At 56.6% G+C, this 56,848-nt stretch carries 58 protein-coding genes and 1 other RNA gene (2 of these 59 cut by a window edge); 36 read left to right on the plus strand and 23 right to left on the minus strand.

Annotation, left to right across the window (positions count from 1 at the left end):
* The 4 genes from V2S86_RS18830 to sstT form a co-directional block, all read left to right on the plus strand.
* On the plus strand, positions 1-869 hold the 3' portion of the coding sequence (locus tag V2S86_RS18830; RefSeq protein ID WP_330763687.1) for a Gfo/Idh/MocA family protein. Its footprint begins 112 nt before the window's first position; 869 of the gene's 981 nt are visible here — the last part of the coding sequence; its start codon lies beyond the left edge, outside the window; its stop codon occupies positions 867-869.
* Position 870: 1 nt separating this feature from the next.
* Positions 871-1,602 (plus strand): glutamine amidotransferase, encoded by a 732-nt coding sequence (locus tag V2S86_RS18835; RefSeq protein ID WP_330763688.1) that lies wholly within the window; start codon positions 871-873, stop codon positions 1,600-1,602.
* A gap of 256 nt (positions 1,603-1,858) precedes the next feature.
* Complete coding sequence (locus tag V2S86_RS18840) at positions 1,859-2,833, plus strand: TerC family protein (protein WP_006320513.1); 975 nt, start codon at positions 1,859-1,861, stop codon at positions 2,831-2,833.
* Between the two features lie 268 nt (positions 2,834-3,101).
* Positions 3,102-4,337 carry a serine/threonine transporter SstT gene (gene sstT, locus V2S86_RS18845; RefSeq protein ID WP_330763689.1) on the plus strand — a complete coding sequence of 412 codons (1,236 nt, stop codon included), beginning with the start codon at positions 3,102-3,104 and terminating at the stop codon, positions 4,335-4,337.
* Positions 4,338-4,341: 4 nt separating this feature from the next.
* On the opposite strand, the gene V2S86_RS18850 is transcribed toward sstT, so the two are convergent.
* The 3 genes from V2S86_RS18850 to uxaC form a co-directional block, all read right to left on the minus strand.
* Positions 4,342-4,899: a YgjV family protein gene (locus tag V2S86_RS18850; RefSeq protein ID WP_311994679.1), complete on the minus strand. Its 558-nt coding sequence runs from the start codon at positions 4,897-4,899 to the stop codon at positions 4,342-4,344.
* 74 nt (positions 4,900-4,973) lie between these two features.
* Entirely contained in the window at positions 4,974-6,464 is a 1,491-nt protein-coding gene (locus V2S86_RS18855) for a UxaA family hydrolase (protein WP_330763690.1), read from the minus strand.
* Between the two features lie 20 nt (positions 6,465-6,484).
* Entirely contained in the window at positions 6,485-7,897 is a 1,413-nt protein-coding gene (gene uxaC, locus V2S86_RS18860; protein ID WP_330763691.1) for a glucuronate isomerase, read from the minus strand.
* Between the two features lie 385 nt (positions 7,898-8,282).
* Here uxaC and V2S86_RS18865 point away from each other — a divergent pair, with 385 nt between their 5' ends.
* The 11 genes from V2S86_RS18865 to V2S86_RS18915 all read left to right on the plus strand — a co-directional run bounded on the left by V2S86_RS18865 (position 8,283) and on the right by V2S86_RS18915 (position 15,787).
* Complete coding sequence (locus tag V2S86_RS18865) at positions 8,283-9,581, plus strand: MFS transporter (RefSeq protein ID WP_330763692.1); 1,299 nt, start codon at positions 8,283-8,285, stop codon at positions 9,579-9,581.
* Between the two features lie 111 nt (positions 9,582-9,692).
* A complete protein-coding gene (exuR, locus tag V2S86_RS18870; protein ID WP_006320504.1) occupies positions 9,693-10,469 on the plus strand; it encodes a transcriptional regulator ExuR in 777 nt (258 codons plus the stop codon).
* A 187-nt stretch (positions 10,470-10,656) separates the two neighbouring features.
* Positions 10,657-11,103: a hypothetical protein gene (locus V2S86_RS18875; protein ID WP_330763693.1), complete on the plus strand. Its 447-nt coding sequence runs from the start codon at positions 10,657-10,659 to the stop codon at positions 11,101-11,103.
* A 140-nt stretch (positions 11,104-11,243) separates the two neighbouring features.
* A complete protein-coding gene (locus V2S86_RS18880; RefSeq protein ID WP_004948426.1) occupies positions 11,244-11,924 on the plus strand; it encodes a DedA family protein in 681 nt (226 codons plus the stop codon).
* The gene (gene mzrA / locus V2S86_RS18885) at positions 11,924-12,295 is read left to right on the plus strand and encodes an EnvZ/OmpR regulon moderator MzrA (protein WP_006320501.1); all 372 of its coding nucleotides are present in this window, start codon (positions 11,924-11,926) and stop codon (positions 12,293-12,295) included. Before V2S86_RS18880 ends, mzrA begins: the two co-directional genes overlap by 1 nt.
* Before the next feature lie 212 nt (positions 12,296-12,507).
* Positions 12,508-12,879: a DUF1090 domain-containing protein gene (locus V2S86_RS18890; protein WP_330763694.1), complete on the plus strand. Its 372-nt coding sequence runs from the start codon at positions 12,508-12,510 to the stop codon at positions 12,877-12,879.
* A 163-nt stretch (positions 12,880-13,042) separates the two neighbouring features.
* On the plus strand, positions 13,043-13,348 hold the full coding sequence (locus tag V2S86_RS18895; RefSeq protein WP_004948431.1) for a DUF883 family protein: 306 nt from the start codon (positions 13,043-13,045) through the stop codon (positions 13,346-13,348).
* A 2-nt stretch (positions 13,349-13,350) separates the two neighbouring features.
* Positions 13,351-13,752, plus strand: coding sequence for a phage holin family protein (locus V2S86_RS18900; RefSeq protein WP_330763695.1), 402 nt, complete (start codon positions 13,351-13,353; stop codon positions 13,750-13,752).
* Entirely contained in the window at positions 13,749-14,036 is a 288-nt protein-coding gene (locus tag V2S86_RS18905) for a YqjK-like family protein (RefSeq protein ID WP_330763696.1), read from the plus strand. Before V2S86_RS18900 ends, V2S86_RS18905 begins: the two co-directional genes overlap by 4 nt.
* Before the next feature lie 296 nt (positions 14,037-14,332).
* Positions 14,333-14,728, plus strand: a complete 396-nt coding sequence (locus V2S86_RS18910; RefSeq protein ID WP_311994793.1) for a DoxX family protein — start codon at positions 14,333-14,335, stop codon at positions 14,726-14,728.
* A gap of 72 nt (positions 14,729-14,800) precedes the next feature.
* A complete protein-coding gene (locus tag V2S86_RS18915; protein ID WP_330763697.1) occupies positions 14,801-15,787 on the plus strand; it encodes a glutathione S-transferase family protein in 987 nt (328 codons plus the stop codon).
* Between the two features lie 97 nt (positions 15,788-15,884).
* Here V2S86_RS18915 and V2S86_RS18920 read toward each other — a convergent pair whose 3' ends face one another.
* Positions 15,885-16,790, minus strand: coding sequence for a LysR family transcriptional regulator (locus V2S86_RS18920; RefSeq protein WP_065506632.1), 906 nt, complete (start codon positions 16,788-16,790; stop codon positions 15,885-15,887).
* Between the two features lie 107 nt (positions 16,791-16,897).
* On the opposite strand from V2S86_RS18920, the gene V2S86_RS18925 reads away from it, so the two are divergent.
* On the plus strand, positions 16,898-17,599 hold the full coding sequence (locus V2S86_RS18925) for a pirin family protein (protein WP_330763698.1): 702 nt from the start codon (positions 16,898-16,900) through the stop codon (positions 17,597-17,599).
* Between the two features lie 84 nt (positions 17,600-17,683).
* On the opposite strand, the gene rnpB is transcribed toward V2S86_RS18925, so the two are convergent.
* Together rnpB and rsmI are read right to left on the minus strand one after the other, a co-directional pair.
* Positions 17,684-18,062, minus strand: an RNA gene (rnpB, locus tag V2S86_RS18930) — RNase P RNA component class A.
* A 41-nt stretch (positions 18,063-18,103) separates the two neighbouring features.
* Entirely contained in the window at positions 18,104-18,967 is an 864-nt protein-coding gene (gene rsmI, locus V2S86_RS18935) for a 16S rRNA (cytidine(1402)-2'-O)-methyltransferase (RefSeq protein ID WP_065506634.1), read from the minus strand.
* A 62-nt stretch (positions 18,968-19,029) separates the two neighbouring features.
* On the opposite strand from rsmI, the gene V2S86_RS18940 reads away from it, so the two are divergent.
* The 4 genes from V2S86_RS18940 to dolP are packed head-to-tail and all read left to right on the plus strand — an operon-like array spanning position 19,030 to position 22,637.
* The gene (locus tag V2S86_RS18940) at positions 19,030-21,060 is read left to right on the plus strand and encodes a penicillin-binding protein activator (RefSeq protein WP_330763699.1); all 2,031 of its coding nucleotides are present in this window, start codon (positions 19,030-19,032) and stop codon (positions 21,058-21,060) included.
* Positions 21,057-21,410 (plus strand): YraN family protein, encoded by a 354-nt coding sequence (locus V2S86_RS18945; RefSeq protein WP_193395162.1) that lies wholly within the window; start codon positions 21,057-21,059, stop codon positions 21,408-21,410. Before V2S86_RS18940 ends, V2S86_RS18945 begins: the two co-directional genes overlap by 4 nt.
* Positions 21,411-21,461: 51 nt before the next feature.
* Complete coding sequence (gene diaA / locus V2S86_RS18950) at positions 21,462-22,052, plus strand: DnaA initiator-associating protein DiaA (protein ID WP_020831820.1); 591 nt, start codon at positions 21,462-21,464, stop codon at positions 22,050-22,052.
* A gap of 9 nt (positions 22,053-22,061) precedes the next feature.
* A complete protein-coding gene (dolP, locus tag V2S86_RS18955; RefSeq protein ID WP_330763700.1) occupies positions 22,062-22,637 on the plus strand; it encodes a division/outer membrane stress-associated lipid-binding lipoprotein in 576 nt (191 codons plus the stop codon).
* 42 nt (positions 22,638-22,679) lie between these two features.
* Here dolP and mtgA read toward each other — a convergent pair whose 3' ends face one another.
* From mtgA to V2S86_RS18975, 4 genes are all read right to left on the minus strand, one after another.
* Positions 22,680-23,411 carry a monofunctional biosynthetic peptidoglycan transglycosylase gene (mtgA, locus tag V2S86_RS18960; protein ID WP_330763701.1) on the minus strand — a complete coding sequence of 244 codons (732 nt, stop codon included), beginning with the start codon at positions 23,409-23,411 and terminating at the stop codon, positions 22,680-22,682.
* Positions 23,408-24,061: an isoprenoid biosynthesis glyoxalase ElbB gene (gene elbB, locus V2S86_RS18965; protein WP_330763702.1), complete on the minus strand. Its 654-nt coding sequence runs from the start codon at positions 24,059-24,061 to the stop codon at positions 23,408-23,410. The genes mtgA and elbB overlap by 4 nt, the downstream gene beginning before the upstream one ends.
* A gap of 238 nt (positions 24,062-24,299) precedes the next feature.
* Positions 24,300-26,639 (minus strand): aerobic respiration two-component sensor histidine kinase ArcB, encoded by a 2,340-nt coding sequence (gene arcB / locus V2S86_RS18970; RefSeq protein WP_330763703.1) that lies wholly within the window; start codon positions 26,637-26,639, stop codon positions 24,300-24,302.
* A 104-nt stretch (positions 26,640-26,743) separates the two neighbouring features.
* Complete coding sequence (locus tag V2S86_RS18975) at positions 26,744-27,670, minus strand: TIGR01212 family radical SAM protein (protein WP_330763704.1); 927 nt, start codon at positions 27,668-27,670, stop codon at positions 26,744-26,746.
* Positions 27,671-28,364: 694 nt separating this feature from the next.
* On the opposite strand from V2S86_RS18975, the gene gltB reads away from it, so the two are divergent.
* Both gltB and V2S86_RS18985 read left to right on the plus strand, forming a co-directional pair.
* The gene (gltB, locus tag V2S86_RS18980) at positions 28,365-32,825 is read left to right on the plus strand and encodes a glutamate synthase large subunit (RefSeq protein WP_330763705.1); all 4,461 of its coding nucleotides are present in this window, start codon (positions 28,365-28,367) and stop codon (positions 32,823-32,825) included.
* 10 nt (positions 32,826-32,835) lie between these two features.
* The gene (locus tag V2S86_RS18985) at positions 32,836-34,254 is read left to right on the plus strand and encodes a glutamate synthase small subunit (protein ID WP_212557200.1); all 1,419 of its coding nucleotides are present in this window, start codon (positions 32,836-32,838) and stop codon (positions 34,252-34,254) included.
* A gap of 193 nt (positions 34,255-34,447) precedes the next feature.
* On the opposite strand, the gene sspB is transcribed toward V2S86_RS18985, so the two are convergent.
* From sspB to zapE, 5 genes are all read right to left on the minus strand, one after another.
* Positions 34,448-34,945 carry a ClpXP protease specificity-enhancing factor gene (sspB, locus tag V2S86_RS18990; protein WP_126485480.1) on the minus strand — a complete coding sequence of 166 codons (498 nt, stop codon included), beginning with the start codon at positions 34,943-34,945 and terminating at the stop codon, positions 34,448-34,450.
* A 5-nt stretch (positions 34,946-34,950) separates the two neighbouring features.
* On the minus strand, positions 34,951-35,592 hold the full coding sequence (gene sspA, locus V2S86_RS18995; RefSeq protein ID WP_006317088.1) for a stringent starvation protein SspA: 642 nt from the start codon (positions 35,590-35,592) through the stop codon (positions 34,951-34,953).
* A 458-nt stretch (positions 35,593-36,050) separates the two neighbouring features.
* Positions 36,051-36,443, minus strand: coding sequence for a 30S ribosomal protein S9 (rpsI, locus tag V2S86_RS19000; protein ID WP_006317091.1), 393 nt, complete (start codon positions 36,441-36,443; stop codon positions 36,051-36,053).
* 15 nt (positions 36,444-36,458) lie between these two features.
* Complete coding sequence (rplM, locus tag V2S86_RS19005) at positions 36,459-36,887, minus strand: 50S ribosomal protein L13 (RefSeq protein ID WP_004948491.1); 429 nt, start codon at positions 36,885-36,887, stop codon at positions 36,459-36,461.
* Between the two features lie 275 nt (positions 36,888-37,162).
* Positions 37,163-38,290, minus strand: coding sequence for a cell division protein ZapE (gene zapE, locus V2S86_RS19010; RefSeq protein ID WP_330763706.1), 1,128 nt, complete (start codon positions 38,288-38,290; stop codon positions 37,163-37,165).
* 232 nt (positions 38,291-38,522) lie between these two features.
* Between zapE and zapG the strand changes: the two genes are divergently transcribed.
* The 3 genes from zapG to degS all read left to right on the plus strand — a co-directional run bounded on the left by zapG (position 38,523) and on the right by degS (position 41,634).
* Positions 38,523-38,924, plus strand: a complete 402-nt coding sequence (gene zapG / locus V2S86_RS19015; protein WP_006317094.1) for a Z-ring associated protein ZapG — start codon at positions 38,523-38,525, stop codon at positions 38,922-38,924.
* Positions 38,925-39,115: 191 nt separating this feature from the next.
* A complete protein-coding gene (degQ, locus tag V2S86_RS19020) occupies positions 39,116-40,486 on the plus strand; it encodes a serine endoprotease DegQ (RefSeq protein ID WP_330763707.1) in 1,371 nt (456 codons plus the stop codon).
* Between the two features lie 89 nt (positions 40,487-40,575).
* A complete protein-coding gene (degS, locus tag V2S86_RS19025; RefSeq protein ID WP_330763708.1) occupies positions 40,576-41,634 on the plus strand; it encodes an outer membrane-stress sensor serine endopeptidase DegS in 1,059 nt (352 codons plus the stop codon).
* Between the two features lie 74 nt (positions 41,635-41,708).
* Here the strand turns inward: degS and murA are convergent, their stop codons facing one another.
* From murA to mlaF, 7 genes are all read right to left on the minus strand, one after another.
* A complete protein-coding gene (gene murA / locus V2S86_RS19030) occupies positions 41,709-42,968 on the minus strand; it encodes a UDP-N-acetylglucosamine 1-carboxyvinyltransferase (protein WP_006317097.1) in 1,260 nt (419 codons plus the stop codon).
* 55 nt (positions 42,969-43,023) lie between these two features.
* A complete protein-coding gene (gene ibaG / locus V2S86_RS19035) occupies positions 43,024-43,278 on the minus strand; it encodes a BolA family iron metabolism protein IbaG (protein WP_126485490.1) in 255 nt (84 codons plus the stop codon).
* Between the two features lie 140 nt (positions 43,279-43,418).
* A complete protein-coding gene (mlaB, locus tag V2S86_RS19040) occupies positions 43,419-43,721 on the minus strand; it encodes a lipid asymmetry maintenance protein MlaB (protein WP_006317099.1) in 303 nt (100 codons plus the stop codon).
* Positions 43,721-44,350, minus strand: a complete 630-nt coding sequence (gene mlaC / locus V2S86_RS19045) for a phospholipid-binding protein MlaC (RefSeq protein WP_330763709.1) — start codon at positions 44,348-44,350, stop codon at positions 43,721-43,723. Before mlaC ends, mlaB begins: the two co-directional genes overlap by 1 nt.
* A 14-nt stretch (positions 44,351-44,364) precedes the next feature.
* Positions 44,365-44,916, minus strand: a complete 552-nt coding sequence (mlaD, locus tag V2S86_RS19050; RefSeq protein WP_330763710.1) for an outer membrane lipid asymmetry maintenance protein MlaD — start codon at positions 44,914-44,916, stop codon at positions 44,365-44,367.
* 4 nt (positions 44,917-44,920) lie between these two features.
* Positions 44,921-45,703: a lipid asymmetry maintenance ABC transporter permease subunit MlaE gene (mlaE, locus tag V2S86_RS19055; protein ID WP_311994656.1), complete on the minus strand. Its 783-nt coding sequence runs from the start codon at positions 45,701-45,703 to the stop codon at positions 44,921-44,923.
* Between the two features lie 4 nt (positions 45,704-45,707).
* Complete coding sequence (gene mlaF, locus V2S86_RS19060; protein WP_004948525.1) at positions 45,708-46,523, minus strand: phospholipid ABC transporter ATP-binding protein MlaF; 816 nt, start codon at positions 46,521-46,523, stop codon at positions 45,708-45,710.
* 313 nt (positions 46,524-46,836) lie between these two features.
* Between mlaF and V2S86_RS19065 the strand changes: the two genes are divergently transcribed.
* The 11 genes from V2S86_RS19065 to npr all read left to right on the plus strand — a co-directional run bounded on the left by V2S86_RS19065 (position 46,837) and on the right by npr (position 55,253).
* Entirely contained in the window at positions 46,837-47,814 is a 978-nt protein-coding gene (locus V2S86_RS19065) for a calcium/sodium antiporter (protein WP_330763711.1), read from the plus strand.
* 16 nt (positions 47,815-47,830) lie between these two features.
* Positions 47,831-48,817 carry an arabinose-5-phosphate isomerase KdsD gene (gene kdsD, locus V2S86_RS19070; protein ID WP_212557191.1) on the plus strand — a complete coding sequence of 329 codons (987 nt, stop codon included), beginning with the start codon at positions 47,831-47,833 and terminating at the stop codon, positions 48,815-48,817.
* Positions 48,818-48,965: 148 nt separating this feature from the next.
* Positions 48,966-49,520: a 3-deoxy-manno-octulosonate-8-phosphatase KdsC gene (gene kdsC / locus V2S86_RS19075; RefSeq protein ID WP_330763712.1), complete on the plus strand. Its 555-nt coding sequence runs from the start codon at positions 48,966-48,968 to the stop codon at positions 49,518-49,520.
* Positions 49,517-50,095, plus strand: coding sequence for an LPS export ABC transporter periplasmic protein LptC (lptC, locus tag V2S86_RS19080; RefSeq protein WP_330763713.1), 579 nt, complete (start codon positions 49,517-49,519; stop codon positions 50,093-50,095). The genes kdsC and lptC overlap by 4 nt, the downstream gene beginning before the upstream one ends.
* The gene (gene lptA / locus V2S86_RS19085) at positions 50,064-50,603 is read left to right on the plus strand and encodes a lipopolysaccharide ABC transporter substrate-binding protein LptA (RefSeq protein ID WP_006317105.1); all 540 of its coding nucleotides are present in this window, start codon (positions 50,064-50,066) and stop codon (positions 50,601-50,603) included. The genes lptC and lptA overlap by 32 nt, the downstream gene beginning before the upstream one ends.
* A gap of 6 nt (positions 50,604-50,609) precedes the next feature.
* A complete protein-coding gene (gene lptB / locus V2S86_RS19090) occupies positions 50,610-51,335 on the plus strand; it encodes an LPS export ABC transporter ATP-binding protein (RefSeq protein WP_006317106.1) in 726 nt (241 codons plus the stop codon).
* Between the two features lie 50 nt (positions 51,336-51,385).
* A complete protein-coding gene (rpoN, locus tag V2S86_RS19095) occupies positions 51,386-52,819 on the plus strand; it encodes an RNA polymerase factor sigma-54 (RefSeq protein ID WP_311994649.1) in 1,434 nt (477 codons plus the stop codon).
* Positions 52,820-52,842: 23 nt separating this feature from the next.
* Positions 52,843-53,130, plus strand: coding sequence for a ribosome hibernation promoting factor (hpf, locus tag V2S86_RS19100; RefSeq protein ID WP_330763714.1), 288 nt, complete (start codon positions 52,843-52,845; stop codon positions 53,128-53,130).
* Positions 53,131-53,411: 281 nt separating this feature from the next.
* Positions 53,412-53,873, plus strand: a complete 462-nt coding sequence (ptsN, locus tag V2S86_RS19105) for a PTS IIA-like nitrogen regulatory protein PtsN (RefSeq protein ID WP_004948550.1) — start codon at positions 53,412-53,414, stop codon at positions 53,871-53,873.
* Between the two features lie 256 nt (positions 53,874-54,129).
* Complete coding sequence (gene rapZ / locus V2S86_RS19110; RefSeq protein WP_004948553.1) at positions 54,130-54,984, plus strand: RNase adapter RapZ; 855 nt, start codon at positions 54,130-54,132, stop codon at positions 54,982-54,984.
* Complete coding sequence (gene npr / locus V2S86_RS19115) at positions 54,981-55,253, plus strand: PTS phosphocarrier protein NPr (RefSeq protein ID WP_004948556.1); 273 nt, start codon at positions 54,981-54,983, stop codon at positions 55,251-55,253. The genes rapZ and npr overlap by 4 nt, the downstream gene beginning before the upstream one ends.
* A gap of 196 nt (positions 55,254-55,449) precedes the next feature.
* Here npr and V2S86_RS19120 read toward each other — a convergent pair whose 3' ends face one another.
* Positions 55,450-56,848 carry the 3' portion of a BglG family transcription antiterminator gene (locus tag V2S86_RS19120; protein WP_330763715.1) on the minus strand. Its footprint extends 518 nt past the window's final position, so 1,399 of the gene's 1,917 nt are visible here — the last part of the coding sequence; its start codon lies beyond the right edge, outside the window; its stop codon occupies positions 55,450-55,452.

Consider the following 56,848-nt stretch of genomic DNA (forward strand, 5'->3'; position numbering starts at 1 on the left):
AGGCGCAGGCGTTTGGCGCCAACTATCACGTCAGTCTGTTTTTCGATTCCCTGGAGGCGCTGGCCCAATCCGACGCCATCGATGCGGTGTACATCGCCAGCCCCAATTCCCTGCATTGCCAGCAATCGCTGCTGTTCCTCAGCCATAAAAAGCACGTGATCTGCGAAAAGCCGCTGGCCTCCAACCTGCGCGAAGCAGAACAGCTGGTTGCCTGCGCGCGGGAAAACCAGGTGGTGCTGTTCGAAGCCTTCAAAAGCGCTCATCTGCCGAATTTCCTGACCCTGAAGCAGGCGCTGCCGAAAATCGGCCGGCTGCGCAAAGCCTTTATCAACTACTGCCAATACTCTTCGCGCTATCCGCGTTATCTGGCCGGCGAGAACCCAAACACCTTTAACCCGCAGTTCTCCAATGGCTCTATCATGGACATTGGCTACTATTGCCTGGCCAGTGCCGTGGCGCTGTTTGGCGCGCCAAAAGCCGTGATCGCCAGCGCTGCGCTGCTGGACACCGGCGTTGATGCGCACGGAACCGCCTGCCTCAATTACGGGGATTTTGACGTCACCATTTCTCATTCCAAGGTCAGCAACTCGGATATTCCGAGCGAAATCCAGGGTGAAGAAGGGACGCTGATCATTGATAAAATCTCGGAGTGTCAGGGTGTGGCGTTGACGCCGCGCGGTGGCAATCGCCAGGATCTGACCCAACCGCAGCATATCAATACCATGCTGTATGAGGCGCAAGCCTTCGCCGATCTGGTTGAAAAACGGCAGGTGGAACATCCAGGGTTGGAAAACTCGCTGATCGTCGCCCAGTTGCTGACCGAAATCCGCCGCCAGACCGGCGTGACCTTCCCTGCCGATGGAGAATGACATGAAACCGCTATTGTTGATGCAAACCGGCGACGCGCCGGAGGCAATACGCCGGGATAAGGGCAACTTCGACGGAATGTTCCTGCAACAGGGCAACATTGACACCGATCGCGTGCAGATCGTGCATCTTCCTTCCGGCGAGCAGTTGCCGGCGCCGCAAAACTACGCCGGCGTGGTGATTACCGGATCTGCGGCGATGGTCACCGAACAATTGCCGTGGAGCGAACAGGCCGCCGAGTGGCTGCGTCAGGCGATGCAAATCAAGCTGCCGATTTTCGGCGCCTGCTACGGCCACCAGTTGCTGGCCTATGCGCTCGGCGGTGAAGTGGGCTACCACCCGCAAGGTATGGAAGTCGGTACGCTGGATATCGAACTGCTGCCAGCCGCCGCCAACGATCGCCGCCTGGCGATGCTGCCGCCGCACTTCAAGGCCAATCTGATCCACTCGCAGAGCGTACTGACGCCGCCTGTCGGTGCGAAGGTGCTGGCGCGTTCACAGCAGGACGCCTGCCAGATCCTCAGCTATGGCGATCACGTACTGACCACCCAGTTCCATCCGGAATTTAACGGCGCGGTGATGCACCAATACCTGAGCTGGCTTGGCGAACTGTACCCCGAGCAGCAGACGCAGTATCAGCTTAAGCAACAGCAGGTTAGCGATACGCCTTTCAGCCGGTTGCTGCTGCAAGGTTTTGTCGTCAGCCTCGGCGCGCAACAGGCCCTGGCCGGCTAGCGTGATAAACGTTGACCGCTGACACATTTTGCATTACTTTCTGCGATGCAAAGGGGAGTAACTTCATTGCCGGTTAATCGTCATTACGATGCGCAAGCATCCGGTTACCGGGCAACATAAGTGGCGGGCACTGCGGGTGCACCTTCATCAACGTTGTAAGTGAGACCTTGCCGGAAGGCGAGGTTTGCTTGTAGCGTTCACAAAGCGGCTGGCGTCTTCCGACGTTGGCCGTTTTTGTTTTTGAAGGATATCTCTGATGATGAATACCGTTGGCACACCTTGGTTATGGGGCAGTTTCGCCGCCATCATAGTTGTGATGCTCGCAATCGACTTACTGCTGCAGGGCCGCAAAGGCGCGCACACCATGACGCTGAAGCAGGCCGCCAGTTGGTCGCTGGTGTGGGTCAGCCTTTCCCTGCTGTTCAACCTGGGTTTCTGGTACTACCTGAACCAAACCGCCGGGCGCGCCGTCGCCGATACGCAGGCGCTCGCCTTCCTCACCGGTTACCTGATCGAAAAAGCGCTGGCAGTCGATAACGTCTTCGTCTGGCTGATGCTGTTCAGCTACTTTGCCGTGCCGGCTAACCTGCAACGACGTGTGCTGATTTTCGGCGTATTGGGCGCAATCGTGCTGCGTACCATCATGATCTTCGCCGGTAGCTGGCTGGTGACCCAGTTCCAGTGGCTGCTGTATCTGTTCGGTGCCTTCCTGCTGTTCACCGGCATCAAAATGGCGCTGGCGAAGGAAGACGATTCGGCGATTGGCGACAAACCGCTGGTAAGGTGGCTGCGCAGCCATCTGCGCATGACCGACAACCTCGAAGGCGAACGTTTCTTCGTGCGCCGCAACGGGCTGCTGTTCGCTACGCCGCTGGTGCTGGTGTTGATCCTGGTGGAACTGAGCGACGTGATTTTCGCGGTCGACAGCATTCCGGCCATCTTTGCCGTTACTACCGATCCGTTTATCGTCCTGACCTCTAACCTGTTTGCCATCATGGGCCTGCGCGCCATGTATTTCCTGCTGGCCAACGTGGCGGAGCGCTTCTCGATGCTGAAATACGGCCTGTCGATCATTCTGATGTTTATCGGCGTCAAGATGCTGATTATCGACTTCTTCCATATCCCGATCGGCGTTTCGCTCGGCGTGGTAGCCGGTATTCTGACATTAACGCTGCTGATCAATGCCTGGGTTAACCGCCGCAACGATCGCCTGGCGAATAAAGCGCCATAATCTGTTATCCGGGGCGCTAGCCGCCCCGCGATTGTTTGGCAATTCGTCCAAAACACCAAACGTTATTGCGATCACACAAATGTAACCAGTATGTTATCAAGAGTTGATCCGCCCTCAGAATTTCACTTCCTCCCCTTTCCAACCCCCTTTGTTTACTGAATACTGGTTTGGCAAACATACTTAGTTACAGATAGAAATAAAAATTGCCCGGCAGCGTTCCTGTCGAGGCAGTCAGTCTGTGCGCAACCTCACCGGGAAGAAAAGCATTATGCAAAAACTGTTAAAACGGATCACACAGGGCAGCCTGGTTAAGCAAATTATGGTCGGCCTGGTGGCCGGTATTATCGTAGCGCTGGTCTCACCGGCGACAGCCACCGCCGTCGGGCTGCTTGGCGCGCTGTTCGTCGGCGCGTTAAAGGCCGTGGCGCCGCTGTTGGTTCTGGTTCTGGTCATGGCCTCGATCGCCAACCACAAGCACGGGCAGAAAACCAACATTCGCCCGATCCTGTTCCTCTATCTGCTGGGAACTTTCGCTGCGGCGCTGGTGGCGGTGGTGGTCAGCTTTATGTTCCCGTCCAATCTGGCGCTGGTTACCGGCAATGCGGACATCAACCCGCCGGGCGGCATTATTGAAGTGTTGAAAAGCCTGCTGATGAGCGTGGTTGCCAATCCGTTCCACGCGCTGATTAACGCCAACTATATCGGCATCCTGGCCTGGGCGATTGGCCTGGGGCTGGCGCTGCGCCATGCTTCGGAAACCACCAAATCGCTGATTAACGACATGTCGAACGCGGTAACTCTGGTGGTGCGCGCGGTGATCCGCTGTGCGCCGCTCGGTATCTTCGGCCTGGTGGCTTCGACACTGGCGGAAACCGGCTTCGGCGCGCTGTGGGGCTACGCGCAACTGCTGATGGTGTTGATCGGCTGTATGCTGTTGGTCGCGCTGGTGCTGAACCCGCTGATCGTTTACTGGAAAATCCGCCGCAACCCTTATCCGCTGGTATTCGCCTGCCTGCGTGAAAGCGGCGTGACCGCGTTCTTCACCCGCAGCTCGGCCGCCAACATTCCGGTGAATATGGAGTTGTGCAAGAAGCTGAATCTGAACGAAGACACCTATTCGGTTTCTATCCCGTTGGGCGCAACCATCAATATGGCCGGCGCGGCGATCACCATTACCGTGCTGACGCTGGCAGCGGTGCACACTCTGGGCATTCCGGTTGACGTCCCGACCGCGCTGCTGCTGAGCGTGGTGGCGGCGATCTGCGCCTGCGGCGCTTCCGGCGTGGCCGGCGGTTCGCTGTTGCTGATCCCACTGGCGTGCAACATGTTCGGCATCCCGAACGATGTCGCCATGCAGGTCGTGGCGGTGGGCTTTATCATCGGCGTGTTGCAGGACTCCGCAGAGACCGCACTGAACTCTTCTACCGACGTGCTGTTCACCGCGGCGGCCTGCCAGGCGGAAGATCAACGCCTGGCGGATGAAGACCCGTTGAAGGTACGTTAAGCGGTTAACGATCGTCAGCGAGGCGCCCAATGGGCGCCTTTTTTTCTACCGCAAAAGGATCGATGCCGCGCAGTTGCAGGCGACGAAAACGGATAATGTTGAAGCCGTTCATCAGCAGGAAGCTGCCTTCTATCAGCGAACCCCCTATCGACCCGAGCCAGACGTTATGCGTGACCCAGCAGGCCGTGGAACACCACATCACGCAACGGGTCGTCAGCCCACGCGTGCGAAACAGCGCCCAGGTGCTGATCGACGTACCGAAGATCGGCAGCAGTTCGATGGGATGTTGGAAGTGCGTCAGGCCTATGGTCAGCGTCAAACTGATAAACAGCCACATCACCCACAGGCTGCGAGTGCGCATTGAAACCAGGTTGCGGCAGGCGCTGAGCAACGCGCTGCTGCCGGCGGCGCTCGCCCCCATCAGGAAGAAGTGGATGCCGATAATCAGGCTGTATCCTGATAGTTGCAGCTTGAAACGCTGGTCGTCGCGATTGAAAAAACTGGTGATGCCTACCAGAAAAGCCAGCACGCCCACGGCCTGGGCAAACCAATAAAACGTCATTAGGGGATCCTGAAGCGGGAGATAATAGCGTTAAAAGTGAAACGCTGTTTTATGCTACTCCCGCTGCCGGTGCTTTACAATGTCACCCCGCTTTTAAAAATCGCCAACTCGCGGAAATCGTTCGCTTCGTTGCGCGCCGCTTTGCCATTGGCGATCGCCACGATCAGATCGACAAACTGTTCCAACAGGCGCTCCATCGGCGTGCCGTGGATCAATTGCCCGGCGTCGAAGTCGATCCAGTGCGGTTTTTTCGCCGCCAGTTCGCTGTTGGTCGCCAGTTTTACCGTGGGAACGAAGCCGCCGTAGGGCGTGCCGCGCCCGGTACTGAACAACACCATATGGCAGCCTGCGCCGGCCAGCGCGCTGGTCGCCACCGCATCATTGCCGGGCGCGCTGAGCAGGTTTAGCCCAGGCTGCCGCAGCCGCTCGCCGTATTTGAGCACGTCCACCACCCGGCTCTGCCCGGCTTTCTGCGTGCAACCGAGGGATTTCTCCTCCAGCGTGGTAATACCGCCCGCCTTGTTACCCGGCGAAGGGTTTTCATAAATCGGCTGGTTATGGGCGATAAAGTACTGTTTGAAATCGTTGACCATGCTGACGGTTTTCTCGAAGGTCGCCCGATCGCGACAGCGGCTCATCAGGATCCGTTCTGCGCCAAACATCTCAGGCACCTCGGTCAGCACCGTGGTGCCGCCGTTGGCGATCACATAGTCGGAAAACCGCCCCAACAGCGGGTTGGCGGTGATGCCGGATAGCCCGTCCGATCCGCCGCACTCCAGGCCGAACTTCAACTCGCTCAATTTGCCCGGCTGGCGACGATCGTCGCGCATGACCTGGTACAACTCATGCAGTTGCTCCAGCCCGGCCTCCACCTCATCGTCCTGCTGCTGGCACACCATAAAGCGCACCCGCCGCTCATCCGTCGCCCCCAGCGTGCTGCGGAAAACATCTACCTGATTGTTCTCGCATCCCAGGCCAATCACCAACACCGCGCCGGCATTCGGATGGCGCACCATGTTTTGCAGCATGGTGCGGGTGTTTTCATGATCCTGCCCCAATTGCGAACAGCCGAACGGATGGCTGAACAGGTGTACGCCATCGATCCCCTGCGCATCCTGAGTTTCCTTCAGAAAACGCTGCTGGATCTGCCGGGCAATGCCATTGACGCAGCCGACGGTCGGCACAATCCACAGTTCGTTGCGGATCCCCACCTCGCCGCTGCTACGGCGATAGAGTTGCACTTCACGATCCGCAGCCTGCGGCGGCAGCGCGGGAAATTCCGGTTGGTACTGATAACTGTCCAGATCGCTCAGGTTGGTTTTGGCATTTTGCGAGTGGATGTGCACGCCCGGTTCTATGGCTACCAATGCATGGCCGATCGGCAGCCCGTACTTGATGATCGCCTCGTCGGCTGCGATCGGCTGCAGCGCAAACTTGTGCCCACGCGCCACCGGCTGCGAAAGCCGAATAGTCAGCGATTCCAGCGCCAGCGTTTCGCCGTCGGCCAGATCGCGCAGCGCCACCGCCACATTATCCTGCGAATGAATTTTCACGATGCTTTGCATAAACCAACCTCGGGCAGCGGCTACGCCAGTTCAATGGCGAAATAATTTTTGGCATTGTCGAAGCAGATGTTTTTCACCATCTCGCCGAGCAGCGCGATATCCGCCGGCGCTTCCCCCTCTTCCACCCAGCGCCCCATCATCTGGCAGAGAATGCGGCGGAAATATTCGTGGCGGGTATACGACAAGAAGCTGCGGCTGTCGGTCAGCATGCCGACAAAACGGCTCAGCAGCCCCAGCTGTGCCAGTTGCGTCATCTGGCGTTGCATGCCGTCTTTCTGATCGTTGAACCACCAGCCTGAACCAAACTGCATTTTGCCTGGCGTGCCTTCCCCCTGGAAATTGCCCACCATGGTGCCGATCACTTCGTTATCGCGCGGATTAAGGCAATACAGGATGGTTTTCGGTAATCCTCCCTGCCGGGATTGAGCATCCAGCAAGCGGGAAAGCGGCTCTGCCAGCGGCCGGTCGTTAATGGAGTCGAAACCGATATCCGGGCCAACGCTTGCCAGCATCCGGCTGTTGTTGTTGCGCAATGCCCCGATGTGATACTGCTGTACCCATTCACGGCGTTGATATTCAGCGGCCAGGAACAGCAGCACCGCGCTTTTGAACTGGGCGCTCTGCTCCGGCCCAGGCAGTTTGCCGCTCAGGCGTTGGGCCAGAATGGCGTCCAGCTCGGCTTCGTTCGCTTCGCCATACACCACCACGTCCAGCGCATGGTCAGCCACTTTGCAGCCGTGGGCGGCAAAGTGATCCATGCGTTTTTTCAACGCGTCACACAGCGAGGTGAAGCGGCTGATAGTGATATCCGCTGCCGCCTCCAGCTTTTTCAGGTAATCGTTAAAGCCCGGCGCATCGATATTGAACGCCTTATCCGGCCGCCAGCTTGGCAGCACCTTGATATCGAAACTGTCGTCGGCGGCAATCGCTTTATGGTGGCGCAGATCGTCGATCGGATCGTCAGTGGTGCCGACCATTTTGACCTTCATCTGCTGCATGATGCCGCGCGCTCTGAAATTGTCCTGCGCCAACAGCGCGTTACCGCGGTGCCAGATATCGTCCGCCGTCGTCGGTGAAAGCAGCGTGCCGGTGATGCCGAACGGACGGCGCAGTTCGAGATGGGTCCAGTGATACAGCGGGTTGCCGATGGTATGTGGCACGGTGGCAGCCCAGGCGTCAAATTTCTCGCGGTCGCCGGCATCGCCGGTGCACAGACGTTCGGCCACGCCGTTGGTGCGCATCGCCCGCCACTTGTAGTGATCGCCCTTTAACCAGATGTCATATAAGTTCTTGAAGCGGGTATTCTCGGCGATCTGTTCCGGCGGCAAATGACAGTGGTAGTCAAAGATCGGCTGATCCGCCGCATAGTCATGATACAAACGCCGGGCAAATTCGCTGCCCAACAAGAAATCTTCATTTAAAAACGTCGCCATATCAGGCTCCTCACCTTGCTGGCCGTTCGGCACAGTGTTCAATACGACAAAGTTATCACACCAATTACACGGGCCGTCCAGAAAAATATTACCCCAACCGGCGGGCCATCTCCTTCGAAAAAAGGCGAAAAAAGTACAATTTCGCGGCAAAACACGGCTTGAAACACGTGATTACGAGCAAAATCGTATGGCCAAATTGAATCTCGGCTTTTGTGATATCACTCAACTTTTAAATCTGTATGACAAGTTATTGTCTCGCCACCCCGCCGCTGGTGCGTTGGGAATGCGACGGTGATGGAAAAGCCGGTGCAAAGCAACGAAAAGGAATCACACCCTACACGCCGCCACCTCGGCCGCGCATATTCAAGACTGGGAGATATTTCGGATGCGTAAAATTAAAGGGTTACGCTGGTACATGATTGGACTGGTAACCATCGGCACCGTGCTGGGTTACCTGACCCGCAACGCCATTGCCGTGGCGGCACCGACGCTGGAAGGCACCTTGCATATCACCACGCAGCAGTATTCTTACATCGTCGCCGCTTATTCCGCCTGTTACACCCTGATGCAACCGGTGGCAGGATACGTGCTGGACATCTTGGGCACCAAGGTGGGCTACGCCATGTTCGCCATTCTGTGGGCGCTGTTTTGCATGGCTACCGCGCTGGCTAACAGCTGGGGCGGGCTGGCGCTGGCGCGCGGCGCCGTAGGCATGGCCGAAGCGGCAATGATCCCCGCCGGCCTGAAGGCCAGCAGCGAGTGGTTCCCGGCCAAAGAACGCTCCATCGCCGTGGGGTACTTCAATGTGGGTTCGTCGATCGGCGGGATGATCGCCCCGCCGCTGGTGGTCTGGGCCATCGTCGCCCACAGTTGGGAAATGGCGTTTATCATTACCGGCGTACTGAGCCTGATCTGGGCCATCTGCTGGCTGATCTTCTACAAGCACCCGAAAGATCAGAAGAAACTCAGCCAGCAAGAGCGGGATTACATCCTCGAGGGCCAGGAAGCGCAGCACCAAACCAGCAACGCCAAGAAAATGTCCGCCTGGCAGATCGTACGCAACCGCCAGTTCTGGGGCATCGCGCTGCCGCGTTTTCTGGCAGAACCGGCCTGGGGGACCTTTAATGCCTGGATCCCGTTATTCATGTTCAAAGCCTATGGCTTTAACCTGAAAGAGATCGCCATGTTCGCCTGGATGCCGATGCTGTTCGCCGATCTCGGCTGTATCGTTGGCGGGTATCTGCCGCCGTTTTTCCAGAAACACTTTAAGGTGAACCTGATCGTTTCACGCAAGCTGGTGGTCACGATGGGCGCGGTGCTGATGATTGGCCCCGGTATGATTGGCCTGTTCACCAGCCCCTATGCCGCCATCGCGCTGCTGTGCGTCGGGGGTTTTGCTCACCAGGCGCTGTCCGGCGCGCTGATCACTCTGTCTTCAGACGTATTTGGCCGTAACGAGGTAGCGACCGCCAACGGCCTGACCGGCATGGCGGCCTGGACCGCCAGCACCCTGTTTGCGCTGGTGGTCGGCGCGTTGGCGGATACACTGGGTTTCAGCCCGCTGTTCGCCGCGCTGTCGGTATTCGATATTCTCGGCGCCATCGTTATCTGGACCGTCCTGCAAAACAGGCCGGCCTTGCCGCCCACGGAAGAGGCTCTGCAGCCGGCACCGGCGCGCAGTTAACCCACTGCCCGGCCACGCGCCGGGCACCCTTGCGGCCACTGGCAGCCCTGCCGAATAAGTGGTATAACAAATCTGACAGCCACGCCCCTTCTTACCCTAAGAGCATTCACTATGGAATTCACTGAAACCAGACGCCTGTATCAGCAACTGGCCGCCGAGCTTAAGCAGCGCATTGAAAGTGGCCGCTATCCGGTGGGCGATAAGCTGCCGGCCGAACGCTATATTGCTGAAGAGATGAACGTCAGCCGCACCGTGGTGCGCGAAGCCATCATCATGCTGGAAGTGGAAGGCTACGTTGACGTGCGCAAGGGGTCCGGGATCCACGTGATGTCCAACCAGCAAAAACATCTGGTGGTGCCGGGCGACAGCATTGAATTCGCCACCGCCGGGCCGTTCGAACTGCTGCAGGCGCGCCAGTTGATTGAAAGCAACATCGCCGAATTCGCCGCCACCCAGGTCACCAAGCAAGATATCGTCCAACTGATGGAAATCCAGGAGCATGCACGCAAGGAAGATCGCTTCCGTGATTCGCAATGGGACCTGAAATTCCACGTACAGGTGGCGCTGGCTACGCAAAATACCGCTATGGCCACCATCGTGGAAAAAATGTGGAGCCAGCGGGTGAATAACCCTTACTGGATCAAGCTGCACGAACATATCGACGAGCGATCGATCGCCAGTTGGTGCGACGACCACGATCAAATCCTCAAGGCGTTGATACGTAAAGATCCTTACGCCGCCAAACTGGCGATGTGGCAGCACCTGGAAAACACCAAGCAAATGCTGTTCAACGCCACCAGCGACGATTTCGAATATAACGCCGATCGCTATCTGTTCGCCGAAAACCCGGTGGTGCATCTGGACGGCGTGACCGCCGAAAACAAATAGCGCACGCGGTCAAAAACCGTTGGGTTATGTCAGGTAATGTAAAATCCGCTGAATCGATGCCTGAACCGCCGATTGCCGTGTAGTATTTCACCGGTGGCAACGTAGATTTCCCTGTTGCCAATCGTGCTATTTTGGTAAAGTTAGGCCACTTTTTTTTACCCTTTGCTGCGGGGCGGAACGCGAATACATGCGCTGGTTGTTTGCCATGCTTATTGCTCTTTTTTGCTGGACCGGCTCGGTCTCCGGCCAAAAACTATGCGCGGCGCCCTCCAAAGCAACCCCCACGGCACTGAGCAGCCTGCCATCGCTCGATAACCCGGCGTTGTCCCCTTATGACCAGGTTTATCGGTCTCCGGCAGAGTTACGGCGCAAAGCGCCCGGCAAATTACCGCTGTTGTTGCCGCGTGTGCATTCTTACCCCGGTTCGCTACCAGCCTCCACCCAATTGCAGCCGGTCTATGCATTGGCCGCTGAACTGGGCCATAACGCCAGATTTCCGCGTCAGCACCTATCTGTGCCCACCCGGCTTGTCCAGGCCAACTGGATGCTGCATACCCCGCAGCAGCAAAACAGGCTCGGCGGCTGGAAAGAAAGTAATATGCTTTATCGTGGCACGCTGACTTACCACTCATGACCGGTGTCGCACCGACGAGAACTCACTAAAAAGCAACGCCGTTTCATCGTTATCAGCAGCCAGGATCGCCTACGCGCTTTCAGCCCACTCCTGATCCGCCGCTGAGATAAAGACAAACAATGACGTTTTAGGAACACCGGATGGACATCATTAAAGAACTGTTACATGCCCTATGGCAGCAGGATTTTGAGACGCTGGCGAACCCGTCGCTGGTCTGGACGCTCTACGTCCTGCTGTTTCTGATTTTATTTCTGGAAAACGGCCTGCTGCCGGCGGCATTTTTACCCGGCGACAGCCTGTTGATCCTGGTTGGGGTCCTGATCGCCAAAGGCACCATGAATTTCCCGCTCACCATCCTGATCCTGACCGTCGCCGCCAGCCTGGGGTGCTGGGTCAGTTACATACAGGGCAAATGGCTGGGCAATACGCGAACGGTGCAAGGCTGGCTGTCGCATCTGCCGGCGCACTATCACCAGCGTGCGCACCAATTGTTCCACCGCCACGGGCTTTCCGCTCTGCTGGTCGGTCGTTTTCTGGCATTTGTCCGCACCCTGTTGCCAACCATTGCAGGTCTCTCCGGCCTGAGTAATGCCCGCTTCCAGTTCTTTAACTGGATGAGCGGTCTGCTGTGGGTGGTAATCCTGACGTCACTGGGCTTTGCTTTGGGCAAAACCCCGGTATTCCGCAAATATGAAGACCAACTGATGTTCTGCCTGATGCTGTTGCCGCTGGTGCTGCTGGTCGTCGGGCTGGTGGGATCGCTAATCGTGCTGTGGCGCAAGAAACGCGCCGACAGCCAGAATCAGGGGAAAGGGGCGTGATGGCAAAGCGCCCGCGCTGGCAGTATGTTTTGCTGATTGCACTCGCCCTGTTGGCGCTGGCGACGCTGCTGGTCCCCTGTATGGTGCGCACCGAAAGCGAGCTGCGCATCCGAGCCGGCCAGCAAGGCCTTTCGCTGCCTGACGGTTTTTTTGTCTATCAGCGGCTGGATGAGCGCGGTATTCGTATCAAAAGCATTACCCCCGAAGGTGATGGTCTGGTGATCCGCCTGGATTCACCGGAGCAGCAGTTGTTGGCGCGCGAAGCGCTGCAAACGATTTTACCGCCGGGTTATATCATCGCTCTGAGCGAATCCCCTGTTCCGACCCATTGGGTGCGTGAATTTGCACGCGCCCCACTCAATCTGGGATAATACGCCTTCGAATGAAAGGTTTTCCTTTCGTTTTTACGCCCCGTTCAATTAATCACCAATCACCATCGAACTGCGGCTGATTCTTTGGGGGTCTGCGCGATTCAAGGCTATGCTGAAAGCTAGCTGCGTAGACTCCTGTCGCACTGCTTTTGCAAGCAGTCAGGAAAAGCGGATGCGTACCGATGCATCCCAGTTAACAAGGAACCGATAGCATGAAATTACGCCACTCACTCTTACTGGCCCTCCCGTTATGTGTATTGCCGACCCTGTCGTTTGCCGCCGAAGGCGGGTGTGCGACCAAGGCCCAAAACATTCAACAGCAGATTGATTACGCCACCCAACATGGCAATCATAACCGTATAGCCGGGCTGAAAAAGGCGCTGAGCGAAGTTCAGGCTAACTGTACGGAAGCGGGCCTGCAGGCCGAACGCCAGAAAAAAATCGAAGAGAAACAAAGCAAGGTCGCTGAACGTCAGCAAGAACTGAAAGAAGCTCAGCAAACCGGCAATCTGGATAAAGTCGCCAAGAAACAGAAAAAGCTGACGGAAGCGCAGACCGAACTTGAGCAGGTTCAGGCGGAATAATTTTTTACACCAGCGGATTTATCGCTGAGAGCCGCATCACACGGGATTTTTACTGTATATAGAATGGGTGTCTAGTGATATCAACTACCCATTCACCCTTTGCTCCGGCGAAAAAATCCGCTATGTTGAAAGTCTGTCGAAGTTAACGTTAAGGAATAATCACATGGCACATGATTCAAATGCAGAAAACTTACGCGCTGAACTTAAATCCTTAGCCGATACGCTGGAAGAAGTGCTGAACTCTTCCACCGATAAACCAAAAGCCGAGCTGGAGAAGCTGCGATCCAAAGCCGAAAGCGCCTTGAAAGATACCCGCGTTCGCCTGAGCGACGCCGGGGACAAAATTGCTTCCCAGACCAAGCAAATCGCCGGCCAGGCGGATGATTACGTGCGTGATAATCCGTGGACAGGTATCGGTATCGGCGCTGCGGTTGGCGTGGTGCTGGGCGTTCTGTTAGCGCGCCGCTAATTATGGCAGAACAACCACAAACTCGTGCACAGGGCCCCGCCAAAGGGGTCCTGGATGTCGCTCAGCGCATCATCACCATTCTGGTGAGTATGGTTGAAACCCGGGTACGCCTGGCGGTTGTCGAGCTGGAAGAGGAGAAAGCCAATCTCATTCAGTTGCTGATCATGGCCGGCATGACCCTACTGTTCACCGCATTCGGCCTGATGAGCCTGCTGATCCTGATTTTCTGGGCCATTGACCCTATCTACCGCCTGATGGCGTTAGGTGTCACCACGGGCGTACTGCTGTTCCTGGCCATTTTCGGCGCCATCTGGACGCTGGTCAAAGCACGCCGCTCCACCCTGTTGGGCGCAACGCGCAGACAGCTGGAGATCGACCGTTCCGAGCTGGAGGGCGAAAAATGAATCGCCGTCGCTACCTGGAGTGGAGAAAAGAAAGACTGATTCGGCAGATCCAGCAACAACGGCTGGATCTGGCCGAAAACAAAACCCTGTGGCTGGAAAAAACCGACCGCATCGATCGCGGCTGGCAAACCCTTTTCGGCCTGCGCAGATACCTGGTTGTCGGTTCCAGCGTGATGGCGCTTTACGGTATCCGTCACCCAAGCAAGCTGATCCGCTGGTCACGCCGCGCTTTTGGCATCTTTGGTACTATCCGATTGATCCAGAAAACCTTTTCTTCCAAGTAAATCCCCTGCTTTATTCAACGCTTCCGTCGTTACGCCCGCTTTTTCACAGAAATTCATTCTTTCTGTCGATAAAGGCTGGGCAACTTTCTGATTCCCCATCATTTTGTTAGCAGACTACAGATTCAGTTTTTTTGAAAAAATACGACAGTTTTACTTGCTAACAACTGAATCGCTTCCCGATTAACATTCACTCCATCAAACGCATAACGGGCAGGACAGGGTCAGAGACCCGGAGTACCGCCCGCTGACATGGTAAACGCCAAGACTGGCGAACGAAAATCACTTTGGAGTAGATGATGAAAAAATTAGAAGATGCAGGTTTGCTGGTTGCTCGTATTCTGATGCCAATCCTGTTTATCGTTGCAGGTTACGGCAAAATGGGTGATGCCTATGCCGGCACCCAGCAGTACATGCAATCGATGGGCGTACCTGGCTTCTTGCTGCCGCTGACCATCTTGCTGGAATTTGGTGGCGGCCTGGCGATTTTGTTCGGTTTCCTGACCCGTACCGTGGCGCTGTTCACTGCCGGTTTTACTCTTCTGACCGCTTTGCTGTTCCATACTAACTTTGCGGACGGCGTAAACCAGCTGATGTTCATGAAGAACCTGACCATCGCCGGTGGCTTCATCGTACTGGCGATTGCCGGCCCGGGCGGTTTCAGCATCGACCGTATTCTGAACAAAAAATGGTAAGCTTCTAATACCGACTCAGGGGTCCGGCATGCCGGACCTTCTGCTTTTCACTCGGACACAACGGAGATCATCATGGGACAACTCGTCGATGGCGTTTGGCAAGACATCTGGTATGACACATCGTCCACCGGAGGCCGTTTCAAACGCTCAACCTCCCAGTTCCGCAACTGGGTGACCGCAGACGGCCAACCGGGCGAACACGGCACCGGTGGTTTTAAAGCGGAGAAAGATCGTTATCACCTGTATGTTTCACTCGCCTGTCCTTGGGCGCACCGCACTTTGCTGATGCGCAAGCTGAAAGGGCTGGAGCAAATTATCCCGGTTTCCGTGGTACACCCGCTGATGCTGGAGAACGGCTGGACCTTCGGCCAGGACTTCCCTGAAACGACCGGCGACAGCCTCTATCACTCGGACTTTCTCTATCAGCTTTACCTGCGCGCCGATGAACACTATACCGGCCGCGTAACGGTACCGGTGCTGTGGGACAAACAGCAGCAGACCATCGTCAGCAATGAATCCGCCGATATCATCCGCATGTTCAACAGTGCATTTGACGGCACCGGCGCTCGCGCAGGGGATTATTACCCCAACGACCTGCGCGGCAAAATCGATGAGCTGAACGGTTGGATTTATGACCAGGTGAATAACGGCGTGTACAAGGCCGGGTTCGCTACCAGCCAGGAAGCCTATGACGAAGCGGTGAATGCATTGTTTGACGCGTTGGCGCGGCTGGAGCAGATCCTGGGCCAACACCGTTACCTGGCCGGCGATCGCCTGACCGAGGCCGACCTGCGCCTGTGGACCACGTTGGTGCGCTTCGATCCGGTGTATGTCACCCATTTTAAATGCGATAAACACCGCATCAGCGATTATCTCAACCTGTACGGCTTCCTGCGCGACATCTACCAGATGCCGGGCATCGCCGAAACGGTTAGCCTGCCGCACATCCGCAACCATTATTACCGTAGCCACACCACTATCAATCCGCACGGCATTATTTCCATCGGGCCGGCGCAGGATCTTGACGAGCCGCACGGCCGCGACACACGTTTCAGTTAATCCGCTTTCCTCTTTCTTAGTGGAGGAGGAAACAGTCAACGGCCCGCCGTGCTTGCACGTGCGGGCCGTTGGCGATCAATGGCAGAACGCGGCCCGGTTACTGCCGTTCCTGCTGAGCGAAGAGCCGTGGGATTTCGCGCAGGAACCAGGCTTTCGCCTCCCCCATGCTGTCGCGCCGCCAGGCCATGATGATATCGGCCTCACGGCTGTATTCCGGGCCCACCACCCTCAGTCGCCCTTCTTCAATGTCTTTTTCCACCAGCGGATAAGGCATGGTCGCCACGCCCAGGCCGGCCAGCAGTGCCAGGCGCTTGTCGCCAATGGTGCTGACCGTCAGGCGTTGCTGCTTGTCCAACAGCTGTACGGTCAATACCGGCCGTTCGCGGGCGGTATCCGCCACCGCAATGCCGCGGTATTTTACGCGCGTCAATTCGGACAAGGGTTCCGGCTCCAGATGAATGGGGTGATCCGGTGCTGCGACATACACGCTCATCACTTTGTACAGTTTGCGGGTGTTGATTTCTGACGAGGCACGGAAATGCATGTCCGGCGCGATAACGATATCGGCGCGCCCTTGTTCCAGCCGCTCCCAGGCACCGGCCAGCACTTCGGTGAAGATAGATACCTGGGTATTGGCCTTCAGCGCCAGCTTGTCGACCAGCGGAAACAGTTTGCTCGCCGGCGACAGCGCCTCACTGACGATGGTCAAATGGGTTTCCCAACCGCGCGCCAGCGCTTCGGCATCCGTGGTCAGCTTGTCTGCTGCTTCCAGCAGCACCCGTCCACGCTCCAGCAACATGCGCCCGACGTTGGTGAACTTGGTTCGGTGGCCGGAGCGATCGAACAGCACCACGTCCAATTCTTCTTCCAATTTTTGCATGGTATAGCTGAGCGCCGAAGGCACCCGCCCCAGCTCATCGGCTGCCGCAGCAAAGCTGCCGCGTCGGTCGATCGCATCCATAACCCTTAACGCTTCAAGCGTTAACGCCCGATCTCTGGCCATCGAATCTCTCTGTCAGGAAATTTGAATATGCCGACCAGATTAACTGGCTAACAATCCGGCGTCCAGATGCTTACCATTTGGATAATGAATTTAGAGAGCCGATTGCCATGATTACATGCAGAACAGCACAACAATGCGGGCAAGCTGACTTTGGTTGGCTGCAGGCTCGCTACACCTTTTCTTTTGGACATTATTTCGATCCCAAACTGATGGGCTACGCCTCGTTGCGGGTGCTGAACCAGGAGGTGCTGGCACCGGGTGCGTCATTCCAGCCACGCACCTATCCCAGCGTGGATATCCTGAATCTGATCTTGCAGGGGGAAGCCGAATACCGCGACAACGACGGCAATACCGTGCGCGCCAAGAGCGGTGAAGCCTTGTTGTTAGCCACGCAACCCGGGCTGAGCTACAGCGAACAGAACGTCAGCAGCGATACGCCGCTGACCCGTCTTCAACTGTGGTTGGATGCCTGCCCGGAGCGCAACAACGAGCGAGTACAGCGCCTGACGCTGCCGGTTAACGGCGCGATATTGCTGGCGTCACCGGACGGCGTCCAGGGCAGCCTGCAACTGCGACAGCAGGCGTGGATCCATCATTTGGATTTACAGCCGGGTGAACAGCAGACGTTTGCACTGAACGGACAACGGGCCTACCTGCAGTCGATCCACGGCACCCTTGAAGCCAATGGCGACCGTAACGAAGGCCAACGGTTGACCTGCGGCGACGGGGCGTTTATCCATGAAGAGAACCGCCTGACGATCCGCGCCGAAACGCCGTTGCGCGCGCTGCTGATTGATTTGCCGGTGTGAATCAGGCGGGCGCGGCATGCCGACCCCATTGAGTACAAATTGAAAAAACCCCGCGTAACTTGCGTCACGCGGGGTTTCCTTTATAGAGGGAGTTGACCGGTAAGCCGGGTTCTGTCGTGGACAGTCATTCCTCTAGGCCAGCAATCGCTCACTGGCTCAAGCAGCCTACCCGGGTTCAGTACGGGCCGTACCATGTGAACCCCTATTTGGCCTTGCTCCGGGTGGAGTTTACCGTGCCACGAACTGTTGCCAGCCGCGCGGTGCGCTCTTACCGCACCCTTTCACCCTTACCTGATCCCGCTTGCGCGGGCCATCGGCGGTTTGCTCTCTGTTGCACTAGTCGTAGGCTTGCGCCTCCCAGGCGTTACCTGGCACCCTGCCCTATGGAGCCCGGACTTTCCTCCCCTCCACCTGTCTCCCCCGAAAGGGACGGCAGTGAAGCGGCGACTGTCTGGTCAACTCCGGCGCGGATAGTAGCGTTGCGCTCACGGCAGGTCAACCGCTTTACTGTTCTTGTTGCTCTAACGCGTATTTATACAACGCATTTTTCTTTACGCCGTGGATTTCCGCCGCCAACGCCGCCGCCTTTTTCAGCGGCAATTCTTTTTGCAGCAACGCCAGCGTGCGCAACGCTTCCAGCGGCAATGCGTCATCCTGCGCCTTATGGCCTTCGACGATCAGCACCATTTCGCCACGGCGACGCACTTCGTCTTCCTGCACCCAGGCCAGCAGCTCGCCCACCGGCGCACCCGTAATGGACTCCCAGGTTTTGGTCAGCTCACGCGCCAGCACCACATAGCGCTGCGGCCCCCACACGGTGACCATGTCCTGCAAACTTTCCAGCAACCGGTGGGTCGATTCGTAGAAAATCAATGTGCGCGGTTCCTCTGCCAGCGCCATCAGCGTATCCTTACGCCCCTTGGTTTTCGCCGGCAGGAACCCTTCGTAACAGAAGCGGTCTGAAGCAACACCGGCGGCACAGAGTGCGGTGGTTGCCGCACAGGCGCCCGGCAGAGGTACTACGCGAATGCCGGCTTCGCGGCAACGGCGCACCAGGTGATAACCGGGATCGTTGATCAACGGCGTGCCGGCATCGGAAACCAGCGCAATGCTCTGGCCTTCCTGCAGTTTCGCCAGCAGTTGGTCCGCCTTTTGTTGTTCGTTATGGTCATGCAGTGCAAACAGCCGCGCGCTAATCGCAAAGTGTTGCAACAGCAACCCGGTGTGGCGCGTGTCCTCGGCCGCAATCAGATCAACGCTTTTCAGTACCTCTAACGCGCGGTGGGTAATATCCCCCAAATTGCCGATGGGGGTGGGCACCACATACAGCGTTGATGCAGAAATGACTGATTGTTGGTGTTGATTCATTGTTTCATCCGGGTTGCCGATTTAATATTGAGCATCTTGAAAAAAACATCACTGGATACAGTATGCTTTCCTCAACATTCGTTCGTACCAAAGCAGGGCGTTCAATGCCTGTCCGACTTACCGCAGTTATCGCGGCAGCCCTGTTCCTTGCAGGCTGTCCTGGTCAGGCCCCACAAACGCCGCCCGCCAATATACAGGACGAAGCGAGCGCCAGCTCCGATTACTATCTGAAGCAGTTGCAACAAAGCAGCGATGATAACAAGGCTGACTGGCAATTACTTGCTATTCGCGCGCTGTTACGTGAAGGAAAACTGCCGCAGGCCGGTGAACAACTGAAGCAACTGCCGAAAAACCTCAGCAGCGTTCAGCAGGTTGAACGCCAGTTGTTGACCGCAGAATTGCAGGTGGCGAACAAAAGTTACGTGAGCGCCCGCAGCACGTTGGGCCACCTGGATAGCGGTTCGCTGTCAGCCAATCAATTGGTGCGCTTCTACCAGGCGCAGATCGCCGCCAATCAGGGCAAACCCTCTCTGCCGCTGATTCGCGCCTACGTTGCGCAGGAACCGCTGCTGACCGGCAAGGCTCATCAAACCAATCTGGATCAAACCTGGCTGGCGCTGCTGCAGCTGACGCAGCAGGACATGAACAGTCTGGTGATCAACGCCAATGAAAATGTGTTGCAAGGCTGGCTGGATTTGCTGCGCGTTTATCAAGACAACAAGCAAGATCCCGACCTGCTGAAAGCCGGTATCAAAGATTGGCAAAACCGTTACCCGCAGAACCCGGCGGCGAAAACGTTGCCGGCGCAGCTGAATCAGGTACTGAACTTTACCCAGGCTTCCACGTCCAAAATCGCCCTGCTGCTACCGATGAACGGCCAGGCAAAAGTGTTCGCCGATGCGATCCAACAAGGTTTTGAAGCGGCGAAAAACGGCATGGCCGCGCCTGTACAGGTGCAACAACAGCAATCTGAACCTGCCAACAATCCCGATCAAGCTTCAACCTCTGCGGACGTCAATGCCAACGGTGCGGTAAGCACCTCGGCGCCGTCTGAGGATACTGCCTCCGTGACGGCGGCTCAGCCCTCTACGCCGTCCAATGCGCCGATTACGCCGCCGCAGGCCACCAATGCGCAAATTAAAGTGTATGATACCACCGGCCAACCGCTGGCCGCGATACTGGCGCAGGCGCAGCAGGACGGCGCTACTCTGGTGGTGGGCCCGCTGCTGAAAGAGAACGTCGATCAACTGTCCGGCAGCACCACCACGCTGAACGTGCTGGCACTCAATCAGCCGGGAACGCCGAAAGACAATCCGAACATCTGTTACTTCGCCCTGTCGCCGGAAGACGAAGCACGCGACGCGGCCCGTCACATGTGGGAACAACAAAAGCGCCAGCCACTGCTACTGATCCCGCGCGGTTCGTTCGGCGATCGTATTGCCAAAGCCTTTAACCAGGAGTGGCAAAAACTGGGCGGCCAGACCGTGCTGCAACAAGGCATCGGCTCTGCCGGCGAATTGCGTCAGTCGGTGAACAGCGGTGGCATCCGCATGACAGGTACACCGATTTCCGCAGCGCCGGCTCCGCAGGCCGTAACCATTGCCGGGCTGACCATTCCGGCGCCGCCAAGCGATGTGCCTGCCGAGTCCGGCGGTAACGTGGATGCGGTCTATATCGTAGCGACCCAGTCCCAGCTGACGCTGATCAAACCGATGATCGACATGGCCACCACCTCGCGCAGCAAACCGGCAATGTACGCCAGTTCACGCAGCTATCAGGCCGGTGCCGGCCCGGACTTCCGCCTGGAAATGGAAGGCCTGCAGTTCAGCGATATCCCGCTGTTGGCCGGGGCCAACCCGCAGCTGTTGCAGCAGGCGAGCAGCCGGTTCCGCAACGACTATTCGCTGGTGCGTCTGTACGCCATGGGGATGGATGCCTGGACATTGGCCAATCACTTTGCTGAAATGCGCCAGCTCCCCGGTTTCCAGGTGTCCGGCACCACCGGCATGCTGACCGCCTCACCGAGCTGTGTGATCAACAGGAAACTGCCTTGGCTGCAATACCGTCAGGGAATGGTCGTTCCGGTCTCTTGAGTCAACGCGCCAAGGGGGCGGGCTATGAGTTGCAGGCCCGCCGCTATCTGGAACGCGCCGGGCTCACCTTCTTCGCCGCCAACGTTACGCTGCGCGGCGGTGAGCTCGATCTCATCATGCGCGATGGCCAAACCTGGGTGTTTGTTGAAGTCCGCTACCGCCGCAGCGACGCCTTTGGCGGTGCGGCCGCCAGTGTGACTTACCGTAAACAGCAGCGGTTGCTGCATGCCGCCGCCGTTTGGTTGGCGGGGCGCGGAGCCAGTTTTGACACATCGTCTTGCCGTTTTGATGTTTTGGCCATGACCGGTAGCCAGTTAGAATGGATACCCAATGCCTTCAATGCGGATTAATCATGGTTTACCGGTGCAGACCGGCCCTTTGACTTAGTGGATTAATACAACGTGCTGGATAGAATTAAAGCCTGTTTTACCGAAAGCATCCAAACCCAGATTGCGGCGGCGGAAGCCTTGCCCGACGCCATCTCGCGTGCCGCGATGACGCTGGTTCAATCCTTACTTAACGGTAATAAAATTCTGTGCTGCGGCAACGGTACCTCGGCGGCCAACGCGCAGCATTTCGCCGCCAGCATGATCAATCGCTTTGAAACCGAGCGCCCAAGCCTGCCGGCTATTGCCCTGAACGCCGATAACGTGGTGCTGACGGCGATCACCAACGATCGTCTGCACGATGAAGTCTATGCCAAGCAGGTGCGCGCCCTCGGCCATGCCGGCGACGTCTTGCTGGCAATTTCCACCCGCGGCAACAGCCGTGATATTGTGAAAGCGGTCGAAGCCGCAGTGACGCGTGATATGACGATTGTCGCGCTCACCGGTTACGACGGCGGGGAACTGGCCGGTTTGCTCGGCCAACAGGATGTCGAGATCCGTATCCCATCGCATCGCAGTGCTCGCATTCAGGAAATGCATATGCTCACAGTAAATTGCCTATGCGACCTGATAGATAATACGTTGTTTCCCCACCAGGACGATTAAGGAACTGAGATGAAGCTGAAAGCCACATTTGCAGTGCTGTCCAGCGCCCTGCTGTTACAAGGCTGTATTGCCGGCGTTGTTGTCGGCAGCGCGGCTGTCGCCACCAAGAGCGCCACCGATCCGCGCAGCGTAGGCACTCAGGTAGACGACGGCACGTTGGAAGCCCGGGTCGAAAACGCCCTGAGTAAAGATCAACAACTGAAGAAAGAGGCCCGGGTGGTTGCCACCGCCTATCAGGGGAAAGTGTTGCTGACCGGCCAATCGCCGAGCACCGACCTCGCCGCCCGCGCCAAGCAAATAGCGATGGGCGTTGAAGGCACGGCCGAAGTGTATAACGAGATCCGTCAGGGAACGCCGGTCAGCCTGAGCACCGCGTCCTCGGATACCTGGATCACCACCAAGGTCCGTTCACAGTTGCTGACCAGCGACACGGTGAAATCCTCTAACGTGAAAGTCACCACCGAAAACGGCGAGGTGTTCCTGCTTGGCCTAGTCACACAACAGGAAGCGCAATCGGCCGCGCAGATCGCCAGCCAGGTGAGCGGCGTGAAGCACGTCACCACCGCCTTTACCTTGGTGAAATAACCTGCTGCGCCGGGATGGGCCTGACAGCTTTATCCCGGCGTGCTAATCCAGATTATTTTCTTTCAAAAAACCTTCCCCACCCAGTTGCCGCATCTGGCGCATAATCCACTGCTGCCGTTGAATGACATAGCCGGAAGGCGCACCGGCCTTGAAACGATGCGGATTAGGCAACACCGCCGCCAGCAGCGCCGCTTCAGAAGCGGTCAGACGTTTGGCCGGCTTATTGAAAAAGCGTTGCGACGCCTCTTCCACACCGAATACCCCATCCCCAAATTCAACGATATTCAGATAAACCGTCAGGATGCGCCGTTTGGTCCACACCAGCTCAATCCCCGACGTCAGCCCGGCCTCCAGCCCTTTGCGCAGCCAACTGCGGCCATCCCACAGAAACAGGTTTTTCGCCGTTTGCTGCGACAGCGTAGAGGCGCCGCGAATGCGTGTAGGGCGACGTTCGTTGTGGCTGAGCGCCTTTTCGATCGCCGCCACGTCGAAACCCCAATGTTCAGGGAACTTCTGATCCTCCGCCGCCATGACAGCCAGCGCCATCTGCGGGGAGATATCGTCCATAGATACCCAGTCGGAGTGCGCCACATAGCCAAAATCGCCGCTCAGCCAGGCGCCGATCTGCCGCTCAACCATCACCGCAGAAAAAGGCACCGGCAAGAAAGCAAAAATCGCGATCCCAAGCAACCACAGGCCAACAAGAGCAATAACTCCGCGCTTCAGCCAAAACCAGGGTCGGGAAAAAATCGATTTGCCCGCGGACTTTCTCATTCAACTAAATCCAGTACCCGTGAAACCAGCTTATCAATCCCGTCGGCCGCCTCGCCGATAGATTTCGCCAACATATAGGCCGGCGTGGTTACCACTTTGTTCTCAACATCCACCACGATATCATCAACCGGGCAAATAACCGGCTCGCCACCCATGGCATCAATCACTTCACCCAGGTCCGGATCGTTGCCAATGGTCAGCCGCACTTGTTGATCCAACAGCTTCGGCAACAATGCGGGGCTAATACACATAAAACCAATTGGTTTATTTGCCTTATGCATTTGCTGCGTTAACTTAGCTAAATCTTTATCGATCCAGCATTCTGCCCCTTCACTGGCAAAGCTGCTGAGGTTCTTCGCCGCGCCAAATCCGCCGGGTACGATCAGCGCGTCCAACTGGCCGGCATCGGCCTGTGAAAGCGGTTGAATGTTCCCTCTGGCAATACGCGCCGACTCGACCAAAACATTGCGTTCTTCCGGCATTTCATCGCCGGTTAAGTGATTAATAACATGAAGTTGAGATTTATCCGGTGCAAAGCAGACCGCCTGTGCCCCCACCCGGTCCAACGCCAGCAGCGTCAGGACGGCTTCATGGATCTCCGCACCGTCATAAACTCCGCAGCCGCTCAGCACAACGCCAACGTTTTTCATCACCCTTACTCCTCTTGAGACTGTCAACTGGTTAGTGCTCGGAGTTAACAAACACTAATCTACATCACACATTTTAATGAATCTTCTAACAAGAGCGCTTACATTTGCTATGTTGTTGGCTGTATGATGTTTAGGAATTCTCTACAACCTGCTCGACCAGAACACTGAATACCAATACGCAGGTTCACAATTTCCCTGGTGTTGGCGCAATATTCGCGCACCCCGGCCTAGGTCGGGGTCATTTTTTTTCAGCGTTCGCAACCCACTCACGCAGTACCTGCACGTCGTTGCGCCATTCCTGCTTCAGCTCATCAACCCAATCCTGCACGTTATCCCACCATGCCGGCAGCGTCGGGGTCTGAATTTGCTGTGCAAGCTGCTGCAGATGGCGCAGGCCGACCGAACCGCAAGCGCCCTTGATTTTATGCCCTTCTTCGGCGATGCCTTTCTGGTCACGCGCCGTCATATTGGAATCCAACACCGCCAGATAGCCCGGCATCATCTGCTCAAACATCTCCAGGCTCTGATGAATCAGTTGTGGCCCCACCAGGTCCATGTACTGTTCCAGCATTGTGGTATCCAGTAACGACTCATTAATCTGCATCGCCTTTTGCTCCGTTTTCTTTGTGGTGTGAGAGGGTTGATGATCCCAGTAATGTTTAATGACTTTGGTCAACGCCGGTACCGAAAGCGGCTTGCTCAGTACATCGTCCATCCCCGCGTCGAGATACTCTTTTTTGTCCTTCAGTACGTTGGCGGTCAAAGCAACCAGCGGCGGCAGCGCTTGCCCGGCATAACGTTCGCGCAGCACCCGGGCGATATCCAGCCCCGTCATATCCGGCAGTTGGATGTCCAGCAGCACCAGATCAAACTCGTCCGGATCGAACATCGCCAACGCGTCGGCGCCGTTCATCGCCACGTCCACGCTATTGCCGAGCTTTTCCAGTACCGAACGCGCCACAATCACGTTCAGTTCGATATCTTCCACCAGCAGGATATGCAGCGCCGGCAACGGCAGGTCCTCTTCGGCCCGCGTCTCGCTTTCCGCTTCCTGCACCGCCGGCGCATTGATGGTCAAGGTGAAGCAAGAACCGTGCCCCTGCGCGCTGCGGACGGTGATATCGCCGCCCATGCTCTGCGCCAGCCGCTTGGAAACGGCCAGCCCAATGCCGGTGCCGGTCGCCGGGCGGCCACCGTGTTGATCTTTCACCTGATAATACATGGCGAAGATCTTGTCCTGTTCGTCCTGCGGGATGCCCATACCGGAGTCTTCCACTTCAAACACCAGCCGATCCTGCTCTTCACGCCGCACGCGCACCACAATCTGCCCCTTCGGGGTGAACTTCACGGCATTGCCGATCAGGTTCCACAGGATCTGCCGCAGGCGGGTGCCGTCCGTAATGATTTGTTGGGGCAGCGGCGGTTGCGGCTCCATCACGAATTGCAGGCCCTTTGGCTGCACCAGCAGGCCGGAGAGGTTTTCCAGATCCGCCAGGAAGCCGGTAAAATCCACCGGCTGGTTGTCGAGCTGCACTTTCCGTCGCTCGAGTTTGTCCATCTCGATAATGTCATTGAAGATATTGCCCAGCGTGATCGCGCTGACATGGATGGTCTTCAGGTATTTCAGTTGCTCAGCGTTCAACTCGGTATCGAGCAGAATGCGGCTCAGCCCGACTATGCCGTTAAGCGGCGTACGAAGCTCGTGGCTGATCGTTGAGATGAAGGTGGTCTTGTCCCTGCTGGCGTTCTCCAGCGCGTCCTGGTAGCGCTTACGCTCGGTTATATCGCGGCCAAAGCCCATCAGCCCATGACGTTTGCCCACGCGATCGTAAAACGGCACCTTGCGCAGCTCGAAACAGGCCTTGCGGCCATCCGGGTAAACCAGCCACTGTTCGTAGGTCAGGGAAACGTTATGGCGAAAGACCTTCTCGTCGGTTTCTATCACCTTTTCGGCGATTTCCCGGCTATAGACGTCAAACGGCGTCAGGCCGATCAGCTGTTTTTCGCTTTTGCCGGTCAGCAGTTCCATCGCCCGGTTACAGCCGGAGAATTCTTTGTCTTCGTTGCGGTAATACACCAGGTCAGGGGAAGCATCGAGGAACGAACGCAACAGCGCAGACTGTTGGCCCAGCTCAATCTGCGCCAGTTCGCGCTGCTCCATCTCTTCCGTCAGCTTGTTCATCACCTGCTGGCGATCTTCTTCCGCCTTGATACGGTCGGCGATTTCCTGATTCAACTGGCTGATATTGTCTTTAAGCTGCTGGTTCAGCTCCAGATCGCGGTGGCGCATTTCTTCCAGTTTATCGACCAGCCGCGCCAGGCGCTGGCGAGATTCTTCCAGTTGCTCGACCACTACCGACAGAAAATACACCGCCCACGGCGTAATCAGCAGGCCGAAGAAGATCGAACGCACCACGTCGATGCTTTCCACCTCGCCGCGCAGCAGCATGGTCACCGCCATCTGCACCACCATCGCCAGTACCACCAGCGCCGAAGCCAGCAGCAGCGAAAAGCGTACCAGCCCCAGTTTCACCATTAAATCAACGTAGTACTGGGCTAACACCCGGATTTGCTTCATAGCGGCTCCCATCAGACAGAATCGGTTAAATCATACCGTAAAACCTCGGTGAGATAAGGAAGCAAACGCCGAAGTGTGGGAAAGTTTGCAAATCAAAACAGCGATCAAGGGCGATATTGCCGCTTTTCGTCCAAACCGCTGCCCTGCCCGCCATATCGCTGCAGATAACCACCGACCGCCTGCATGCCGTTCCAGCGGTTTTCGCACCATAATGGTGCCAACAGCGTCGGTCGACGGGCGTTGGCGGAGATGCGGTGATAGACAATTTCTTTCGGCGTATGGCGGATCATCTCCCCGGCGCTGGCAGCGTACTCCTCCAGCGACAGTTCAGGCATCCGCCCGGCACGCCAGGCTCTTGCCAGGGTGCTGCCGGCAACAATATGCAACGGGTGCAGCTTGATGCCATCCACGCCGCTGTCCACCACCTGCCGCAGCGTAGCCAGATGATCGGCCGCCGTTTCTCCCGGCAAACCGACGATCAGGTGGCTGCACACCTTCAACCCGCGTTCGCGCGCAAGTCGGGCGGTGTGCTGATAACAGGAGAAATTGTGGCCGCGGTTAATGCGCTTCAGCGTTTTATCGTGCGCAGTCTGCAGACCCAACTCGAGCCAAACCTCATACCCTCGTTCAAGGTAACCCGCCAGCAGATCCAGCGCGGCAGAAGGTACGCAGTCCGGCCGCGTGCCAACGCAGATTCCGACCATATCGGCCTGTGCCAGCGCTTGACGATACATGTCCGCCAGCAGGCTCACTTCTGCATAAGTACTGGTATACGCCTGAAAGTAGGCCAGGTAACGTTTTGCGCGGTTGACCCTGCCGGCCTGTATCGTCAATTGTTCGGCAATGCTCTGGCGCTGCATCCGTTCGTCCGCAAAGGAGGCCACGTTGCAGAAGGTACAGCCGCCGCGCCCCAGGGTACCGTCACGATTTGGGCAGCTGAAACCGCCGTGCAGCGTGAGCTTATGGATCTTTTCGCCGTACCGGCGCTGGAGATCGGCGCCAAACATATTGACTAATTGCGGCAACTGCATAATCTTGTCTTTCTCTGTCCTCAAAGCCCGTGATGCTAATAAGAAACGGCTTTTCCCGCGATGACAGAGATCAACGCTTTCCCCGCAAGGCTTCACCAGGCATAACTATTCATTATAAATGCAAATAAAATCACCCGAGCCACTATGAATTTTTCTTATTCTCACGCAACCGTTAACGCCATTATGACAAAGCGATGAAAAATAGTTACAAATAACAAGAAAGCATAACTTAATAGAATAAAATTCTGACATTCCTACCCGCACTAGCATGGTGCAGAGATTCAGAGGTTGCACTATAGTGAGACAGCTCACATTTCCCTGGAGCCGGACGCTCCTCACCGTCACCGTAAATTCATGTAAAAACCATTAAAATTCAAGAAGATAACCTGAATTTTTTCAATAAAAAACCCTCTTAAGCCTATATTTGACCTGCGTATTCTTTCTCGCTAAGTTGGAAGTCCGCTGGAAGCTTTCTGGACGGGCAAACGTCTCGTCATATTTATGCAGTTATTTAAGACTCCCTCTTAAAACAAGTCATTCACCACTTGTGAGAACCGTCACGAGAGGCCATTGATGGAGGGCGGAAAAGCAGATCGGCGATAGTAACCTTGCTGATTGGACTTCCGCCTGACGTTGGGAAGCCCCCTCGCAGTTGGTTGTAAGAGTCACGCAGAGCCTGGGGAGGTTCACTGATATGTTGTACGATAAATCCCTTGAGAGGGACAACTGTGGTTTCGGCCTAATCGCCCACATAGAAGGCGAACCTAGCCACAAGGTGGTGCGAACTGCTATTCACGCGCTGGCCCGTATGCAGCACCGTGGCGCAATTCTTGCTGACGGCAAGACTGGCGACGGTTGCGGCCTGTTATTGCAAAAGCCCGATCGCTTTTTCCGCATGGTCGGGGAAGAGCGCGGCTGGCGTTTAGCCAAGAACTACGCCGTTGGCATGATGTTCCTCAGCCAGAACGAAGAGGAAGCCCGTGCCAGCCGCCGCATTGTGGAAGAAGAGCTGCAAAATGAAACGCTGTCGGTCGTCGGCTGGCGTGAAGTGCCGACCAACCCGGACGTTTTGGGTGAAATCGCCCTCTCTTCCCTGCCGCGCATTGAACAGATCTTCGTGAACGCCCCGGCAGGTTGGCGCCCGCGCGATATGGAACGCCGCCTGTTTGTGGCGCGTCGCCGTATCGAAAAGCGCGTTCAGGACGACAGCTTCTATGTTTGCAGCTTCTCGAATCTGGTCACGATCTATAAAGGCTTGTGCATGCCTGCGGATCTGCCGCGTTTCTATCTCGATCTGGCGGACCTGCGCCTGGAATCGGCCATCTGCCTGTTCCATCAGCGTTTCTCCACCAACACCGTGCCGCGCTGGCCGTTGGCACAGCCGTTCCGTTATCTGGCGCACAATGGTGAGATCAACACCATCACCGGCAACCGCCAATGGGCGCGCGCCCGTACTTATAAATTCCAGACGCCGCTGATCCCGGATTTGCAAACCGCCGCCCCCTTCGTTAACGAAACCGGTTCCGACTCCAGCTCGTTGGACAACATGCTGGAGCTGCTGCTGGCGGGGGGCATGGACCTGATCCGCGCCATGCGTTTGCTGGTGCCGCCGGCCTGGCAGAACAACCCGGACATGGACACCGACCTGCGCGCCTTCTTCGACTTCAACTCGATGCATATGGAGCCGTGGGACGGCCCGGCAGGCATCGTGATGTCCGATGGCCGCTACGCCGCCTGTAACCTGGATCGTAACGGTCTGCGCCCGGCGCGTTATGTGATAACTAAAGACAAACTGATCACCTGCGCCTCCGAAGTCGGCATCTGGGATTACCAGCCGGATGAAGTGGTGGAAAAAGGCCGCGTTGGCCCTGGCGAGCTGATGGTGATCGACACCCGCAGCGGCAAGATCCTGCACTCCGCCGAAACCGACGACGATCTGAAAAGCCGCCACCCATATAAAGAATGGATGGAAAAGAACGTCAAGCGCCTGGTGCCGTTCGAGGATCTGCCTGAAGATCAAGTCGGCAGCCGTGAGCTCGACGATTCGCAGCTCGAGACCTATCAGAAACAGTTCGGCTACAGCAGCGAAGAGCTGGATCAGGTGATCCGCGTGCTGGGCGAGATCGGCCAGGAAGCCACCGGCTCGATGGGGGACGATACTCCGTTTGCCGTGCTCTCCAGCCGCCCGCGCATCGTTTACGATTATTTCCGCCAGCAGTTCGCGCAGGTGACCAACCCGCCCATCGACCCGCTGCGCGAAGCGCATGTGATGTCGCTGGCGACCAGCATCGGCCGCGAAATGAACGTGTTCTGCGAGGCCGAAGGCCAGGCACACCGCCTGAGCTTCAAATCGCCGATCCTGCTCTACTCCGACTTCAAGCAGCTCACCACGCTGGAAGGCGAATATTATCGCGCTGACACGCTCGATCTGACCTTCGATCCCGCAGTACAGGATCTGGAGCAGACTATCCGTGCCCTGTGCGACGAAGCGGAACGTAAAGTCCGCGACGGCGCCGTGCTGCTGGTGCTGTCCGATCGCGCTATCGCCGCCAACCGTCTGCCGGTGCCTGCACCGATGGCCGTAGGCGCGATCCAGACCCGTTTGGTAGAGAAAAGCCTGCGTTGCGACGCCAACATCATCGTTGAAACCGCCAGCGCCCGCGATCCGCACCACTTCGCCGTGCTGTTGGGCTTCGGCGCGACCGCGATCTACCCATACCTGGCCTACGAAACGCTGGCCAAACTGGTAGATACCCAGGCGATCGACAAGAAATACCGCGAGGTGATGCTGAACTACCGCAACGGCATCAATAAAGGCCTGTACAAGATCATGTCCAAAATGGGCATCTCGACTATCGCCTCTTATCGCTGCGCCAAACTGTTTGAAGCGGTCGGCCTGCATCGTGATCTGTCCGATCTCTGCTTCCAGGGTGCAGTCAGCCGCATCGGCGGTGCCAGCTTCAGCGACTTCCAGCAGGATTTGCAGAACCTGTCCAAGCGCGCCTGGCTGAAACGCAAACCGCTGGAACAGGGCGGCCTGCTGAAGTTCGTCCACGGCGGCGAGTACCATGCGTACAACCCTGACGTGGTGAGCACCTTACAAACTGCGGTACACAGCGGCAAATACAGCGACTATCAGGCTTATGCCAAACTGGTGAATGAACGCCCGGTCGCCATGCTGCGTGACCTGCTGGCCATTACGCCGCAGGGCACGCCGATCCCGGTCGACCAGGTTGAACCGGCAGAATCGCTGTTCAAACGCTTCGATACCGCGGCCATGTCGATCGGCGCACTGAGCCCGGAGGCCCACGAATCGCTGGCCATCGCCATGAACAGCCTCGGCGGTTTCTCCAACTCCGGTGAAGGCGGCGAAGATCCTGCGCGTTACGGCACCAACAAGGTTTCACGCATCAAGCAGGTGGCATCCGGCCGTTTCGGCGTGACGCCGGCCTACCTGGTGAATGCCGACGTGATCCAAATTAAGGTGGCGCAAGGGGCAAAACCGGGTGAAGGCGGCCAGTTGCCTGGCGACAAAGTGACGCCTTATATCGCCAAGCTGCGTTATTCGGTGCCGGGCGTGACCCTGATTTCTCCACCGCCGCACCATGACATCTATTCGATCGAAGATCTGGCCCAGCTGATTTTCGACCTGAAACAGGTCAACCCGAAGGCGATGATCTCGGTGAAACTGGTTTCCGAACCGGGCGTCGGCACCATCGCTACCGGCGTGGCGAAAGCCTATGCCGATCTGATCACCATCGCCGGTTACGACGGCGGCACCGGCGCCAGCCCACTGTCGTCGGTGAAATACGCCGGTTGCCCGTGGGAACTGGGCCTGGTGGAAACTCAGCAGGCGCTGGTGGCTAACGGCCTGCGCCACAAAATCCGCCTGCAGGTGGATGGCGGCCTGAAAACCGGCGTGGATATCGTCAAAGCGGCGATCCTCGGCGCAGAAAGCTTCGGCTTCGGCACCGGCCCGATGGTGGCGCTGGGGTGTAAATACCTGCGTATCTGTCACCTGAACAACTGCGCAACCGGCGTGGCGACTCAGGATGAAAAACTGCGCCGCGATCACTATCACGGCCTGCCGGAACGCGTAACCAACTACTTCCAGTTCATCGCGCGTGAAACCCGCGAGATCATGGCGCAGTTGGGTGTCAGCCAATTGGTTGATCTGATTGGCCGCACTGAGTTCCTGACCGAGCTGGACGGCATCTCCGCCAAGCAGAACAAACTGGATCTGTCGCCGCTGCTGAAGACCGCAACGCCGCATCCAGGCAAGGCGCTGTACTGCACCGAAAGCAGCAACCCGCCGTTCGACAAAGGGTCGATGAACAAAGATCTGCTGGCGCAGGCGGAACCGCATATCGAAGCGAAGCAGAGCAAGACCTTCTACTTCGATATCCGTAACACCGACCGTTCAGTGGGTGCCACCCTGTCCGGCGCTATTGCTACCGTACATGGCGATCAGGGCATGGCAGCAGACCCGATCAAGGCCTATTTCTCAGGCACCGCTGGCCAGAGCTTCGGCGTATGGAATGCGGGCGGCGTTGAGTTGACCCTGACCGGCGACGCCAACGACTATGTCGGCAAAGGCATGGCCGGCGGCCGTATCGCCGTACGCCCACCGATTGGTTCTGCCTTCCGCAGCCATGAAGCGAGCATTATCGGCAACACCTGTCTGTACGGTGCCACCGGCGGCAAGCTGTTCGCTGCAGGCCGTGCGGGCGAGCGCTTCGCGGTGCGTAACTCCGGTGCCATCACCGTAGTTGAAGGCATTGGTGATAACGGTTGTGAATACATGACCGGCGGCATCGTCTGCGTGCTGGGTAAAACCGGCATCAACTTTGGTGCGGGCATGACCGGTGGCTTCGCTTACGTGCTGGATGAAGATGGCGAATTCCGCAAACGCGTGAACCCAGAGCTGGTGGAGGTATTGGATGTCGACCAACTGGCCATTCATGAGGAGCACCTGCGCGGTTTGATTACCGAACACGTGCAAGCGACCGGTTCTGCGCGCGGGGAAGAGATTCTGGCCAACTGGCCGGAATGGGCGCCGAAGTTCGCTCTGGTCAAGCCGAAGTCCAGTGATGTCAAAGCATTGTTGGGTCACCGTAGTCGTTCCGCAGCCGAGCTGCGGGTTCAGGCGCAGTAAGAGGTCATTAATGAGTCAGAATGTTTATCAATTTATCGACCTGCAGCGCGTTGATCCGCCAAAAAAACCGCTGAAGATCCGTAAAATTGAGTTTGTAGAGATTTACGAGCCGTTTTCGGAAACTCAGGCGAAAGCGCAGGCGGACCGTTGTCTTTCCTGTGGTAACCCTTATTGCGAATGGAAATGCCCGGTTCACAACTACATCCCGAACTGGCTGAAGCTGGCGAACGAAGGCCGCATCATGGAGGCGGCGGATCTGGCGCACCAGACCAACAGCCTGCCGGAAGTGTGCGGCCGCGTCTGCCCGCAGGATCGGCTGTGCGAAGGTTCCTGTACCCTGAACGACGAGTTTGGTGCGGTGACCATCGGCAACATCGAACGTTATATCAGCGATAAAGCGATCGAAATGGGCTGGAAGCCGGACATGTCTCACGTGCAGCCCACTGGCAAGCGCGTAGCGGTGATCGGTGCCGGTCCAGCCGGTTTGGCCTGTGCCGACGTGTTGACCCGTAACGGCGTGAAAGCGGTGGTTTACGATCGTCATCCGGAGATCGGCGGGTTGCTGACCTTCGGTATTCCGGCCTTCAAGCTGGAAAAAGAAGTGATGGTGAAACGCCGCGGCATCTTCAGCGAGATGGGCATTGAGTTCCAGCTGAATACCGAAGTGGGCAAGGACATCACCATGGATGCGCTGCTGAACGAGTTTGACGCCGTGTTCCTTGGCGTCGGCACCTATCAGTCGATGCGCGGCGGATTGGAGAACGAGGAAGCGCCGGGCGTCTATGACGCGCTGCCATTCCTGATCGCCAATACCAAGCAGTTGATGGGCTATGAAGCCGAGCAGCACGAACCCTATGTCAACATGGAAGGCAAGCGCGTTGTGGTTCTGGGCGGTGGCGATACCGCGATGGACTGCGTGCGCACTTCTATCCGTCAGGGTGCAACTCAGGTTATCTGCGCCTACCGTCGTGATGAGGCCAACATGCCGGGTTCCAAACGCGAAGTGAAAAATGCGCGTGAGGAAGGGGTTGAATTCAAATTCAATCTGCAGCCGCTGAGCATCGAACTGAACAGCGCCGGCCGCGTCGCCGGCGTGAAAATGGTTCGTACCCAGTTGGGTGAGCCGGATGCCAATGGCCGTCAGGTCGCTGAGCAAGTGCCGGGTTCCGAGCACGTGATCGATGCCGATGCCGTCGTGTTGGCGTTTGGTTTCCGTCCGCACAAGATGGATTGGCTGGCGGCACATGACGTTCAACTCGACAAGCAGGGCCGCATTGTGGCGCCGGAAGGCACCGATAACGCCTTCCAGACCAGCAACCCGAAAATCTTCGCCGGTGGCGATGCAGTGCGCGGTTCAGACCTGGTCGTCACGGCGATTGCCGAAGGCCGTAAAGCTGCCGATGGCATCATGAGCTATCTGGAAGTGTAATATCCCTTCTGCTGTTTCACACCTCAAGGGCCCGGTTCAATACCGGGCCCTTTGCTTTTCCGCACACGCAACCACCGCCGTCTTCTGCACCCGATAGAACGGTTGCCTGCATCGTGAAAAACGGATTGTTCGGCAGGATCAGGGGCAATAAAAAAGGTCGCCTGAGCGACCTTTGCTGTTCATTGCTGCGGGATTATTTCACCACGCGCAGCGCCGGACGGCCACCGCGCGGCGGCTGTGGCGGTTCATCGTCGGGCTCGTTGTCATCACTCACGTCCGGGCGATCGCCATCAATCACCGACATCAAGCTTTCCGATGGGATCGTCTCATTGTCCATGCCTTCAAAGGTGCCTTCCGCTTCATAGGCGGCTTCCGGTTCAAACATGGTGCCTGCGCCATTTTCACGCGCATAAATCGCCAGTACCGCTGCCATTGGCACCGAAACCTGACGTGGCACGCCACCGAAACGCGCGTTGAAATGCACTTCGTCGTTGCCTAACTCCAGGCTGCCTACCGCACGTGGCGCAATGTTCAAGACAATCTGACCATCGCGGGCAAACTCCATCGGAACCTGCACGTCAGGGCGCGTTACATCCACCACCAGATGCGGAGTCAACTGATTATCAAGCAACCAGTCATAGAACGCCCTCAGCAGGTACGGACGGCGCGGGGTCATCTGAGACATATCCATGACGCTTAGCCCCGGGTCTGCAGGCGCATTTCGCGCTCGGCTTCGGTCAGGGAGGCCAAGAAGGCGTCGCGCTCGAACACGCGAGTCATATAGCCTTTCAGCTCTTTGGAACCGGCACCGCTCAGTTCAATGCCCAACTGCGGCAAACGCCACAGCAGTGGCGCCAGGTAGCAATCCACCAGGCTAAACTCTTCGCTCATGAAGTAAGGGGTCTGACCAAAGATCGGGGCAATCGCCAACAGCTCTTCGCGCAGTTGACGGCGAGCCGATTCTGCTTCCTGACCATTGCTCTTCTCGATTTTGTACATCAGCGAGTACCAGTTCTTCTCGATACGCAGCATCATCAGGCGGCTTTCACCACGAGCGACCGGATAAACCGGCATCAACGGCGGGTGCGGGAAGCGCTCATCCAGGTATTCCATGATGATACGGGATTCATACAGGGTCAGCTCGCGATCAACCAGCGTAGGCACCGTCTGGTACGGGTTGAGGTCAATCAGATCCTGCGGCAGGTTATCCAACTCAACCTGCTCAATCTCGACGCTGACACCTTTCTCCGCCAGTACGATACGTACTTGATGGCTAAAAATGTCGGTCGGGCCAGAAAACAGCGTCATTACCGAACGTTTGTTGGCAGCGACAGCCATGAAAACCTCCAAGTTTATCTAGAAAATACTGCGAATAGCCAACTTCCCTTCATCTTTCATGTCGCAGCTGTGTTGGCTTCCCTCTCTCACCCCCAGTCACTTAGCAATCTAAGCTCCAGGGGATTCGTTCGGTTGCCGCCTTGCTGCACCCTGAAATCTATCGGGTTACCAGGCTGCTATCCTGAATGATCTTGACCGCTGGCCAGCAGCACACAGATAAACCCTGGGTCTAAAACAGGACGCGGAGGTAGACTGACGACAGCTGCATGGCGAACAGGCGCAAAAGTGGATGATAGTTTACCAGATTTTGCTTGTTTTGTGGGGACTGTGCGGTGATTTCGTGTTGAATTGTCTGATATACCACAGATTTTAGTCGAGAGAAGGTGATTTTCAGGCATAAAAAAACCCGGTGAAGCACCGGGTTTTTGGCGTAAACTCCACTGCCGAAGCAGTAAAAATTAACGCTTGGAGAACTGCGGACGACGACGTGCTTTACGCAGGCCGACTTTCTTACGTTCAACCTGACGAGCGTCACGAGTGACGAAGCCAGCTTTACGCAGCTCACCACGCAGAGTCTCGTCATATTCCATCAGTGCACGGGTGATACCGTGACGGATAGCACCAGCTTGACCAGAGATACCACCACCTTTAACAGTGATGTACAGGTCAAATTTGCCAACCATGTCGACCAGTTCCAGCGGCTGACGAACTACCATGCGGGCAGTTTCGCGACCGAAGTACTGTTCCAGGCTGCGCTGGTTAATTACGATGTTACCGTTGCCCGGCTTGATGAAGACGCGAGCGGCGGAGCTTTTGCGGCGACCAGTGCCGTAGTATTGATTTTCAGCCATTGCCTATAATCCCGATTAGATGTCAAGAACTTGCGGTTGCTGTGCCGCGTGAGTGTGCTCGTTGCCCGCGTAAACTTTCAGTTTACGGAACATTGCACGACCCAACGGACCCTTTGGCAGCATGCCTTTAACCGCGATTTCAATCACGCGCTCAGGATTGCGGGCAATCATCTCTTCAAAGGTCGCTTGCTTGATACCACCGATGTGGCCGGTGTGGCGGTAGTACACCTTGTCTGTACGCTTGTTGCCGGTTACAGCAACTTTTTCTGCGTTCAGAACGATGATGTAGTCACCGGTATCAACGTGCGGGGTGTATTCCGCTTTATGCTTGCCGCGCAAACGACGAGCGAGTTCAGTAGCGAGACGGCCTAAAGTTTTACCATCTGCATCAACAACGAACCAGTCGCGTTTTACGGTTTCTGGTTTAGCTGTAAAAGTTTTCATTAGAAAGCTTACCCAATAATTAGTTACACGTTGGTGAACACCCAAACGCTCGAAAACAGTTGAGGCTCACACGACCATACAAGTCCAGCAAACCTACCCCTTCGAATAGCCATTGCCGGCACTATAAAGTTTTTGGGAAAAAAACTTTGTTGTAACGTGGGGTCGCAAGATTATAGAGAAGTCGCTCACAAAGATCGAACGCTTTTTGAATGGAAAAGCAATTTAGCGCCGATGAGAGGAGAACGGGGGATCCTGGCGACCAGATCCCCGAGCCATCAAGGCAGATGAGGCAGCTTCAGATACTCTTCGCTTTGCATCTCCTGCAGGCGCGACAGGCAACGCTGATACTCAAACTTCAACCGCTCACCCTGGTAGATGTCGAACATCGACGCTTCGGCGGCAATCACCAACTTGACGTGCCGTTCGTAGAATTCGTCCACCAGCGCCAGGAAGCGGCGGGCGGTGTTCTCCTTCAACGGCCCCATCACCTGCACATTGTACAACATGACGCTGTGATACAGCCGCGACAGCGCAATATAGTCCAGTTGGCTGCGCGGCTCTTCGCACAAAGTATGGAAATCCACCGCCAATACCCCGTCCACCGCGCGGATCGCCTGCAGCGGGCGGTGATTGACCTGCAGCACCGGCGCAGCCTCCCCCGCCTTCCCCGCCAGCTTGATGAACATCCGGTCCATGGTGTCTCGGGTTTGACTGTCGAGCGGCGTCAGGTACAAATGCGCCTGAGTCAGCGTACGCAAACGGTAATCGATGCCGGCATCGACGTTCATCACATCGCAGTAGTCGTTAATCAGGGCAATCGCCGGCAGGAAGCGCGCACGTTGCAAGCCGTTGCGGTACAGATCGTCCGGCGGAATATTCGACGTTGCCACCAGCGTGATGCCGCGAGCAAACAGTGCCTGCAACAGCGTGGCCAGCAGCATCGCGTCGGTGATGTCGGAAACGAAGAATTCGTCAAAACACACTACGTCGGTCTGCGCCTTGAAACCGTCGGCAATAATCTCCAACGGGTTCTCCTGTCCTTGCAACTCGGTCAACTCTTCATGCACCCGCAACATAAAGCGGTGGAAGTGCAGTCGCAGTTTGCGCTCTCCCGGCAGGCTGTGGAAAAACATGTCCATCAGCCAGGTTTTACCGCGCCCGACACCGCCCCACATGTACAACCCCTGCACCGGACGTCGGCTGGCCGTTACATCGCCCTTGCCAAGCCAGCGGCTGAACTTGCCGCGCAGTCCGCCGGCCGGCACGCTTGCCGCGGGTATTTGCTGCAATGCCAGATAAATGCCCTCCAGTCGGGTAACCGCCTGGCGTTGAACCTCATCGGCCTGGTATTCCCCCGCCTCCAGCGCCTGCTGGTAGCGTGATAACGGTGATAATGCCTGCATCTGTTCGATGTTCCCTTAGAACCCGTAGAAATTATTTAGCAAATTTTCGCGGCATGTTGATGCTGCTTCGCACCGTTATCGCCACATATGCCCGCGTCGCGGCCTCTTGAAAAACCCTGTAAACGCCAGGTTATGGCTTATCAGGATTCCACTCGGACAAGGTTAACGGTTATAGTGGATATTATTAAGTGAAAAATCCCTGCGGAACAACGAAGTCAAAATAGGAGTCATCATGACCTGGGAGTATGCGCTGATTGGTTTAGTCGTCGGCATCGCCATTGGTGCGGTAGCGATGCGTTTTGGTAACCGTAAATTACGTCAACAACAAGTGTTGCAAAACGAGTTGGACAAGAGCAAAACCGAGCTGGAAGAGTATCGTCAGGAGCTGGTCGGCCATTTTGCCCGCAGCGCCGAGCTGTTGGATAACATGGCGCGAGATTATCGCCAGCTGTATCAACATATGGCGAAAAGCTCCAACAACCTGTTGCCGGATCTGCCGATGCAGGAAAATCCGTTCCGCTATCGCCTGACCGAAGCCGAAGCCGATAACGATCAGGCGCCGGTAGAAATGCCGCGCGATTACTCAGAAGGCGCCTCCGGCCTGCTGCGTGGCGAACGTCCGCGCCGCGACTGATCCTCGCTCCGCCCGTGGGCCTGCCCCACGGGTTTTCCTCTTGCCCCGCCTTATCCCCCACCCTGAGCTATCCTTAACGCTGGCGCTTGAGTGAACTTTTCACGCAAATTCACGGTCTTACCCTTCACTATGGTATTGCTGCTGCTTTATCATCACTATTTCACCGGCAGGTATTGAGAGAGTTATTATCAATGAAGAAAAAGTCGTTAATTCTTAGTGCATTGGCAATGAGTATTGGCCTCACGCTCACCTCCGTACCGGCAGTCAGCGCGGCGTTGCCCGTCGCCGTTCAGGGGCAATCGCTGCCAAGCCTGGCGCCGATGCTGGAAAAAGTCTTGCCCGCAGTAGTCAGCGTGCATGTTGAAGGGACTCAGGTGCAGCGCCAGCAAATTCCAGAGGAATTCAAACGCTTCTTTGGCCCCGACGCTCCAGGACAGCAGCAAAGCTCACGTCCGTTTGAAGGGCTGGGCTCCGGCGTCATCATCGACGCCGCCAAAGGCTATGTGCTGACCAACAACCACGTCATCAACAACGCCGACAAAATCAGCGTACAGCTGAATGACGGCCGCGAAGTGGACGCCAAACTGGTTGGCCGCGACGAGCAATCCGATATTGCCCTGCTGCAGCTCAGCGACGTGAAAAACCTGACCGCGATAAAAATGGCGGACTCCGATGCGTTGCGGGTCGGCGATTTCGCTGTTGCCGTCGGTAACCCGTTTGGCCTCGGCCAAACCGCCACCTCCGGCATTATCTCCGCGCTGGGCCGCAGCGGCCTGAACCTGGAAGGGCTGGAAAACTTTATTCAGACGGACGCCTCCATCAACCGCGGTAACTCCGGCGGCGCGCTGGTCAATCTTAACGGCGAGCTGATAGGTATCAACACGGCCATTCTGGCGCCGGGCGGCGGCAACGTTGGCATCGGCTTTGCCATTCCGAGCAACATGGCGCAAAACCTCAGCCGGCAGTTGATCGAATTCGGCGAGGTGAAACGCGGCCTGCTTGGCATTAAAGGCAGTGAAATGACCGCCGATATGGCCAAGGCGTTTAATACTGACGCTCAACGCGGCGCCTTCGTCAGCGAAGTGTTGCCGAAATCCGCCGCCGCCAAGGCGGGTATCAAGGCCGGCGACATTTTGGTTTCCGTCGATGGCAAACCGGTCAGCAGCTTCGCCGAACTGCGCGCCAAAGTAGGTACTACCGCACCGGGTAAAACCATCAAGGTCGGCCTGCTGCGCGATGGCAAACCGCAGGAAGTTGCCGTTACGCTGGATAACAGCGATGGCGCCTCCACCAATGCCGAAACGCTGTCCCCGGCCCTGCAGGGGGTTTCCCTCAGTAATGGCGCCCTCGCCAGCGGTGACAAAGGCGTGAAGATCGATAAGGTGGATAAAGGCTCAACGGCTGCGCAAATCGGGCTGCAGAAAGACGATGTGATTATTGGCGTCAACCGCCAGCGCGTTGAGAACATCACAGCGTTGCGCAAAGTCCTGGAGGCCAAACCACCGGTCATGGCGCTGAACATCGTGCGCGGCACTGAAACCATTTATCTGCTGCTGCGTTAATTTGTTTAAAAACCGGGCTCAGTGACATACTGCGCCCGGTATTCTCATGTTATCCTCCGTGCATCCTTCATCTCACGTACTAAAACTCCATGTTTGCTAAGCTCTTGCGTTCTGTCGTTATTGGTTTAATCGTTGCCGGCCTGCTGCTGGTTGCGCTGCCTGTGCTGCGCTCTTCCAATACTCTGTTCGCAGAAAAACATGAGAATACCAGTGACGAAACGCCGGTCAGCTATAACAAGGCCGTGCGACGCGCTGCGCCCGCCGTGGTAAATATCTACAATCGCAATATAAGCGGTACCGCCAACGTGCTGTTGCTGGGTTCCGGCGTGATCATGAACGAACGCGGCTATATTCTGACCAACCGACACGTTATCAAGGATGCCCAACAAATTACCGTCGTGCTGCAGGACGGCCGCCGCTACGAAGCGCTGCTGGTCGGCTCCGACAGCCTGACCGATCTGGCCGTACTGAAGATAGATCCGGGCAATCTGCCGGTTATCCCTATTAATAACGCCCGTGCCGCGCACGTGGGCGATGTGGTCCTGGCGATAGGCAATCCCTATAATCTCGGCCAGACCGTCACGCAGGGGATCCTCAGCGCCACGGGCCGCATCAGTATGAGCACCACCGGCCGTCAAACCTTCCTGCAAACCGATGCCTCGATTAACCGTGGCAACTCCGGCGGCGCTTTGGTCAACTCGTTGGGTGAGTTAATCGGCATCAACACCCTGACCTACGATAAAATCACCGACGGTGAAACGCCGGAAGGCCTGGGGTTCGCCATCCCCATTGAACTTGCCACCAAGATCATGGATAAACTGATCCGTGATGGCCGCGTTATCCGCGGTTATTTCGGCATCCAGGGCAAAGAGATTATTCCTTTGCGTTCGTCCAATTCCGGCATCGATCGCCTGCAAGGCATTATCGTGACCGAAATTACGCCGAACGGACCGGCGGGTAACGCAGGCTTCCATATCAACGACGTGATCATCAACGTAGACAACAAACCGGCGATATCGGTGCTGGAGACCATGGACCAGGTGGCTGAGATACGCCCGGGTACGGAAATACCGGTCGTCGTGCTGCGTGACGGTAAACGCATTACGCTGAAGATGGCGGTAGGTGAATTTCCGGAAGACAGCAATTAAAAAGGGCCCGGCCAAAGTGAGCCGGACCCTCAATAGGGTATTTCCGCCGGGGCGTCGCCCCGGCGTCTGACAGATTACTCGCCTTTCACACGCTCGATATTCGCACCCAGAGCACGCAACTTGTCTTCAATACGCTCATAGCCACGATCGATATGATAGATACGATCGACGACGGTCACACCGTCGGCGATGCAGCCGGCGATCACCAGGCTGGCAGAGGCACGCAGATCGGTCGCCATTACCTGGGCGCCGGAAAGCTGCTCAACGCCGTGACAAATCACGGTGTTGCTCTCGATTTCGGCGTGTGCCCCCATGCGGATCAACTCCGGCACATGCATGAAACGGTTTTCGAAAATGGTCTCGGTGATCACGCCGGTCCCTTCCGCCACCAGGTTCAGCAAGCTGAACTGGGCCTGCATATCGGTCGGGAAACCAGGGTGCGGCGCGGTACGAATGGTAACCGCTTTAGGGCGATTACCGTGCATGTCCAGGCTGATCCAGTCTTCGCCTACTTCGATATCCGCGCCGGCTTCACGCAGCTTGGCCAACACGGCGTCCAGCGTATCCGGACGGGTGTCGCGACACATCACTTTGCCACCGGAAACCGCAGCGGCAATCAGGAAGGTGCCGGTCTCGATACGGTCAGGCAGAACGCGATAAACGCCGCCGCCCAGGCGCTCAACGCCTTCGATGGTGATGCGGTCACTGCCGGCGCCGCTGATTTTCGCGCCCAGCGTATTAAGGAAATTGGCAGTATCGACAATTTCCGGCTCGCGCGCGGCGTTTTCGATCACTGTGGTGCCGGTCGCCAGAGTCGCTGCGCTCATGATAGTCACGGTTGCGCCAACGCTCACCTTGTCCATCACGATGTGCGCGCCTTTCAGGCGGCCTTCCACGGAAGCTTTAACGTAACCTTCTTCCAGTTTGATCTCCGCACCGAGTTGTTCCAGGCCGGTGATGTGCAGATCGACCGGACGCGCGCCGATCGCACAGCCGCCCGGCAGGGAAACCTGACCACGGCCAAAACGCGCGACCAGCGGCCCCAGCGCCCAGATAGAAGCACGCATGGTTTTCACCAGGTCGTACGGCGCACAGAACTCGTTCACGCCGCTGGCGTCAACATACACAGAACCGTTGCGCTCGATCTTGGTGCCTAACTGGCTGAGTAGCTTAATGGTGGTGTCGATGTCCTTCAGCTTCGGGACATTCTGCAGCTCGACCGGCTCTTCCGCTAATAATGCGGCGAACAGGATCGGCAGGGCGGCGTTTTTCGCCCCGGAAATAGCAACTTCACCGCTGAGGCGGGTCCGGCCCTGCACACGAAATTTATCCATCTGACTACTCTCTGTTATCTAATCTGAAGCTGCCCGCCCCGGAGGGCAAACAGCCTTAAAATCCGTTGAGTTTGCGGTCTCGCTGCCACTCTTCAGGGGTGTACGCCTTGATCGATAAGGCATGAATGCGGTTGTCCGCAATGTATTCCATCAGCGGTGCGTAGACCGTCTGTTGTTTTTTGACGCGGCTCATGCCGGCAAACAGCTCGCCGACCACGATCGCCTGGAAGTGGCTGCCGTCGCCCGTGACATGTACTTCATCCAGTGCCAACGCTTGCATCAGCACGTCTTTAATCTCGTTATTTTCCATAGTATCCAGTTCTGCAGCAAAAGGATCATAATCAGCCTGACATCTTAGTGGAATACGACGTTTTCTTAAACTAAAGAAAAAGCCCCTGTTACACAGGGGCTTTTTGGGGTATGAGCATATTCAGGCAGCCGAAAATATCGCTAACCAGCGGTATCGACAGGCATTATTGCTTGCAGGTTGTACAAGGCTATCAGCGTTTTCAAGCGATCGGTGGCGCCGGAAATTTTTAATTCAACGCCGCGCTGACGCTGCAACTCACGCAAATGCACCAGCAGCGCCAACCCGGAAGAGTCCACGCGTTGCAGTTGCGAGACGTCGAGGGCGGTTTTATCCGCCAGCAACCTTTCCCGCTGATCCCACAACGGCAGCAGCGTTTCCCGGTCCAGCTCGCCGCGCAGGATCAAGGTCTGCTGCTGCGATTCAAAGCTGAGTGCGGCCGACATCAGTTTTTCTGTTCCAGCGTGATAGGCCGTTGCGCCGCAGCCTGCAGCTGTTTGGTCAGACCGTCAATGCCCTGAGTACGCAGGGTCGACGCCCACTCGTTCTGCTTGGTGGTGATCATGCTGACGCCTTCGGCGATCATGTCATACGCCTGCCAGTGGCCGGTTTTGCTGTTTTTACGCCATTGGAAATCCAGACGCACCGGCGGACGGCCGCCTTTATCAATGATGGTCACGCGGATGGCGATAATGTCGGCGTCGCCCAGAGGCTGCTCAGGGGCGATCTGGTAGGTCTGGCCGTGGTACATCGCCAGCGCCTGGCCATAAGCCTGCTCCAGATAAGCCTGGAATGCGGTGAAATAGGCCTCACGCTGCGCCGGCGTCGCTTCTTTGTAATAACGGCCCAGTACCAACGCACCGGCGTATTTGACCTGCACGAACGGCATCAGCTCCTGATGCACCACCGAACGCAGGTAGTTAGGGTCCTGCTTGATTTTGGGTTGCTCGGTTTTCAGCCGGGTAAAGGTTTTCTCAGCCGCGTCTTGCATCAGGCTGTACGGGTTGGTTTGGTCGGCCGCATTCGCCAGCGGCGCAACCACCAGCAGGGCAACCATAAGTAAACGTTTAAACATGCAGGTTTCCTCTCTTAATGACTTGGGGCGACAGAGTGCGGTGCAGTACCGGCAGCCGGCTCGGCGGCCGCGTCTTCCGGTTTGGCCGCATTATCCTGGCCGCCGCTTTTATACAGGAACTGGCCGATCAGATCTTCCAGAACCATGGCTGATTTGGTGTCCTGAATAGTGCCGCCGTCCTTCAGAATGGTGGTGCCCATATCAGGATCTTCAAAACCGACGTTCAGGGCCAGATACTGTTCCCCCAACAGGCCGGAAGTACGGATCGCCAGTGAGCTGGTGTCCGGGATTTGGTTATATTTGTCCTGAATGTCCAGGGCTACGCGCGGCGTATAGGTTTTAGGATCGAGCGAGATATCGGCCACACGGCCAATCATCACGCCGCCTATTTTCACCGGCGAGCGCGCTTTCAGACCACCGATATTATCGAAGGTCGCATAGATGCGGTACGTCGGCTCGTTACCGATCGACTTAATGTTCGCTACCTGCAGGCAGAGAAAGACGATGGCGCACAGCGCAATCAGCATAAATGCCCCAACCCAAATTTCACTCTTCTTCGTTTGCATCGAATCAATTCCCAAACATCAGTGCTGTCAGCACGAAATCCAATCCCAACACCGCCAGTGACGAATGTACCACGGTACGCGTCGTTGCCCGGCTAATCCCTTCAGAGGTCGGCACCGCATCATACCCGTTGAAAATGGCAATCCAGGTCACGGTGATGGCGAATACCACGCTCTTGAGCAGGCAGTTGAGCAAGTCTTTTCTCCACTCCACTGCCCCTTGCATCGCCGACCAGAAGAAACCGCTGTCGATGCCCTTCCAATCCACGCCGACTATCGCTCCGCCCCAGATGCCCACCGCGACGAAGATAATCGTCAGCAGAGGCATGCTGATCAAACCGGCCCAAAAGCGCGGCGCGACAATCCGTCGCAGCGGATCGACGGCCATCATTTCCAGGCTGGAAATTTGTTCGGTCGCCTTCATCAGGCCGATTTCCGCCGTCAACGCGGAACCGGCGCGGCCGGCAAACAGCAGCGCAGTGACCACCGGCCCCAGTTCACGCAGCAGCGACAATGCCACCATCATGCCCAGGCTGGCCTCGGCGCTGTAAGTGGTCAGTACCAGATAACCTTGCAGCCCCAGCACCATGCCGATAAACAGCCCGGAAACCATGATGATCAGCAGCGATTGCACACCCACGCTGTGCATTTGCTTTAGCAACAGCGGCCACTGTTTGCGCGGCTCCGGCCGCCCGACCAGTGCGTTGAACAGCATCAACCCCGCGCGCCCAAAACTGGCGCTGGTATTGATGCCACGGCGCCCTAACGACGCTAACGCCTGTAATAACATGAACTTATTTACTCCCTAAGCCTAACAGTTCGGCCTGGTAATCCCCGGCCGGATAACGGAAGGGTACCGGCCCATCGGCAATACCATCCAGGAACTGGCGCACGCGTGCATCAGGATTGTTCTGTAATTGCGGCGTCGTCCCCTCGGCAATCACCCGATGATCGGCAACGATATACGCGTAGTCGGCGATGCTCAGCACTTCCGGCACATCGTGCGAAACCACGATGCAGGTGATACCCAGCGCATGATTCAGCTCATCGATCAGCTTCACCAACACACCCATGGTGATCGGATCCTGGCCGACGAAAGGTTCGTCGAACATGATAAGCTCCGGGTCGAGCGCAATCGCCCGCGCCAACGCGGCACGCCGCGCCATGCCGCCGGACAGCTCGTTGGGCATCAGCTCAGCCGCGCCGCGCAACCCGACCGCTTCCAGTTTCATCATCACCGTGCTGCGCAAAATCGGTTCCGGCAAACGGCTGTGCTCACGCAGCGGATAGGCCACGTTTTCAAACACCGTAAGATCGGTGAACAGCGCGCCAGACTGGAACAACATGCTCATTTTCTTGCGCGCTTCATACAGCTGATGGCGGGATAACGCGGGAATATTATCGCCATCGAACCAGATCTCGCCGCGGTCCGGTGCCAGTTGGCCGCCAATCAGGCGCAACAGCGTGGTTTTACCAATACCGGACGGCCCCATGATCGCCGTGACCTTGCCGCGGGGAACCGTCAGGTTGATGTCTTCGAATATCAGTCGATCGCCGCGCGAGAAACTCATGTCGCGCACTTCGACCAGATTCTCTGCATTTTGGTGCATGTTAATGGATCCTTTACGGCTCATTTTTGCCAAATCTACCCGTGATGTTAAAGCAACGGGCGCAATGCGTCTCATCTTTACAAAAACTTACCGCCATTTCGCTACCAATGGTGCGCTAAGGCTGTACCTGATTTTACTTTTACGCGCCACCCGGTCAAAATTGCACATATAACGAAAAAAACGAATCTGTTCATATATTAGCCGGGAAAACCCGTTACTGCGGCTTTAGCCTGCACAACGGAGGGCAAAGCAAGATAGCCGAATTTCGGCTTTTAACCAACGAACCGGGATGATACCCAACAAAGGACCCTGCATGTTTCTCGCGATAGCTTTACTCATCGTTGGTTTATTTTTACTGGTGTATGGCGCAGACCGCTTAGTTTACGGTGCTGCGGTGATTTCCCGTTCGCTTGGCGTGCCACCGTTAATCATCGGCATGACCATCGTCGGTATCGGCACTTCACTGCCGGAGTTGTTCGTGTCGACCACCGCCGCGCTGAATGGGCAGATAGATATGGCCGTGGGGAACGTATTAGGTTCCAACATTGCGAATATATTATTGATCCTTGGCGTGGCTGCGTTGATTCATCCGCTGGCGGCGCGATCCGAGGTGCTGCGCCGCGAACTGCCGCTGATGTTGGCGGTCACAGTATTGTGCGGTTTTGTGTTGATGGACGGCACCCTGAGCCGCCTGGATGGCGTGGTGCTGTTGGCCGCCGCTGCCGCCTTTATCTTGTTGATGCTGAAAATCGCCCGGCTGGCGCAGCGCGAAGGCAGCGACAGCCTGACCGTAGAGCAAATCGCCGAGCTGCCGCAAGACAGCAGCAACACCGTGGCGGTGCTGTGGCTGGTGCTGGCGTTCATTATTCTGCCGTTATCGTCCAAAATGGTGGTCGATAACGCCACGGTGATTGCGCACTATTTTGGCATGAGTGAACTGGTGGTCGGTTTGACTCTCATCGCCATCGGCACCAGCCTGCCCGAGTTGGCCACGACCATCGCCGGGGCACTAAAGGGTGAGGACGATATGGCGATTGGTAATATCATCGGCTCCAACATTTTCAACACGGTGATCGTACTGGGCGTTCCCGCTCTGTTGTCGCCGGGCAGCGTCGACCCTGCCGCCTTCCACCGCGATTATTGGGTCATGTTGGCGGTCAGCATTGTGCTCAGCGCCCTGTGCATCGGGCGAAAACATCGCATCGGCCATCTGGCGGGCGCTCTGTTATTATGTGGCTTTATTGCGTATCTTGCGGTGCTGTTTTTTAACCCTTTCAGTACTTTCGGCTAAACCGATGGGAATGAGCATGTCGAACATTCAGTTGCAACCGGGCTTTGATTTTCAACAGGCAGGCAAAGAAGTGCTGCAGATTGAGCGTGACGGACTGGCCCAGCTCGATCGATACATCAATGCAGACTTTACCCGCGCCTGCGAATTGATCGCCGGCTGCTGCGGTAAAGTGGTCGTGATGGGCATGGGTAAATCCGGGCACATTGGCTGCAAGATTGCCGCCACCTTCGCCAGCACCGGCACGCCATCCTTTTTTGTTCACCCGGCGGAGGCCAGCCACGGCGATCTTGGCATGGTGACGGCACAAGATATCGTGCTCGCCATTTCCAATTCCGGCGAGTCCAACGAAATCCAGGCGCTCATCCCGGTCCTGAAGCGCCAGCAAATCCCGCTGATCTGCATGACCAACAACCCGGAAAGCTCGATGGGCAAAGCGGCGGATATTCACCTGTGCATCAAGGTGCCGCAGGAAGCCTGCCCGCTCGGCCTGGCGCCAACCACCAGCACCACCGCCACCCTGGTGATGGGCGATGCGCTGGCAGTGGCGTTGCTGAAAGCCCGCGGTTTCACGCCGGAAGATTTTGCGCTGTCGCACCCCGGTGGCGCTCTGGGCCGCAGGTTGTTGCTGCGCGTTTGCGACATCATGCACAGCGGCGAGGAAATCCCGCACGTCAGCGCCGATGCATCGCTGCGCGACGCGTTGCTGGAAATCACGCGCAAAAATCTGGGCATGACGGTTATCTGCGACGATCTGATGAAAATCGCCGGTATCTTTACCGATGGTGACCTGCGGCGGATATTTGATATGGGCATTAACCTCAACGAAGCCCGGATCGTCGATGTCATGACGCTCGGCGGCGTACGGGTGCGCCCGAACCTGCTGGCGGTCGATGCGTTGAACCTGATGCAGCAGCGCCATATCACCGCGCTGCTGGTTGCCGATGGCGACCAATTGCTGGGTGTGGTACATATGCATGACATGCTGCGCGCCGGCGTCGTTTGATTTTCAGGCCATTTTACTTGCCATTTTGGCGTTGGGCAGTGCTCGAAATCCTCACGTACTACGTGTACGCTGCGGTTTCTCCGCGCTGTCCGCCACCAAACTGGCTGCGCCAATGGTGCCTGATTTATAAAAAACCTGAGGGAACTCAATGAGTCTGGTTGAAACCTGCTACGGGCCTGTAGAACAAGACGTCATGGCGCGTGCCGGCAAAATCCGCCTGCTGATTTGCGATGTCGACGGCGTGCTGTCAGACGGCCTGATTTTTATGGGCAACAACGGCGAAGAATTAAAAGCGTTCAACGTGCGCGACGGTTACGGCATTCGCTGCCTGAAAACATCGGATATCGAAGTGGCGATTATCACCGGACGTTCAGCCAAACTGCTGGAAGATCGGGCGAAAACCCTCGGCATCACCCATTTGTATCAAGGGCAGTCCGATAAGCTTTTGGCCTTCCGCGAACTGTTGGATACACTGTCATTAAACGCGGATCAGGTGGCCTATATCGGTGACGACCTGATCGACTGGCCGGTGATGGCGCAGGTTGGCCTGGCGGTCGCCGTGGCGGATGCACATCCGTTGCTGACGCCAAGAGCCCACTACGTTACCCGTATTGCCGGTGGCCGCGGCGCGGTGCGCGAACTGTGCGACATTATTCTTTTGGCACAGAATAAGCTGGAGGACGCCAAAGGGCTGTCGATATGAGCAAAACCAAACTTTGGATCACCCTCTTTCTGGCGGTGATCGCCCTGGCGCTGATTGGCTGGAACATGACTGATTTCAGTGATGATACGGTTCCAGGCCCCGTCAATGATCAGGACCCGACTTATCAGAGCCAGCACACGGTCACCATAGTGTACAATCCGACCGGAAAGCTGAGTTACAAGTTGGTGGCGGAAGACGTGAAATATTATACCGCCGATGAATTAAGCTGGTTTACCCAGCCGGTGATGACGCTGTTTGATGAAAACGCGATGGCCACCTGGTCAGTTCGCGCCGATCGCGCCAAACTGACTAAAGACCGCATGCTGTATCTTTACGGCCACGTTGAGGTGAACAGCCTGACCACCACCTCACAGCTGGAAAAAATTAAAACGGACAATGCTCAGGTGAATCTGGTGACCCAGGATGTCGCTTCGGATGATGAAGTGACTCTCTACGGGACAAACTTTACCTCTAACGGCATGAAAATGCGTGGGAACCTGCGGGCCAAAACCGCTGAGCTGATTGATAAGGTTAAGACCAACTATGAAATTCAGAACCAAAAAACAACGCCGTAATCTGTTGATCGGAAGCCTCATTTTGGCCGCCAGCGCACCCGCATGGGCGCTGAAATCTGACTCCAACCAACCGGTAAGTATCGACTCGCTGAAACAGTCTCTGGATATGCAGAGCAACGTCAGCACCTTTACCGATAACGTGGTGATCAAGCAAGGCACCATCGACATCAAAGCGGATAAAGTGGTCGTTACCCGCCCAGGCGGCGATCAGAACAAAACCTATATCGAAGCCTTTGGCAATCCGGTCACCTTTTACCAGATGCAAGACAGCGGCAAGCCGGTAAAAGGCCATGCGCAGAAGGTCCGTTACGATGTGGCGTCGCAGTTGGTGACCCTGACCGGGAACGCCTATCTGGAGCAGCTCGACAGCAACGTGAAGGGCGATCGCATCACCTATCTGGTGCAACAGCAGCAAATGCAGGCGTTCAGCGACAAAGGCAAACGCGTGACTACGGTTCTGGTACCGTCGCAGTTGCAAGACAAAAACGGGCAAAAGAAGAGTAACTAATCACTTATGGCTACACTCATCGCAGAAAACCTGGCGAAAGCCTACAAGGGCCGTAAAGTTGTTGAAGACGTCAGCCTGAAAGTGAAATCCGGCGAGATCGTTGGCCTGCTGGGGCCAAACGGCGCCGGCAAGACCACCACCTTTTACATGGTGGTCGGTATCGTCCAACGTGATGCCGGGCGCATCGTGATTGACGAAGAAGACATCAGCCTGCTGCCGCTGCACGCCCGTGCGCGCCGCGGCATTGGTTATTTGCCGCAGGAAGCGTCGATATTCCGTCGTCTGAGCGTGTATGACAACCTGATGGCCGTTCTGGAGATCCGCGAGGATCTCAGCAGCGAGCAGCGTGCAGACCGTGCGGTTGAGCTGATGGAAGAGTTCCATATCTCCCATCTGCGCGACAACCTGGGCCAGGCGCTTTCCGGTGGTGAACGCCGCCGCGTGGAAATCGCCCGTGCACTGGCGGCCAACCCGAAATTCATCCTGCTGGATGAGCCTTTCGCCGGGGTTGATCCCATTTCCGTTATCGACATTAAAAAAATTATCGAGCACTTGCGTGACAGCGGTCTGGGCGTGCTGATCACAGACCATAACGTGCGCGAAACGCTGGACGTGTGTGAACGCGCCTATATCGTCAGCCAGGGCAAATTGATTGCTCACGGCACGCCGGATGCCATTTTGGCTGATGAGCAGGTGAAACGCGTTTATCTGGGCGAAGAATTCCGCCTCTGAGTGCCGGCGCGTCCTGATGGACGACTGTTAACGGAAGTAGACTGAAGATTATGAAGCAAGGTTTGCAACTCAGGCTCAGCCAACAACTGGCCATGACCCCCCAGCTCCAGCAGGCTATTCGCCTGCTGCAGTTGTCCACGCTTGAGCTCCAGCAGGAGATACAGCTGGCGTTAGAGAGCAATCCCCTGCTTGAGCAGACCGATCTGCACGAAGAAATCGACGCCAAAGAGACGACCGAGACCGAAGGGCTGGATACCCGCGAGGCGCTGGAACAAAAGGACATGCCCGAAGAACTGCCGCTGGACGCCACCTGGGACGAAATCTACACCGCAGGCACGCCATCCGGCACCGGCACCGATTACAGCGATGATGAGTTGCCGGTCTATCAGGGCGAAACCACCCAGACGCTGCAGGATTACCTGATGTGGCAGGTGGATCTCACGCCCTTCTCCGATACCGATGTCGCCATTGCCACCTCGATAGTCGACGCCGTCGATGACACCGGCTATCTCACCGTGCCGCTGGAAGATATTCTGGAGAGCATGGGTGACGAGAATGTGACAATGGACGAAGTCGAAGCGGTTTTGAAGCGCGTGCAGCGTTTTGACCCGGTTGGGGTCGCCGCGCGCGATCTGCGCGACTGTTTGCTGATCCAGCTTTCCCAGTACGCAAAAGATACGCCCTACCTGGCTGAAGCGCGCCTGATCATCAGTGAACATCTGGCGCTGTTGGCCAATCACGACTTTCGCAGCCTGATGCGAACAACGCGGCTAAAAGAAGATACACTGAAAGAAGCGATGCTGCTGATCCAGTCCCTCGATCCGCGCCCGGGCCAGTCGATCAACACCGGCGAGTCAGAATATGTGATCCCGGACGTGCTGGTGCGCAAGGTGCAGGACAGTTGGACGGTAGAGCTCAACGCCGACAGCATTCCGCGGCTGAAGATAAACCAGCAGTACGCCGCCATGGGCAGCAGCGCGCGCAACGACAGTGACGGCCAGTATATCCGCAGTAATCTGCAGGAAGCGAAATGGCTGATCAAGAGCCTGGAAAGCCGTAACGACACCTTGCTGAAAGTCACGCGCTGCATCGTCGAGCAGCAACAAGCGTTTTTTGAACAGGGCGCCGAATTTATGAAGCCCATGGTGCTGGCGGATATCGCACAGGCCGTGGAGATGCATGAATCGACAATCTCACGCGTCACCACGCAGAAGTTTCTGCACAGTCCGCGCGGCATTTTCGAGTTGAAATATTTCTTCTCCAGCCACGTGAATACCGACAGCGGAGGCGAAGCCTCCTCTACGGCGATCCGCGCGTTGGTGAAGAAATTGATTGCGGCGGAAAACCCCGCCAAACCGCTCAGCGACAGCAAGCTGGCCACCCTGCTCTCCGATCAGGGGATCATCGTGGCGCGGCGTACCGTCGCCAAGTACCGAGAGTCTTTGTCCATCCCGCCGTCCAACCAACGTAAACAGTTGGTTTGACCTCAATAGAGAAGGAAGACACTATGCAGCTCAACATTACCGGACACCACATCGAAATCACCGAACCATTGCGCGAGTTCGTGAAGACCAAGTTCGCCAAACTCGAACAGTATTTTGACCGCATAAATCAGGTGTATGTCGTGCTTAGCGTGGAAAAAGTGCAGCAGATTGCGGAAGCGACGGTGCACGTGAATGGAGGCGAGTTGCATGCCACCTCGGAAGACGAGAACATGTATGCCGCAATTGACACCCTGATCGACAAACTGGCGCGTCAATTGAACAAACATAAAGACAAACTGAAACAACACTGACATTCTGGGCCGTCTCCGTCCGCGGGCACGGCTCAAACATAGCCCAGGTCGTCGGCGCGTTACTGTATTACCCTGGATAATTGGCGTTGCATCGAGGTGGCATGAGCGCTTATCCCGCGAACTTACACAGGTAAGTGATTCGGGTAAGTCAACTCAGCCAACCCAGAAGCGGCTTCAAGTATGACGGGTATGGGTACCGCGCCGATAAGCCATCAGGGTTAAACAAGGCGAAAAATCACCTCACAAGGCAACTTGCTGGTGTGGTTTTAAGTGAAGATGAGATGAACAACGAAACAATGCAATTAAGCTCGGTGTTAAACATCGAGTGCACCAAAAGCTCGGTACACTGCACCAGCAAGAAACGGGCTTTGGAGATTATCAGCGAACTGGCTGCAAAACAGCTCAACCTGCCGTCACAGGTGGTGTTTGACGCAGTTCTCACCCGGGAGCGCATGGGCAGTACCGGTATCGGCAACGGTATCGCCATTCCCCATGGCAAACTGGAAGAGGACACACTGCGGGCCGTTGGCGTGTTTATCCGTCTAGACCAACCTATTGCCTTTGACGCCATTGACAACCAGCCGGTCGATTTGCTGTTCGCCTTGCTGGTGCCGGCCGACCAATGTAAAACCCATTTGCATACCCTGTCTCTGGTCGCCAAGCGCCTGGCCGACAAAACCGTATGCCGCCGCCTGCGCTCGGCGCAAAGTGACGAAGAGCTTTACCAGATCATCACCGAATAACGGCCGGCTGGCGTGACTTCCAGCCGGGATAACGATACTGTTTAGCTACGATGGGTTCCGGCTCAGGCCGGAATAATAAAGTTTCTAACGATAGCGATATACCCAAAATAATTGACGTTGCGTCAAGGCGGCAAAGGCGCTCATCCCGATGAGCTTACTCAAGTAAGTGATTCGGGTGAGTGAATGCAGCCAACACAGAGGCAACGTCAAGTATGACGGGTATAAACGCCACTGAGATGCCAGGGGGAGTTGCCACATGGTGCTGATGATTGTCAGCGGCCGTTCCGGTTCAGGGAAATCCGTCGCCTTGCGGGCGCTGGAAGACATGGGTTTTTACTGCGTTGATAACCTGCCCGTGGTACTGCTGCCGCAGCTTGCCAATACGCTGGCGGAACGCAACATCTCCGCAGCGGTAAGCATCGACGTGCGTAACATGCCGGAATCGCCGGAAGTGTTTGAATATGCGATGACCCAATTGCCGGACTGCTTTTCGCCGCAGTTGCTGTTCCTCGACGCCGACCGCAATACCCTGATTCGCCGCTACAGTGATACCCGCCGCTTGCATCCGCTCTCCACCAAGAACCTGTCGCTGGAAAGCGCGATCGATGAAGAGAGCGATCTGCTTGAGCCGCTGCGCTCAAGGGCCGACCTGCTCATCGACACGTCGGAAATGTCGGTGCATGAGCTGGCCGAAATGCTGCGTACTCGCCTGCTGGGTAAACGCGAGCGCGAACTGACCATGGTGTTCGAATCCTTCGGCTTTAAGCACGGCATCCCGATCGACGCCGATTACGTATTCGACGTACGCTTCCTGCCGAACCCGCACTGGGACCCGAAACTGCGCCCGATGACCGGCCTGGATAAACCGGTCGCCTCGTTCCTCGATCGTCACACTGAAGTGCACAACTTTATCTACCAGACGCGCAGCTATCTGGAACAGTGGCTGCCAATGCTGGAAACCAACAACCGCAGCTACCTGACGGTGGCGATTGGTTGTACCGGCGGCAAACACCGTTCCGTCTACGTAGCCGAACAACTGGCCGACTACTTCCGTTCACGCGGCAAGAACGTGCAATCGCGCCACCGGACGCTGGAAAAACGTAAACAATGACGGTCAAGCAAACTGTTGAAATCAAAAACAAACTCGGTATGCACGCTCGCCCGGCGATGAAGCTGTTCGAGCTGGTGCAGAGTTTTGACGCCGAAGTGATGCTGCGTAACGACAGCGGCACCGAGGCCGAAGCCAGCAGCGTAATCGCGCTGTTGATGCTGGACTCTGCGCAAGGGCGGCACATCGAAGTGGAAGCCACCGGCCCGGATGAGGTGAAAGCGCTGAATGCGGTGATTGAACTGATTAATTCCGGGTTTGATGAAGACTAGTCTTAACCTGTAACGACCTGATAAACGCGCCTTTCGTGGCGCGTTAATACCCACCCTAACCCATGCCATCACTATAAAGGCTTCATGCAGTTTTGCGGGCCTGACTCCAGATTCTGCGACAACTCCCTGTAAATTCACTCAGCTTGTTTCTTGTGCGAATAGACGACTATATTCGCCCCTGGGCCGCCCGCACGGCTTAAATCCGGCTTAGACAGTCCAGCGCCACCGCCTTGAAGCTATCGAAATTATCGCTGCCTAACAGGCGGCTCATCGAACGTTCGCGTACAAAGGTGACGAACAGATCGTAAATCGCCATCGCCTCTTCATAGTCGCTTTTGCTGATCGCCAGCAGGAAAATCACGTGGGCGATCTCACCGTCGCCCCACACCACGCCCTGCGGTGCCAGCAGCGTCATCACCACGGTTTTTTTCGCCAGCAATCCCAACGAGTGCGGCAGTGCAATACCTTCACCCAGCATGGTCGACACTATCGCTTCGCGCTCCACGACCGACGGGTAAAAATCGTCGCCGACATACCCTTCCTGCTCCAGTTGAACGCACACTTTTCGGAACAGCTCCGCCTGCGTCAGCGGCTCGTTCACCACCCAGAAATGCGCGGCATCGAAGAACTTCTCCAGCATGTAGGGTTTGGTACGATCCACCAGCACCAGCTTACCCAGCTGTTCCAGCTGGTAGTCGGTAGGAAACGGCGACATCACCACCACCGGTTTGTTCTTTTCGCTGACCCGCGCGTTGGAAATGACAAAATCTTCGTCGATATGAGTAAGCACCTCGTAATCGCGCAGCGAAACGATGCGCGTCATCACCAGCTGCGGGTACTTGCGCGCAATCTGCGCCTGGATCATGCGTACCGTTGAATTACCGGTATCGCATACCAGCATCACTTGCGGATGGCGCTCGTAGCCGATGTTGTAATGCCGTTCCAACCCAACGCCGATATGCAGCACCAGATAGCCGATTTCGTTTTCGCTCAGGGTGTAAGGCGTGTATTTCCCCCAGCTCGATACCGCCGCCAGCGTCACGTCATAGGCCATCGGATAGTGTTGTTTGATGTTGGCCAATAGCGGGTTGGGAATATTGATCTGGTATTTCACCCGGGTAATCATGGTCTTGATATGGGTGAGCAAATCAGCCCGCAGTTGGCGGTCGCCCTGCAGGTTGTAGTTATAGTGTGCGTTGATGTACGACAGAATGTAGTCCACCAGCGCTTCTTCGTCGTCGGCGTTAATCTCGGTCGGCTGCACGTCCTGCACCCGGCGCGCGGCAATATTCACCCTGAGGTAGGCCTCTTCCGCCATCGACACCTCTTTGCCGCTGGCCTTGCGCAGTTCCCCCGACAGCCAGGTGGAGACCTTGCGCACCGCGTCATCGCCGTCTTCAACGTCAAAGTCCGACAGCGGGTAGCCATCGCTAATGCGCCGCAGCGCCACCGCACAGTAGAAAATCAAATACTGCTCACCTTCGTCCGTCAGGCGGATAGCGTATTGCGACAACAGCGGATGCAACAGCCCGGCGAAGGTCGCCACCTGCGGTTGCAGCAGGATTTCATTGCTGAGCAACGGATTTTCGGCATCG

The organism is Serratia sp. C2(1) (assembly GCF_036352655.1).
In the GTDB taxonomy this organism is placed as follows: domain Bacteria; phylum Pseudomonadota; class Gammaproteobacteria; order Enterobacterales; family Enterobacteriaceae; genus Serratia; species Serratia inhibens.

Coding starts and splice junctions, on each gene's coding strand:
- V2S86_RS18835 (WP_330763688.1), top strand. CDS start 871: ATGAAACCGCTATTGTTGATGCAAACCGGCGACGCGCCGGAGGCAATA.
- V2S86_RS18840 (WP_006320513.1), top strand. CDS start 1,859: ATGATGAATACCGTTGGCACACCTTGGTTATGGGGCAGTTTCGCCGCC.
- sstT (WP_330763689.1), top strand. CDS start 3,102: ATGCAAAAACTGTTAAAACGGATCACACAGGGCAGCCTGGTTAAGCAA.
- V2S86_RS18850 (WP_311994679.1), bottom strand. CDS start 4,899: ATGACGTTTTATTGGTTTGCCCAGGCCGTGGGCGTGCTGGCTTTTCTG.
- V2S86_RS18855 (WP_330763690.1), bottom strand. CDS start 6,464: ATGCAAAGCATCGTGAAAATTCATTCGCAGGATAATGTGGCGGTGGCG.
- uxaC (WP_330763691.1), bottom strand. CDS start 7,897: ATGGCGACGTTTTTAAATGAAGATTTCTTGTTGGGCAGCGAATTTGCC.
- V2S86_RS18865 (WP_330763692.1), top strand. CDS start 8,283: ATGCGTAAAATTAAAGGGTTACGCTGGTACATGATTGGACTGGTAACC.
- exuR (WP_006320504.1), top strand. CDS start 9,693: ATGGAATTCACTGAAACCAGACGCCTGTATCAGCAACTGGCCGCCGAG.
- V2S86_RS18875 (WP_330763693.1), top strand. CDS start 10,657: ATGCGCTGGTTGTTTGCCATGCTTATTGCTCTTTTTTGCTGGACCGGC.
- V2S86_RS18880 (WP_004948426.1), top strand. CDS start 11,244: ATGGACATCATTAAAGAACTGTTACATGCCCTATGGCAGCAGGATTTT.
- mzrA (WP_006320501.1), top strand. CDS start 11,924: ATGGCAAAGCGCCCGCGCTGGCAGTATGTTTTGCTGATTGCACTCGCC.
- V2S86_RS18890 (WP_330763694.1), top strand. CDS start 12,508: ATGAAATTACGCCACTCACTCTTACTGGCCCTCCCGTTATGTGTATTG.
- V2S86_RS18895 (WP_004948431.1), top strand. CDS start 13,043: ATGGCACATGATTCAAATGCAGAAAACTTACGCGCTGAACTTAAATCC.
- V2S86_RS18900 (WP_330763695.1), top strand. CDS start 13,351: ATGGCAGAACAACCACAAACTCGTGCACAGGGCCCCGCCAAAGGGGTC.
- V2S86_RS18905 (WP_330763696.1), top strand. CDS start 13,749: ATGAATCGCCGTCGCTACCTGGAGTGGAGAAAAGAAAGACTGATTCGG.
- V2S86_RS18910 (WP_311994793.1), top strand. CDS start 14,333: ATGAAAAAATTAGAAGATGCAGGTTTGCTGGTTGCTCGTATTCTGATG.
- V2S86_RS18915 (WP_330763697.1), top strand. CDS start 14,801: ATGGGACAACTCGTCGATGGCGTTTGGCAAGACATCTGGTATGACACA.
- V2S86_RS18920 (WP_065506632.1), bottom strand. CDS start 16,790: ATGGCCAGAGATCGGGCGTTAACGCTTGAAGCGTTAAGGGTTATGGAT.
- V2S86_RS18925 (WP_330763698.1), top strand. CDS start 16,898: ATGATTACATGCAGAACAGCACAACAATGCGGGCAAGCTGACTTTGGT.
- rsmI (WP_065506634.1), bottom strand. CDS start 18,967: ATGAATCAACACCAACAATCAGTCATTTCTGCATCAACGCTGTATGTG.
- V2S86_RS18940 (WP_330763699.1), top strand. CDS start 19,030: ATGCTTTCCTCAACATTCGTTCGTACCAAAGCAGGGCGTTCAATGCCT.
- dolP (WP_330763700.1), top strand. CDS start 22,062: ATGAAGCTGAAAGCCACATTTGCAGTGCTGTCCAGCGCCCTGCTGTTA.
- mtgA (WP_330763701.1), bottom strand. CDS start 23,411: ATGAGAAAGTCCGCGGGCAAATCGATTTTTTCCCGACCCTGGTTTTGG.
- elbB (WP_330763702.1), bottom strand. CDS start 24,061: ATGAAAAACGTTGGCGTTGTGCTGAGCGGCTGCGGAGTTTATGACGGT.
- arcB (WP_330763703.1), bottom strand. CDS start 26,639: ATGAAGCAAATCCGGGTGTTAGCCCAGTACTACGTTGATTTAATGGTG.
- V2S86_RS18975 (WP_330763704.1), bottom strand. CDS start 27,670: ATGCAGTTGCCGCAATTAGTCAATATGTTTGGCGCCGATCTCCAGCGC.
- gltB (WP_330763705.1), top strand. CDS start 28,365: ATGTTGTACGATAAATCCCTTGAGAGGGACAACTGTGGTTTCGGCCTA.
- V2S86_RS18985 (WP_212557200.1), top strand. CDS start 32,836: ATGAGTCAGAATGTTTATCAATTTATCGACCTGCAGCGCGTTGATCCG.
- sspB (WP_126485480.1), bottom strand. CDS start 34,945: ATGGATATGTCTCAGATGACCCCGCGCCGTCCGTACCTGCTGAGGGCG.
- sspA (WP_006317088.1), bottom strand. CDS start 35,592: ATGGCTGTCGCTGCCAACAAACGTTCGGTAATGACGCTGTTTTCTGGC.
- rpsI (WP_006317091.1), bottom strand. CDS start 36,443: ATGGCTGAAAATCAATACTACGGCACTGGTCGCCGCAAAAGCTCCGCC.
- rplM (WP_004948491.1), bottom strand. CDS start 36,887: ATGAAAACTTTTACAGCTAAACCAGAAACCGTAAAACGCGACTGGTTC.
- zapE (WP_330763706.1), bottom strand. CDS start 38,290: ATGCAGGCATTATCACCGTTATCACGCTACCAGCAGGCGCTGGAGGCG.
- zapG (WP_006317094.1), top strand. CDS start 38,523: ATGACCTGGGAGTATGCGCTGATTGGTTTAGTCGTCGGCATCGCCATT.
- degQ (WP_330763707.1), top strand. CDS start 39,116: ATGAAGAAAAAGTCGTTAATTCTTAGTGCATTGGCAATGAGTATTGGC.
- degS (WP_330763708.1), top strand. CDS start 40,576: ATGTTTGCTAAGCTCTTGCGTTCTGTCGTTATTGGTTTAATCGTTGCC.
- murA (WP_006317097.1), bottom strand. CDS start 42,968: ATGGATAAATTTCGTGTGCAGGGCCGGACCCGCCTCAGCGGTGAAGTT.
- ibaG (WP_126485490.1), bottom strand. CDS start 43,278: ATGGAAAATAACGAGATTAAAGACGTGCTGATGCAAGCGTTGGCACTG.
- mlaB (WP_006317099.1), bottom strand. CDS start 43,721: ATGTCGGCCGCACTCAGCTTTGAATCGCAGCAGCAGACCTTGATCCTG.
- mlaC (WP_330763709.1), bottom strand. CDS start 44,350: ATGTTTAAACGTTTACTTATGGTTGCCCTGCTGGTGGTTGCGCCGCTG.
- mlaD (WP_330763710.1), bottom strand. CDS start 44,916: ATGCAAACGAAGAAGAGTGAAATTTGGGTTGGGGCATTTATGCTGATT.
- mlaE (WP_311994656.1), bottom strand. CDS start 45,703: ATGTTATTACAGGCGTTAGCGTCGTTAGGGCGCCGTGGCATCAATACC.
- mlaF (WP_004948525.1), bottom strand. CDS start 46,523: ATGCACCAAAATGCAGAGAATCTGGTCGAAGTGCGCGACATGAGTTTC.
- V2S86_RS19065 (WP_330763711.1), top strand. CDS start 46,837: ATGTTTCTCGCGATAGCTTTACTCATCGTTGGTTTATTTTTACTGGTG.
- kdsD (WP_212557191.1), top strand. CDS start 47,831: ATGTCGAACATTCAGTTGCAACCGGGCTTTGATTTTCAACAGGCAGGC.
- kdsC (WP_330763712.1), top strand. CDS start 48,966: ATGAGTCTGGTTGAAACCTGCTACGGGCCTGTAGAACAAGACGTCATG.
- lptC (WP_330763713.1), top strand. CDS start 49,517: ATGAGCAAAACCAAACTTTGGATCACCCTCTTTCTGGCGGTGATCGCC.
- lptA (WP_006317105.1), top strand. CDS start 50,064: ATGAAATTCAGAACCAAAAAACAACGCCGTAATCTGTTGATCGGAAGC.
- lptB (WP_006317106.1), top strand. CDS start 50,610: ATGGCTACACTCATCGCAGAAAACCTGGCGAAAGCCTACAAGGGCCGT.
- rpoN (WP_311994649.1), top strand. CDS start 51,386: ATGAAGCAAGGTTTGCAACTCAGGCTCAGCCAACAACTGGCCATGACC.
- hpf (WP_330763714.1), top strand. CDS start 52,843: ATGCAGCTCAACATTACCGGACACCACATCGAAATCACCGAACCATTG.
- ptsN (WP_004948550.1), top strand. CDS start 53,412: ATGAACAACGAAACAATGCAATTAAGCTCGGTGTTAAACATCGAGTGC.
- rapZ (WP_004948553.1), top strand. CDS start 54,130: ATGGTGCTGATGATTGTCAGCGGCCGTTCCGGTTCAGGGAAATCCGTC.
- npr (WP_004948556.1), top strand. CDS start 54,981: ATGACGGTCAAGCAAACTGTTGAAATCAAAAACAAACTCGGTATGCAC.